The organism is Lactococcus termiticola, from assembly GCF_003116835.1.
Classification (GTDB): Bacteria; Bacillota; Bacilli; order Lactobacillales; family Streptococcaceae; genus Lactococcus; species Lactococcus termiticola.
In genome coordinates this window covers 1-57403 of the sequence record NZ_BFFO01000007.1, presented here as the reverse complement: position 1 = coordinate 57403, position 57403 = coordinate 1, and the positions used below count along the sequence as shown (strand labels likewise).

The 57403-nt window shown below is 47.6% G+C and carries 62 protein-coding genes (1 of these 62 cut by a window edge); 56 read left to right on the top strand and 6 right to left on the bottom strand.

The window, feature by feature from the left end; translation table 11 throughout:
* The 9 genes from NtB2_RS06180 to rnr all read left to right on the top strand — a co-directional run.
* On the top strand, positions 1-315 hold the final stretch of the coding sequence (locus NtB2_RS06180) for an alpha/beta hydrolase (protein ID WP_109246080.1). Its footprint begins 549 nt before the window's first position; 315 of the gene's 864 nt are visible here — the last part of the coding sequence; the start codon falls outside the window, past its left edge; the stop codon is at positions 313-315.
* Positions 316-333: 18 nt separating this feature from the next.
* Positions 334-1251, top strand: a complete 918-nt coding sequence (locus tag NtB2_RS06175; protein ID WP_109246079.1) for an alpha/beta hydrolase — start codon at positions 334-336, stop codon at positions 1249-1251.
* 130 nt (positions 1252-1381) lie between these two features.
* A complete protein-coding gene (locus tag NtB2_RS06170; RefSeq protein WP_109246078.1) occupies positions 1382-1510 on the top strand; it encodes a teichoic acid D-Ala incorporation-associated protein DltX in 129 nt (42 codons plus the stop codon).
* A 20-nt stretch (positions 1511-1530) separates the two neighbouring features.
* Positions 1531-3018, top strand: a complete 1488-nt coding sequence (gene dltA / locus NtB2_RS06165; RefSeq protein ID WP_109246077.1) for a D-alanine--poly(phosphoribitol) ligase subunit DltA — start codon at positions 1531-1533, stop codon at positions 3016-3018.
* Positions 3018-4241 (top strand): D-alanyl-lipoteichoic acid biosynthesis protein DltB, encoded by a 1224-nt coding sequence (dltB, locus tag NtB2_RS06160; protein ID WP_109246076.1) that lies wholly within the window; start codon positions 3018-3020, stop codon positions 4239-4241. Before dltA ends, dltB begins: the two co-directional genes overlap by 1 nt.
* A gap of 115 nt (positions 4242-4356) precedes the next feature.
* Positions 4357-4587, top strand: a complete 231-nt coding sequence (gene dltC, locus NtB2_RS06155) for a D-alanine--poly(phosphoribitol) ligase subunit DltC (protein WP_109246075.1) — start codon at positions 4357-4359, stop codon at positions 4585-4587.
* Positions 4588-4620: 33 nt separating this feature from the next.
* A complete protein-coding gene (gene dltD / locus NtB2_RS06150; RefSeq protein ID WP_109246074.1) occupies positions 4621-5889 on the top strand; it encodes a D-alanyl-lipoteichoic acid biosynthesis protein DltD in 1269 nt (422 codons plus the stop codon).
* A gap of 79 nt (positions 5890-5968) precedes the next feature.
* Positions 5969-7084, top strand: a complete 1116-nt coding sequence (purK, locus tag NtB2_RS06145; protein ID WP_369689562.1) for a 5-(carboxyamino)imidazole ribonucleotide synthase — start codon at positions 5969-5971, stop codon at positions 7082-7084.
* A gap of 60 nt (positions 7085-7144) precedes the next feature.
* Positions 7145-9148 (top strand): ribonuclease R, encoded by a 2004-nt coding sequence (rnr, locus tag NtB2_RS06140; protein WP_109246072.1) that lies wholly within the window; start codon positions 7145-7147, stop codon positions 9146-9148.
* Positions 9149-9235: 87 nt separating this feature from the next.
* Here the strand turns inward: rnr and NtB2_RS06135 are convergent, their stop codons facing one another.
* Together NtB2_RS06135 and NtB2_RS06130 are read right to left on the bottom strand one after the other, a co-directional pair.
* Positions 9236-9997, bottom strand: a complete 762-nt coding sequence (locus tag NtB2_RS06135; protein WP_109246071.1) for a glycoside hydrolase, family 25 — start codon at positions 9995-9997, stop codon at positions 9236-9238.
* 154 nt (positions 9998-10151) lie between these two features.
* A complete protein-coding gene (locus NtB2_RS06130) occupies positions 10152-11765 on the bottom strand; it encodes an Rqc2 family fibronectin-binding protein (RefSeq protein WP_109246128.1) in 1614 nt (537 codons plus the stop codon).
* Between the two features lie 76 nt (positions 11766-11841).
* Here NtB2_RS06130 and NtB2_RS06125 point away from each other — a divergent pair, with 76 nt between their 5' ends.
* The 18 genes from NtB2_RS06125 (at position 11842) to nadE (ending at position 27046) form a co-directional block, all read left to right on the top strand.
* Positions 11842-12300, top strand: coding sequence for a DUF3592 domain-containing protein (locus tag NtB2_RS06125; RefSeq protein ID WP_109246070.1), 459 nt, complete (start codon positions 11842-11844; stop codon positions 12298-12300).
* Between the two features lie 130 nt (positions 12301-12430).
* Positions 12431-14353, top strand: a complete 1923-nt coding sequence (locus NtB2_RS06120) for an SSURE domain-containing protein (protein WP_109246069.1) — start codon at positions 12431-12433, stop codon at positions 14351-14353.
* A 99-nt stretch (positions 14354-14452) separates the two neighbouring features.
* Positions 14453-15190 carry an oxygen-insensitive NADPH nitroreductase gene (nfsA, locus tag NtB2_RS06115; RefSeq protein ID WP_109246068.1) on the top strand — a complete coding sequence of 246 codons (738 nt, stop codon included), beginning with the start codon at positions 14453-14455 and terminating at the stop codon, positions 15188-15190.
* 18 nt (positions 15191-15208) lie between these two features.
* On the top strand, positions 15209-15475 hold the full coding sequence (locus tag NtB2_RS06110) for a hypothetical protein (RefSeq protein ID WP_125194976.1): 267 nt from the start codon (positions 15209-15211) through the stop codon (positions 15473-15475).
* 2 nt (positions 15476-15477) lie between these two features.
* Positions 15478-16164: an NAD-dependent protein deacylase gene (locus tag NtB2_RS06105; RefSeq protein WP_109246066.1), complete on the top strand. Its 687-nt coding sequence runs from the start codon at positions 15478-15480 to the stop codon at positions 16162-16164.
* Between the two features lie 53 nt (positions 16165-16217).
* Positions 16218-17123: a tRNA pseudouridine(55) synthase TruB gene (gene truB / locus NtB2_RS06100; protein ID WP_109246065.1), complete on the top strand. Its 906-nt coding sequence runs from the start codon at positions 16218-16220 to the stop codon at positions 17121-17123.
* Positions 17124-18032: a bifunctional riboflavin kinase/FAD synthetase gene (locus tag NtB2_RS06095; protein WP_109246064.1), complete on the top strand. Its 909-nt coding sequence runs from the start codon at positions 17124-17126 to the stop codon at positions 18030-18032. It begins immediately after the preceding gene.
* Between the two features lie 21 nt (positions 18033-18053).
* On the top strand, positions 18054-18623 hold the full coding sequence (locus tag NtB2_RS06090; protein ID WP_109246063.1) for a hypothetical protein: 570 nt from the start codon (positions 18054-18056) through the stop codon (positions 18621-18623).
* A 363-nt stretch (positions 18624-18986) separates the two neighbouring features.
* Positions 18987-19745 carry a triose-phosphate isomerase gene (tpiA, locus tag NtB2_RS06085; RefSeq protein WP_109246062.1) on the top strand — a complete coding sequence of 253 codons (759 nt, stop codon included), beginning with the start codon at positions 18987-18989 and terminating at the stop codon, positions 19743-19745.
* Positions 19746-19813: 68 nt separating this feature from the next.
* Positions 19814-20395 (top strand): hypothetical protein, encoded by a 582-nt coding sequence (locus NtB2_RS06080; protein WP_109246061.1) that lies wholly within the window; start codon positions 19814-19816, stop codon positions 20393-20395.
* On the top strand, positions 20388-21521 hold the full coding sequence (gene hemW / locus NtB2_RS06075; RefSeq protein ID WP_109246060.1) for a radical SAM family heme chaperone HemW: 1134 nt from the start codon (positions 20388-20390) through the stop codon (positions 21519-21521). The genes NtB2_RS06080 and hemW overlap by 8 nt, the downstream gene beginning before the upstream one ends.
* A gap of 198 nt (positions 21522-21719) precedes the next feature.
* Positions 21720-22535, top strand: coding sequence for a GH25 family lysozyme (locus NtB2_RS06070; protein WP_165814970.1), 816 nt, complete (start codon positions 21720-21722; stop codon positions 22533-22535).
* Between the two features lie 167 nt (positions 22536-22702).
* The gene (locus NtB2_RS06065; RefSeq protein ID WP_165814969.1) at positions 22703-23137 is read left to right on the top strand and encodes a deoxycytidylate deaminase; all 435 of its coding nucleotides are present in this window, start codon (positions 22703-22705) and stop codon (positions 23135-23137) included.
* Positions 23138-23146: 9 nt separating this feature from the next.
* On the top strand, positions 23147-23884 hold the full coding sequence (locus tag NtB2_RS06060; RefSeq protein WP_109246057.1) for an acyl-ACP thioesterase domain-containing protein: 738 nt from the start codon (positions 23147-23149) through the stop codon (positions 23882-23884).
* Complete coding sequence (locus NtB2_RS06055; protein ID WP_109246056.1) at positions 23874-24647, top strand: TIGR01457 family HAD-type hydrolase; 774 nt, start codon at positions 23874-23876, stop codon at positions 24645-24647. Before NtB2_RS06060 ends, NtB2_RS06055 begins: the two co-directional genes overlap by 11 nt.
* Position 24648: 1 nt before the next feature.
* Complete coding sequence (locus NtB2_RS06050) at positions 24649-25260, top strand: TIGR01906 family membrane protein (protein WP_165814968.1); 612 nt, start codon at positions 24649-24651, stop codon at positions 25258-25260.
* Complete coding sequence (locus tag NtB2_RS06045; RefSeq protein WP_109246054.1) at positions 25253-26170, top strand: SprT-like domain-containing protein; 918 nt, start codon at positions 25253-25255, stop codon at positions 26168-26170. Before NtB2_RS06050 ends, NtB2_RS06045 begins: the two co-directional genes overlap by 8 nt.
* 51 nt (positions 26171-26221) lie before the next feature.
* On the top strand, positions 26222-27046 hold the full coding sequence (gene nadE, locus NtB2_RS06040; RefSeq protein ID WP_109246053.1) for an NAD(+) synthase: 825 nt from the start codon (positions 26222-26224) through the stop codon (positions 27044-27046).
* Between the two features lie 438 nt (positions 27047-27484).
* Here the strand turns inward: nadE and gatD are convergent, their stop codons facing one another.
* Both gatD and murT read right to left on the bottom strand, forming a co-directional pair.
* Positions 27485-28276 (bottom strand): lipid II isoglutaminyl synthase subunit GatD, encoded by a 792-nt coding sequence (gene gatD / locus NtB2_RS06035; protein WP_109246052.1) that lies wholly within the window; start codon positions 28274-28276, stop codon positions 27485-27487.
* Between the two features lie 15 nt (positions 28277-28291).
* Positions 28292-29635, bottom strand: a complete 1344-nt coding sequence (gene murT, locus NtB2_RS06030) for a lipid II isoglutaminyl synthase subunit MurT (protein WP_109246051.1) — start codon at positions 29633-29635, stop codon at positions 28292-28294.
* 182 nt (positions 29636-29817) lie between these two features.
* On the opposite strand from murT, the gene NtB2_RS08640 reads away from it, so the two are divergent.
* The 13 genes from NtB2_RS08640 to NtB2_RS05970 all read left to right on the top strand — a co-directional run bounded on the left by NtB2_RS08640 (position 29818) and on the right by NtB2_RS05970 (position 40745).
* Entirely contained in the window at positions 29818-29979 is a 162-nt protein-coding gene (locus NtB2_RS08640) for a hypothetical protein (RefSeq protein ID WP_165814967.1), read from the top strand.
* On the top strand, positions 29906-31207 hold the full coding sequence (locus NtB2_RS08845; RefSeq protein WP_369689561.1) for a histidine phosphatase family protein: 1302 nt from the start codon (positions 29906-29908) through the stop codon (positions 31205-31207). Before NtB2_RS08640 ends, NtB2_RS08845 begins: the two co-directional genes overlap by 74 nt.
* Positions 31208-31281: 74 nt before the next feature.
* A complete protein-coding gene (locus NtB2_RS06015; RefSeq protein ID WP_109246048.1) occupies positions 31282-31938 on the top strand; it encodes an acetolactate decarboxylase in 657 nt (218 codons plus the stop codon).
* A 108-nt stretch (positions 31939-32046) separates the two neighbouring features.
* The gene (guaA, locus tag NtB2_RS06010) at positions 32047-33588 is read left to right on the top strand and encodes a glutamine-hydrolyzing GMP synthase (RefSeq protein ID WP_109246047.1); all 1542 of its coding nucleotides are present in this window, start codon (positions 32047-32049) and stop codon (positions 33586-33588) included.
* 374 nt (positions 33589-33962) lie between these two features.
* Positions 33963-34523: a VOC family protein gene (locus NtB2_RS06005; RefSeq protein ID WP_125194974.1), complete on the top strand. Its 561-nt coding sequence runs from the start codon at positions 33963-33965 to the stop codon at positions 34521-34523.
* Between the two features lie 21 nt (positions 34524-34544).
* Complete coding sequence (locus tag NtB2_RS06000) at positions 34545-34871, top strand: DUF4176 domain-containing protein (protein WP_109246045.1); 327 nt, start codon at positions 34545-34547, stop codon at positions 34869-34871.
* Entirely contained in the window at positions 34871-35674 is an 804-nt protein-coding gene (locus NtB2_RS05995) for a hypothetical protein (RefSeq protein ID WP_109246044.1), read from the top strand. The genes NtB2_RS06000 and NtB2_RS05995 overlap by 1 nt, the downstream gene beginning before the upstream one ends.
* Positions 35667-36596 carry a hypothetical protein gene (locus NtB2_RS08485; protein ID WP_125194972.1) on the top strand — a complete coding sequence of 310 codons (930 nt, stop codon included), beginning with the start codon at positions 35667-35669 and terminating at the stop codon, positions 36594-36596. Before NtB2_RS05995 ends, NtB2_RS08485 begins: the two co-directional genes overlap by 8 nt.
* Positions 36479-37957, top strand: coding sequence for a recombinase family protein (locus NtB2_RS05990; RefSeq protein ID WP_109246043.1), 1479 nt, complete (start codon positions 36479-36481; stop codon positions 37955-37957). Before NtB2_RS08485 ends, NtB2_RS05990 begins: the two co-directional genes overlap by 118 nt.
* A 48-nt stretch (positions 37958-38005) precedes the next feature.
* Positions 38006-38650 (top strand): DnaD domain-containing protein, encoded by a 645-nt coding sequence (locus NtB2_RS05985; protein ID WP_109246042.1) that lies wholly within the window; start codon positions 38006-38008, stop codon positions 38648-38650.
* Between the two features lies 1 nt (position 38651).
* Positions 38652-39299, top strand: a complete 648-nt coding sequence (gene nth / locus NtB2_RS05980) for an endonuclease III (RefSeq protein WP_109246041.1) — start codon at positions 38652-38654, stop codon at positions 39297-39299.
* Positions 39292-39975 carry a tRNA (adenine(22)-N(1))-methyltransferase gene (locus NtB2_RS05975; protein WP_109246040.1) on the top strand — a complete coding sequence of 228 codons (684 nt, stop codon included), beginning with the start codon at positions 39292-39294 and terminating at the stop codon, positions 39973-39975. The genes nth and NtB2_RS05975 overlap by 8 nt, the downstream gene beginning before the upstream one ends.
* Complete coding sequence (locus NtB2_RS05970) at positions 39972-40745, top strand: Nif3-like dinuclear metal center hexameric protein (RefSeq protein ID WP_109246039.1); 774 nt, start codon at positions 39972-39974, stop codon at positions 40743-40745. Before NtB2_RS05975 ends, NtB2_RS05970 begins: the two co-directional genes overlap by 4 nt.
* Before the next feature lie 28 nt (positions 40746-40773).
* Here NtB2_RS05970 and yidA read toward each other — a convergent pair whose 3' ends face one another.
* On the bottom strand, positions 40774-41577 hold the full coding sequence (gene yidA / locus NtB2_RS05965) for a sugar-phosphatase (RefSeq protein ID WP_109246038.1): 804 nt from the start codon (positions 41575-41577) through the stop codon (positions 40774-40776).
* Entirely contained in the window at positions 41574-42854 is a 1281-nt protein-coding gene (locus tag NtB2_RS05960) for an HD domain-containing protein (RefSeq protein WP_109246037.1), read from the bottom strand. The genes yidA and NtB2_RS05960 overlap by 4 nt, the downstream gene beginning before the upstream one ends.
* 115 nt (positions 42855-42969) lie before the next feature.
* On the opposite strand from NtB2_RS05960, the gene NtB2_RS05955 reads away from it, so the two are divergent.
* From NtB2_RS05955 to NtB2_RS05885, 16 genes are all read left to right on the top strand, one after another.
* Positions 42970-43362 (top strand): YwiB family protein, encoded by a 393-nt coding sequence (locus NtB2_RS05955; protein ID WP_109246036.1) that lies wholly within the window; start codon positions 42970-42972, stop codon positions 43360-43362.
* Complete coding sequence (locus tag NtB2_RS05950) at positions 43355-44521, top strand: AbrB/MazE/SpoVT family DNA-binding domain-containing protein (RefSeq protein ID WP_109246035.1); 1167 nt, start codon at positions 43355-43357, stop codon at positions 44519-44521. The genes NtB2_RS05955 and NtB2_RS05950 overlap by 8 nt, the downstream gene beginning before the upstream one ends.
* A gap of 66 nt (positions 44522-44587) precedes the next feature.
* Positions 44588-45091 carry a dihydrofolate reductase gene (locus NtB2_RS05945; protein ID WP_109246034.1) on the top strand — a complete coding sequence of 168 codons (504 nt, stop codon included), beginning with the start codon at positions 44588-44590 and terminating at the stop codon, positions 45089-45091.
* Position 45092: 1 nt separating this feature from the next.
* Positions 45093-45263 carry a hypothetical protein gene (locus NtB2_RS08635; RefSeq protein WP_165814966.1) on the top strand — a complete coding sequence of 57 codons (171 nt, stop codon included), beginning with the start codon at positions 45093-45095 and terminating at the stop codon, positions 45261-45263.
* A gap of 21 nt (positions 45264-45284) precedes the next feature.
* Positions 45285-46532 carry an ATP-dependent Clp protease ATP-binding subunit ClpX gene (clpX, locus tag NtB2_RS05940; RefSeq protein WP_109246033.1) on the top strand — a complete coding sequence of 416 codons (1248 nt, stop codon included), beginning with the start codon at positions 45285-45287 and terminating at the stop codon, positions 46530-46532.
* A 145-nt stretch (positions 46533-46677) separates the two neighbouring features.
* On the top strand, positions 46678-47487 hold the full coding sequence (locus NtB2_RS05935) for a PRD domain-containing protein (protein ID WP_109246032.1): 810 nt from the start codon (positions 46678-46680) through the stop codon (positions 47485-47487).
* 39 nt (positions 47488-47526) lie between these two features.
* Positions 47527-49446, top strand: a complete 1920-nt coding sequence (locus tag NtB2_RS05930; RefSeq protein ID WP_109246031.1) for a beta-glucoside-specific PTS transporter subunit IIABC — start codon at positions 47527-47529, stop codon at positions 49444-49446.
* Positions 49447-49456: 10 nt separating this feature from the next.
* A complete protein-coding gene (locus NtB2_RS05925) occupies positions 49457-50881 on the top strand; it encodes a 6-phospho-beta-glucosidase (protein ID WP_109246030.1) in 1425 nt (474 codons plus the stop codon).
* A 109-nt stretch (positions 50882-50990) separates the two neighbouring features.
* Positions 50991-51584, top strand: a complete 594-nt coding sequence (gene yihA, locus NtB2_RS05920) for a ribosome biogenesis GTP-binding protein YihA/YsxC (RefSeq protein ID WP_109246127.1) — start codon at positions 50991-50993, stop codon at positions 51582-51584.
* Positions 51571-51921, top strand: a complete 351-nt coding sequence (folB, locus tag NtB2_RS05915; RefSeq protein ID WP_109246029.1) for a dihydroneopterin aldolase — start codon at positions 51571-51573, stop codon at positions 51919-51921. The genes yihA and folB overlap by 14 nt, the downstream gene beginning before the upstream one ends.
* A 2-nt stretch (positions 51922-51923) precedes the next feature.
* Positions 51924-52961, top strand: coding sequence for a GTP cyclohydrolase I FolE (gene folE, locus NtB2_RS05910; RefSeq protein ID WP_109246028.1), 1038 nt, complete (start codon positions 51924-51926; stop codon positions 52959-52961).
* Positions 52958-54022, top strand: coding sequence for a dihydropteroate synthase (gene folP / locus NtB2_RS05905; RefSeq protein WP_109246027.1), 1065 nt, complete (start codon positions 52958-52960; stop codon positions 54020-54022). The genes folE and folP overlap by 4 nt, the downstream gene beginning before the upstream one ends.
* The gene (locus NtB2_RS05900; protein ID WP_109246026.1) at positions 54012-54494 is read left to right on the top strand and encodes an NUDIX domain-containing protein; all 483 of its coding nucleotides are present in this window, start codon (positions 54012-54014) and stop codon (positions 54492-54494) included. Before folP ends, NtB2_RS05900 begins: the two co-directional genes overlap by 11 nt.
* Positions 54495-54501: 7 nt before the next feature.
* Positions 54502-55770, top strand: a complete 1269-nt coding sequence (locus tag NtB2_RS05895; RefSeq protein WP_109246025.1) for a bifunctional folylpolyglutamate synthase/dihydrofolate synthase — start codon at positions 54502-54504, stop codon at positions 55768-55770.
* Between the two features lie 180 nt (positions 55771-55950).
* Positions 55951-56592, top strand: coding sequence for a deoxynucleoside kinase (locus NtB2_RS05890; RefSeq protein WP_109246024.1), 642 nt, complete (start codon positions 55951-55953; stop codon positions 56590-56592).
* Between the two features lie 76 nt (positions 56593-56668).
* Complete coding sequence (locus NtB2_RS05885; RefSeq protein WP_109246023.1) at positions 56669-57271, top strand: class I SAM-dependent methyltransferase; 603 nt, start codon at positions 56669-56671, stop codon at positions 57269-57271.
* Positions 57272-57403: the final 132 nt, after the last annotated feature.

The window sequence follows — 57403 nt, the reverse complement described above, 5'->3', positions numbered from 1 at the left end:
CAGCCTGACCAGGACTACAAGGAAGTCTTACAGACCGGGGCGAAAATCCAGTCCAAATACTACAAATTCTGGCTGGACAACTACCAGAAGCTCTCGCCCGACATCCAGGTTTCTTTCCTGGCCGGCAACTACAACACCAAAGAAGAGACAGACGGGGTCGTGCCCTGGGCAGATACTTTTTCTGTCTACTGGCTTCTTCAAAAAAACGGCAATCCAGTGAGCTATCACATCTTTGATGGCCCTTATTCAGACCATGCCCATGTGGCCCAAAATGAAAAGGCTATCAACTACGCCAAGGTATTCTTTTATCAATAATTAGAAAGATTGATTGTATTGAGAAGTAGAAAAAATAAGCGAAGGACCAAGAGGATACTCAACGGCCTCCTGATTTTAGCAGGTCTCGGCCTGGTCTTTTTAGCTGGTGTCCTTTCTTACAAATATTTTATTGAGACCAATCAGCCGCCTGAGAAGCAGGTCTATGCCAAGGTTGACCATAAGCTGGTCGTCATCCCAAGCCTATATATGACGGGCTCTTCAGGTGACACGACGAAAAATATTGACCGGCTGATCAAAGCCATTGACCAGTCTGATAATAATCCAGCCAAACCAGGCCTGAAAATCTTGGTTGACCCGACCGACGGCTACAAGGTCAATGTCACAGGGAAAATTGAAAAAGGCAACCTCTACCCGATGATTGCCCTCGGCATGACCAAGGGGACCAACGACCCCAAGCTCTACGAGTACAGCATAAAGGCAGCCATGGACTACCTGGTCGCCCACTACGATATGCCACATGTCAATATGCTGGGCTACTCGACCGGTGCGGCGGGGGTCCTGCGTTATTTGATGAATTATTCTAATGATAAGGAACTGCCAAAGGTCGGCAAGTTTGTCTCGCTGGACGGCATGTTCAACGACCGCTATGCTGCTGAACCAGGCGAAAGCCTCAAGGACATCTTAAAAAATGGTCCAAAGCAGCGCTCGCCCGAATATAGTTATTGGGCCGAGAATTCAGAGAAGTTTCCTAAAGATACGCAGACCCTCCTACTCTCAGCTAAACACCCGGGCAGTAAGGAGTCGGATAATTTTGTTCCTTGGGCGGATAGCTTTTCGACCTATCATTTCTTCAAGAAAAAAGGGGGTCCGGTCAGCTTTGAGGTCTTTGGGGGAAGCGAGTATAATACCAACCACGGGAAGGTCTGTGAAAACCCGCAGGCTCAGGGGATTATCGAGCGTTTCTTTTATAGCTAGTCTTTTTCAGTTATTTTACACTCCTAACATAAAAGTGTATAATTAAATTAAGGATAAGTGCAATAAAATGAGGGCTTATCTTACAAAATTGTAAGGTTGGGCCCTGATTTTTTTGCTAGAATGGAGGAGTATGAAAAGTAAAGAAATTTGGAAGATTATCGGGAAGACATTGATGTACTTTTTAATCATCATGGCCCTGCTTTATCTCTATTCCTATAGTCATTCTGGCGGTGCCCACTTTATCTACAATGAGTTCTAATCGCTTTTAGGGAGAACAAAATGAAATTATTAGAACAAATTATTGATGTTGCTAAGCAGAAGCCGGACTTTACTGCTCTTGCTGAAAAAGACCGGGCCTTTAGCTATCGGGAGCTGATGGATGCCAGCGTCCAGATCGCCAAGCTCATCGAAGCAGAGGCCGACAGCATGCGTCCTGTCCTGGTTTTTGGTCGCAATGACTTTCTGAGCCTTGCAGCCATGCTGGGGACTAATCTCACGGGGCGTGCCTATATCCCTGTCGATGCCCACACGCCAGCTGAGCGGACAGAGCTGATTTTGAGTGTTTCTCAGCCCTCTGTTGTCATCCTGACAGCAGAAGTTGAAGGCAACTTCAAACAGCTCTTTAGCCAAGCCATCGACTTCACGGCCTACCAGGCCAATCCTGATTTTGATCTTGACAAGCTTGATACGAGTAAGGCCGTCTCAGGTAGTGACATTAACTACATCATCTATACCTCAGGGACGACGGGCGTGCCCAAGGGTGTTGCGGTAACCCATGACAATCTGGTCAGCTTTACCCGCTGGATGAATGAGGATTTTGTCAAGATTTCTGACAATCAAATTCTCGAGCAACCCCCATACAGCTTTGACCTTTCTATCTTCAGCTTGTATCCCAGCCTGACCCAGGGTGGGAGCCTGGTCTCCCTCTCTAAAGACGAGACCAATAACTTCAAGCTCTTGTTTGAACGACTCAACAGCACGACCATCAACACCTGGATTTCAACCCCATCTTTCGTTGACATCTGCCTGCTAGACCCCAGTTTTGTCGAGGCTAATCATCCTAGCCTTCAGCAGTTTATCTTCTGTGGCGAGGAGCTGACTCACAAGACAGGGACCAAGCTCCTCAAGGCCTTTCCTAATGTGGCTATCTACAATACCTACGGGCCGACGGAAGCGACTGGTGCCATCTCTGAAATCCAGGTCACGCCTGAAATTCTCGAGCAATACAAACGGGTCCCTATCGGCCGGGCCAAGCCTGGTGTAGAGCTCCGCATCATTGACAAGGAAATCGTCATCCTCGGCGACTCTGTGGCTAAGGAATACTTTGAAAATCCTGAAAAGACGGCCGAGGCCTTCTTTGAGATCGATGGTCAGCCTGCCTATCATACGGGCGACGCCGGCTTTATCGATGAACGTGGCATCCTGAATTATAACGGTCGGATTGACTTTCAAGTCAAGTTTAACGGCTTTAGAATCGAGCTCCAGGACATCGAGTCCCACCTGCTTGGCTTAGAGCAAGTCGAAAAAGCACTCGTCCTGCCTCAAGAAAATGCCGACCACAAGGTCACAGGCCTCGTCGCCATCCTGGTCGTCAAAGAAGAAAGTCCCGACCGGGCCTATACCAAGGCATTGAAGGCAGAGCTTTCGACCAGCATCATGGACTACATGATGCCGACAAAATTTGTCTATGTCGATGATTTCCCGCTCAATCAAAATGGCAAGGTCGATAGAAAGGCCCTGGAGGCGAGTCTAGGAGGTAAAGCTTAGTGCAACCTTACGGAACACCCGCCTACTTTATCTGGTTGGGCCTGGCCCTTATCCCGCTCGTTATCGCGCATGCCTATGGCAAGAAGTGGATGGGCTATCAGGTCCTCTTTACACTGGCCTTTCTTTGGCTGACTTTTGGCTCGACCATGAGCATCTGGTCGATTCTGGGCTTTGGTGTCTTTGAGACCCTCCTGATCAAGCTCTACGAGCATTACAGGACCCGTGAGGGTTCGGCAAATAAGACCTGGGTCTTTGTAGTCGCCGTCCTCTTGTCGATTGCCCCATTGTTTGTGGTTAAGCTCACGCCGGTCATTGACCCGGCTCATCCCTCGTCAATCATTGGCTTTCTGGGGATATCCTATGTGACCTTTAAGACCGTTTCTACAATTTTAGAAATTCGGGATGGCCTGATTAAGGCTCTGCCAGTAAAGGATTTCCTCTATTTCCTTTACTTTTATCCGACGATTTCGTCAGGTCCGATTGACCGCTTCAGGCGTTTTCAGAAGGATATGCAGACGCCAGTCGATAGGGAAAAGTATGTTGAGAAGCTTGGTAAAGGGATTTTCTTTATCTTCCAAGGTTTTCTATACAACTTTATTATCGGCTACCTGATTCAGACCTATGTCCTGCACGGGGTGGCCATTCAGGCTGTCCAAAATCCTGGCTTTGTCAATATGGCCATCTCAGCCTATGCCTACGGCCTCTATCTCTTCTTTAACTTTGCCGGCTACAGTCTCTTTGCGATTGGGATCAGTTATATCATGGGGATTGACACGCCGATTAACTTTAACAAGCCCTTCTTGGCCAAGTCGATTCATGATTTCTGGCAACGCTGGCACATGAGTCTTAGCTTCTGGTTCCGAGACTTTGTCTTCATGCGATTTGTCAAATTCATGATGGTCAAACGCTGGTTTAAGCAGATGACGACGACTTCGAATGTCGGCTACCTGGTCAATATGACCATCATGGGTTTCTGGCACGGCTTCACGCCTTATTATGTAGCCTACGGGATCTACCACGCCCTGCTCATGATTGGCTATGACTGGTGGACCCGCTTTAAGAAAAAACGGAAAATTAAAATTCCAGATAACCGATGGACCCGGGCGGTCAGCATCTTCATTACCTTTAATGCGGTCATGATTGGCTTCCTGATTTTCTCAGGCCTGCCTTGGACAGCACTGCAACGGGCTTTGGGAATGCATGTTGAAATTCCAAACTTTTAATCTGGCAATGCTTGTAGCTCACTTAAGTAAGCCGAAGGTAGCCATCTTATTAGTAAAATTATGAAAAATTATCGTTTTCATATTTTAGGTCATAAACATTAGAAAGTAGAACAAAATGAAAGAACAAGTATTTGACGTCATCGAACAAGTCTCAGGCACGGATGAATTTCGTGAAGATCTGGACATGGACCTTTTTGAAGAAGGAATTCTCGACTCAATGAAGGCGATTATGCTTATCGTCGAGCTGGAAAGCTCTTTTAGTGTGAGCCTGCCACCTTCAGAAATGGACCGGGAAGAATGGAATACGGCCAACAAGATTGCTGACCGGATTCAAGAGAAACTCTAAGATGTTATAAAAGATTTAACTAAGGAAGAACAAATGAAAAAACACAAGATTTGGAATCATATCCTGCCTGTGATTTTCGCCTTTATCCTGGTGGGGTTGGTCATTTTTGGCCCCTGGTCCATCACACCAAAATATGCCAAGGATACGCTAAAGGAAGTCGCAATCAATCCAAAAATCCGGGAATTTTACATCGGGAGCTCTGTAAAAGACCAGGCCTTGGCGGATAAGACTTTTTTGCCCATCATGGGCTCGTCTGAGCTGGAGCACTTTGATGCCTTCCATCCCAGCAGTTTTTTTGCCAAATATGACCCCAAGGTCACGCCCTATCTGATTGGGGCTCCAGGGACCCAGTCACTGGCGAATTTCTATTATCTGAGCTCGACCGGCAATCGGATGAAAAACCGTAAAATCGTCTTCATCATCAGTCCTCAGTGGTTCTCTAAAAAAGGGACCAGTGAGGCGGAGCTCAGCAATTTTGTCTCCAAAGACGCCCTCTACAGCTGGCTGAAGTCGGCTGACCCTAAGGACAAGGCCACACAGAGTCTGGCCAAGCGGATGCTAGGCTTCAAGTCTCTGGATGACCCGGCCATCGTCAATGCCATGCGACAGTTGGCGGCGGGGCATCCGATTTATCTGGCCGACAAGCTCCAGATTGATGCAGGCTCTCGGCTTCATGACCGGGAGGATGCCCTCTTTTCAGGGCTGAACCTGGGCAAGCTGAAGCTCCACCCTGAAAATCTGACCGCCCTCAATCAAGAGTTGCCAGACAAATTAAATTTTGACGAGCTGGACAAGCTGGCCTATGAGGCTGGTGAAAAGGCTTCAGATAATAACAAATACCAGGTCAAAAACAGTGTCTGGACCAAGAATCTGGCTCCGCAAGAGAAGCAGAGGAAGGACTCAATGAAGAATGTCAGCTACCTCCAAAGCCCGGAGTACTCTGACTTCCAGCAACTCCTCAATCTCTTTGCCAAGAATCATGACGATGTGCAATTTGTCATCCAGCCCGTCAATGGTGCCTGGTATTCTTACACCGGCCTTTCTTACGACAAGCTGGAGGACTTCTCCAACAAGATTACTTATCAGCTCCAGTCGCAAGGCTTTACGAATATTCTCGACCTGACCGACAAGTACAATGAAAAGTATTATGTCGAAGAAACCATCCACTTCGGCAATCGGGGCTGGCTGGCTGTCGATAAGCAGATTCAGAGTTTCTTGAAGGCTCCGAGTCAGACCGACTATACGCTGGATAATGAGGAATTTCTCTCTCCAGAATGGGATAATGATAATTTTGATCAGTAAAAACCGAACGTTAGTTTTGGTTTTTTTCTATATTTTGGGATAAGAGAGGCCTTTTTCCGAACGAAAATCCTATAATAAGATTATGGAAAATAAAAAGAAGACGATAGGTATTATTGGTGGGGGCCAGTTGGGCCAGATGATGGCCATCTCAGCCCAGTACATGGGACACAAGGTCATTAGCCTCGACCCTAATCCTAATTGCTCGGCGGCTAAGACTTCTGATGAGCTGATTCAGGCTGACTATGATGATGTCAACGCCCTCTTGCGGATGGCCTATGCCTCTGATGTCGTGACCTATGAGTTTGAAAACGTCTCAGCAGAGGCCCTGCGTGAGATTGAAGAGGTGGTTGCGATTCCCCAGTCCATCAAGATGTTGGAAATCACGCAGAACCGCAAGGCTGAAAAGACCTTTTTGGCATCTTGTGGTGTGAATTTAGCTGACTGGAGCTGGTTAGATGACCCTAAAGCTCTGCCTGAACAGGTCGTCAAAAAGCAGGTCCTTAAGACCACAACAGGTGGCTATGATGGTCATGGGCAGGTGGTGATCAAGACGGATGAGGACTTGGTGGTGGCCCGTGATCTTTTAACTCAGACCGACTGCGTTCTCGAAGATTTCGTCGCCTTTGAGCAGGAGATTTCAGTCATCATGTCAGGCAATGGTCAAGAGGTCGTCTTCTTTCCCATCGCTGAAAATGATCACCGGGAGAATATCCTGCACAGAACCATTGCACCGGCCAGGATTTCTAAGGCAGTCGAGGAAAAGGCCTATAGCATGGCCCTAATGATTGCTAAGAAGCTGAAGCTAGCCGGTACTCTCTGTGTCGAGATGTTTCTGACGGCTGAGGGCGAACTCTATGTCAATGAACTGGCTCCCCGCCCGCACAATAGTGGTCACTACACGATTGAGGCCTGTGACTTCAGCCAGTTTGACCTGCATATCAAGGGGATTTTGGGCGAGGCACTCCCTGAGCCAGAGCTTCTCAAGCCTGCCCTGATGATGAATGTCTTGGGCCAACATGTCGCAGGGGCTGAAGCACTTAAAGCCAGCCATCCAGCCTGGCATCAGCACGACTATGGCAAGCCAGAAGCCAAGCATAACCGGAAGATGGGCCACATTACCATCTTGACGGATGATATGGAGGCAAGCCTCCAAGAGATTAAGGCTACAGGCTTATGGGAAACAAGGGCTATCTGAGGTCCTTTTTTTGTGTTATAATAAGAAAAGAATTTTAGAATAAGCGAGAAATAAAAAAACATGGCTAAAGCCGAAAAAACTGAAGTAAAAACTGAAACAAAAGAAAAAGATAAAATTAAAGGTGTCTTCCACTCCCATCCCAAGGGCTTTGGCTTTGTGACACCTGAAACTGAAACGACCAAGGAAAACGACATCTTCATCGGCCCTCGTAACACCAAGGATGCCATGCACGGTGATACGGTCGAAGTCAAGGTCCTCCATCCAAAATCAGCCAAACGCGGGGCTGACGGGGTCATCAATAAGGTGGTCGAACGTGCGACGACAGAAGTGGTCGGGAGCTACATTCCTTTTGGCAAGAAGGACCGGGAAAACTTCTCTAAAGATGGTTTTGTCGCCCGGATCATCGTCCGCAATGAGAAATTGCCTGACAATCTTTTTGTCAAAGAAGCCGGCTTCCAGGCAGAAGATCTGGTCCGGGTCAAAATCATCCAGTATCCAGCCTATCGCAAGCATTTTATTGGGAAAGTGACGGATGTCATCGGTCACAAGGGTGACCCAGGCCTTGATGTTCTTGAGATTCTTTCAGGCAACGGCATTCCTGAAGGCTTCCCAGAGCCAGTGCTCAAGATGGCAAACAGCATTCCTGAGACCATTGATGAAGCCGATCTTGAAGGCCGGCGGGACTTCCGTGAGGAGCTGACCTACACCATTGACGGCGACGACTCTAAGGACCTGGATGATGCGATTCATATTAAAAAATTAGACAATGGTAATTTTGAGCTCGGTGTTCATATCGCTGACGTCTCTCACTATGTGACCGAAGGCTCTATCATTGATGAAGAGGCCATCGAGCGGGGGACCTCTGTCTACGTCGTTGACCGGGTGGTGCCAATGCTCCCTGAACGCCTGTCTAACGGGATTTGCTCTCTCAATGAAGCAGAAGAACGCCTGACCCTCTCATGTGTCATGGAAATTGACCATAAGGGCAAGGTCGTCAAGTCTGAAATCATGCCGTCTGTTATCAAGACGACCTACCGGATGACCTACAACAACGTCAATAAAATCCTGACCAAGGGGGCTGAAGGCCACCGGGAGATGCGGGATAAATTTGATAAGATTGTTGATTCGCTCGAAGTCGCAAAAGACCTCCACGAGATTTTAGAAGGCTCTCGTGACGACCGGGGGGCGATTGAATTTCCTGAGTCTGAGGCCAAGATTGTCCTCGATGAAAAAGGCCACCCTATCGACATCATCAAACGCGACCGGGACACGGCGGAGCGGATGATTGAGTCCTTCATGCTGGCGGCCAATGAGACGGTTGCGGCCTACTTTATCAAGAACAAGCTCCCGTCCATCTACCGGATCCACGACTTGCCAAAAGAAAAGGCCTTTGCAAAACTCCAAGACATGGCTGCAGACAAGGGCTTCAATCTGTCGTCCAACAGCAACCAGGCCCTCCAGTACTTCCAAGAAGAAATCAAGGGGACGCCTTATGAGCTGTCGATGAGCTACCAGCTCCGTCATACCATGTCGACTGCGATTTATTCTGAAAAGAATACTGGCCACTACGGGCTGGCCTCAAAGAACTACACCCACTTTACCAGTCCTATCCGACGTTACCCTGACCTGCTCGTGCATCGCTTGATTCATCTCTATATTGACAATCATTCTAATAAAATCAAGGAAGAGCAAAAGGAGAAAATCCCTGCCATTGCCAAGCAGAGCTCTGAGCGGGAACGTCGGGCAGTCGTCGCTGAACGCATGGTTGATGCCATGAAGAAGGCAGAATACATGGCTGACCACCTCGATGAGACCTTTGAAGGCACCATCACCAGCATCCAGAAATTTGGCTGCTTTGTCGAGTTGCCCAATACCATCGAGGGCCTCGTCCGCATCATGAATCTCAAGAGCCCGACCAAGGAAAAGCTCGACTTCGATGAGGAAGAAGAGATTATCAAGGGCAATAAGACCGACTTTGCTTATCGGATTGGCGATAAGATTGTGGTCCATCCTATCTCTGCGGATAAGCGGGCTGGGAAGATTGATTTTGAGCAGATTTTGTAAAAGTAAGACCAGTGTTTGACTGGTTTTTTCTTGGTCTTGAGAGCAGGATAAAGGGTAAAGAAAAGCCACTTCAAAGTGGCTTTTCTTTTATTTCACATTTGTGATGCTCTTATCTACGAGATTGTAAGCACCATTGGCTTGCTTAACAAAGAGGAGGGTGACAGAACGATAGGTTTGATCAATTAAGTCGTCGCTATTGTTATAGCTAACGGCTAAGTAGGTAATATTACCGTATTCTGTTGTTGAAGTTTCCTGAGGATTACCATGTTGTGAGACGATGCTACTATAGCTTGTTCCTCCAGCTCCAGTGTATGAGCCTTCTTTCAGGGCATTATATTGCGCCTTTGTCCAGTTGAAGTTCCCGAGGGCGCGCCAGGCAATGCCTTCATATTTCCAGCCTGATTTGACAAGCTGGTCACGTTCATAGCTACTCAGGGTGACGAAATGGGCACCGATGCCAGCCTTAGCATTGAACAAACGATAGACAGGCTTGCCCCACTTGTCAGCTGAATGGAAGGCCACACCTTCAGATCGCCAACCGTTCTTAGACAAGACATCGACCTCATTGGTTGACTCAGTGTAGATGTGCTCGCCAGATTTTGGATTGTAGACCCGGTAGATGTTAGTACCCTTGCTAGGAGCTACCCAGGCACGGCCTTCATAATTCCAGTTCCAGTCAATCCCAGGTAGAGACTGAGCTTCATTTGTGCTAGAAGTCCAGAGATGGGCCTGATTGTTGGTATTGTAGAGACGATAGATGGTACTGTTTGCACTGGCCTCTTTTGCAAAAGCTACACTCCCTAAGAGAGCAAAAGCGACAAGACCGCTTGCGACAAGCTTTTTGTTCATAGGCTTCCCCTTTTAGTTAAAGTTTCAAACAAATTAAAACGCTTTCACAACTTTATTATATTCTTATCTTTACCATAAGTCAATGATAAACTAGGCTTATTGTTCTTAGTTTTTAGATAAAAAACGCAGAAAGTTATTTCTGCGTCTCTGTATCTTATTTTACTTTTCTTGCTTTTATCGTCGCCTCATCCGCCGTCACTCGAATCGTCTTCTCTCGATTATAGGTCACAAAGCCAGGCGGTGTACCGGTCGGTTTATGCAGTTTCTTAGCATCCAAGACATCGACCTGGACCAGATTTGAGTTTCTGGCCTTGCTAAAGTAGGCGGCCAGCTCGCCCGCAAAGGTGATGGTCTCATCGCTCGGGTCGCTATTGCCGGTAATCAAGACGTGGGACCCTGGAATATCCTTGACGTGGAACCAGAGGTCGCCCTTTTTTGCCAGCTTGAAGCTGACCTGCTCATTTTGCAGGTTGTTTTTGCCGACCAGGATAATGGTCCCGTCCTCAGCCTGATATTTTTCAGGCGGCAGCATTTTCTGCTTTTTATTGCGGTGGCGTTGCTTGATAAAGCCGGTCTGGATGAGTTCTTCACGTATGTCGGAAATTTCAGCGACGTCGGCGTTTTCCAGGTTACTCTCGACCGATTCCAGATAGCTGATGGTCTCCTTTGTATGGTCAATCTGTTCGCCGAGGAACTTGACAGCCTGCTTTAGCTTTTGATAGCGGTGGAAGTAGCGTTGGGCGTTTTGGGCCGGTGTGCGAGAGAGGTCGAGGGCAATCTCGATAGGCTCATTGGTATAGTAGTTATCCAGCGTGACGCTAGGCTTGTCATTAGGGACCTGCGAGATATAGGTGTTGAGCAGTTCGCCTTTCTGGCGGAAAATCTCAGCCTTGTCGGTAGCTGCAAGCTCTTGCTCCTGCTTTTTGAGCTTATCCCGATTTTTCTTGAGCTCATTTTGGACCCGGCGAATGACTTCAGCCGCCACCTGTTTGACCCGGTCCCGCTCAGCCTTGTCAGCATAATAGAAGTCAAGCATGTCAGAGAGGCTGTCAAAGGCCTGATAATCCTCAGCTATCTTGATGGCTGAAAAGCGGTCGTTAGGATAGATAGAGGGGACGACTGTCTCCAAGGCCTCCTGGAAGGCGTCGATAGAGAGGCTAGCGAGCCCCTGTCGAGTGTCTTTAGCGACCCCCATCAGTGGCTGATTGGTCTGGAGGGCCTCAAAGATGGTTTCTCGAGAGGCCGTAAAAGGATTGGGAAATTCAGATTTTGGCGGGGCAATGTAGGTTGAGCCCGGAAGTATCGTCCGGTATTGATTCTGAGAGAAGCCAACGTGCTTGATCGACTCGATAATCTTACCAGAAGTCTTGTCCATCAGGATGATGTTAGAGTGCTTGCCCATGATTTCGATGACCAGGGCAATCTTGAGATTGTCGCCAATTTCATCCTTGGTCGAGATGTGAATCCAGAGCTGGCGGTCATTGTCGACCTGCTCGATTTTTTCGATAAAGGCACCGGCCAGATATTTCCGCAAGACCATGACAAAGGTGTTGGCCTCTTGAGGATTGATATAATCCTTCTTGGTCAGCTGGACACGGCCAAATTGCGGGTGTGAAGATAGCAAGACCTTGTGGGTCACCCGCTCGCTACGGACCGTCAAGAGAAGTTCAGCCTCAAAGGGCTGATTGATTTTTTGAATCCGGCCTGCCGTGAGGACATTGCTCAGTTCAGCCGTCATGTGATGTAAAAAGACACCGTCAAAAGACATTTTCATTTACCTGTTTCTAATTCTAATTACTTTAATTTTAACATAATTTTAGCCTTAAAAATGGTACAATAGTTTTATGAAGAAAACAGTGAAAATCATCCAGGTCATCATCCGCCTGGTCATGCTTATCGTAGGCATTGGTCTCTTGGCCAGCTCGATTTTTTTGACCGGCGTGCACATTGCCAATAAAAATCTTGAAAAGAGTCCGACCCAGGGCCTGATTGTCAGAGGCGATGATATCCGCTCTGTCCACGAGGTCAGATACAGCTTTGAAGGAAAAAACTACGAACGTCGGCCACTGGATGCCTATTTTAGGAGCCTGGGACAAGAGGGAGAGAAGCTGACCGTCTATGTGGCCAACAAGTATCCTGAGCGGGTCTTTTTGAGCCGGACAGCGGACGGCCTCTTATCAACTGCTGGATTTATGGCCGGTTGGGGGATTTTGCTCCTTGTGATTCTTTTGGGCGAGCATCAGCTGATGAGTCGAATTAAACTTTTGGAGGAGAAGACAGGCAAGGAAGAAGAAGGAAGATAAGCCTTCTTAAACTTTCTGTGAATTTCACATAAAAAATACAGAAAATGTCAGTAGTTCAAAACTGGCTTTTTTCTTATACTTAATTTGTAAATGATATTTAACCTTCTCAAAGAAAAAGGAGAACCTAAAAATGAAAAATGAAAACAAAACAAACTTCCGCTCATGGAAATCAGGCAAGACCTGGCTCTACTCAGCCTCAGTCCTCTCACTGCTTATGACAGCTGGAGGAGTCGTTGGCAGTACCGTCACAGCCCTCGCTGAAACAACAAATCAAAGCACACAAGTCCAGCCTCAGGCCCTGTCTACTGAAGACCAGGCCGTTGCGTCTGGTATCGCATCCAACGTCAATGCGACAACAACGGTCGATGCTAAAAAGCTGGCAAATGCTTCAGCACCTGGTCCATTTACTGCCGGCGTCAACTCTGTTATCCCTCTGGAGGCCTTTGGCGGTGACGGCATGCTGACTCGTCTCTTGCTTGCCAAGGGAGCGACATCAGCCTGGTCAGATAACGGCACAGACAAAAACAGCGCTATCTTGCCAGTTGATGGCCTTGCTTCTGGAAAATACTTCTATGAAGTCGATATTGACGGTACAGACGGAGCGACAGGTCAAGCCCTCCTCGACACACTTCGTGAAAACGGCACAAAGGCCTATACAGCCACTGTAAAAGTCTACGCGGCTGATGCATCGACTGGGACAGCGGACACTTCAAAAATCATCACAAGCAAGAGCATCAATATTAACATCCAGGGCCTGACAGATAACATCAATAGCACAACAAACGTCACTGCAGGCCAGCTCGCCAATGCAAAGGCACCTGGCCCATTCACTGCCGGTGTCAATCAGGTCATCCCTTATGAAGCCTTTGGTGGCGACGGTATGTTGACCCGCCTGCTCTTGAACTCAGCCTCAAAAGCGCCTTGGTCTGATAATGGCTCAGCTAAGAACCCTGGCCTTTTACCAGTTGATGGCCTGAGCTCAGGAAAATACTTCTATGAAGTCGACCTTGCAGGCACTAACGGAGCGACCGGCCAGCAACTCCTTGATACACTTCGTGCCAACGGCAAGAAGAGCTATATGGCTACTGTAAAAGTCTACAATGCAGGCACTGACGGCACAGCAGATACCCATAAGGTCATCGCTACTAAGACAATCCAAGTCAATGTCGCAGGTCTTACGGATAACATCAATGCCACAACCAACGTCTCTGCAGACAAGCTTGACAAGGCGAAAGCCCCTGGACCTTTCACTGCGGGCGTGAACCAGACGATTCCATTTGAAGCCTTTGGTGGTGATGGTATGCTGACTCGCCTGCTCTTGAACTCAGCCTCACAAGCAGCTTGGTCAGACAATGGTACAGCTAAAAATCCTGCCCTCCTTCCAGTGGATGGTCTCGCAAAAGGCAATTACTTCTATGAAGTTGACCTGGCAGGGACCAACGGAGCAACCGGCCAGAAGCTTTTGGACACACTGCGGGCCAACGGCACTAAGACCTACACTGCGACCGTGAAAATCTATGCGAGCAATACAGCAGGAACTGCGGCAGACACGAGCAAAGTTATTGCTACAAAGACAGTGAAAGTGACTTTGAATAAAACAGCAAGCAAACCTGCTGAAAAACCGTCTACAACGGTCAAGAGTCAGGCCGTATACCGCCTCTACAATAAGGTCAGTGGCGAGCATCTCTACACCTCATCAAGCTATGAATACAACCAGCTCATCAAGCAAGATAAGAACTGGAAGCAAGAGGGCATCGGCTTTAAGGCTCCAAGCAGCGGAGCTAGTGTCTACCGGGTCTACAATCCAAAATCTGGTGAACACCTCTACACGACCTCAAGCTATGAAGTCAAGGTCCTGACCAGCCAAGCAGGCTGGAAGTCAGAAGGCGTGGCCTTCCATACGGCCGATAAGACAGGAAGCCCTGTCTACCGCCTCTACAATCCAGCAGCCGGCATCGGAGCCCACTTCAATACTTCAAGTAGCTACGAAAAAACTCAACTGGTCAAGGCAGGTTGGAAGTTTGAAGGCATTGCCTGGTATGGCGTGAAATAAATCGCATCCTAAAATAAAAATATGCTTGAAAAAGGCTAGCCAAAGTGCTACAACAGGTACAAGGCAAGCCTTTTTACTTGCAAAAAAAGGAGATAAAATATGAACGATAGTATCCAAAAAATGCTGGCCCACGCCAGTGTCCGTGATTTTTCAGATGAAAAGCTGAGCGAAGAACAGGTCGAAAGCCTCCTCCTTGCCAGTCAATCCGGCTCGACATCCCACCATGTCCAGGCCTTTTCCATTATTGACGTGACAGACCCTGAGCTCAGACAGGCCTTTGGCGAGATTTCTCACTGTGGGCCCTATGTCGAAGGGGCGGCCAAGTTTTACGTCTTTGTCGCTGACCTCTACCGGATGTCGACGGTCCTTAAGGCCAAGGGCAAGGACGACAGCGGTCTGGCCAATAATGAAGCCCTGACCGTCGCCATGGTCGATACAGCGATAGCGGCTCAAAATATGGCGCTGGCTTCAGAGTCGATGGACCTTGGCATCTGCTATATCGGAGGTATCAGAAATGACATTGCCAAGTCTGCAGAACTACTGAAACTACCTAAGTACACAGTGCCCCTTTTTGGTCTCTGCATCGGCATCCCAGCCAGTCGCAATGGCAAGAAACCTCGCCTTCCTTTGACTAATCAGGTCTCAGAAAACAGCTATGATCAGGCAATCTTGACAAATGTGACAGGCTTTGACGAAGAGATGAGGGCCTACTACGCCAGCCGTGGCAGCAATCAAAAGGCCAGCGACTGGTCCCAGCAGATGGCCGACTACATGGACCATGAGCTCCGGCCTGATTTCACGGATTTCCTCAAGGCACAAGGCTTTAAGTTGGCATAAAAAGGACTGAAGCAAAGGATGAATGAGAAAAAACACATGTTCAAGCGGAAAGTCATTGGCTGGGGGCTGACTCCTGTGACACTATCAGGCTGGCTCTTTGTCCTGGCCTGGATTGTGATATTTGTGGGCCCCGCCCTGATCGTCGCTGGCCTCCACGGTCAGCTCCACTATGACTATATTCCCTCCTTTCTCGTCCTGCCCTTCATCTGGATGGCATTGGGCCTGATTGGCCTTATTGTCTTTGTGGTCAAATATCTGAACATGCTCACGAGAGAAGGAGAATAGCAATGCAAGCAAAAGCTATGGCTGAAGCCATCCAGGCGAGTCAGCGTCCTGTCTTTATGACTGGTGCGGGTGTATCGACCCTATCAGGAATCCCCGACTATCGCTCGATGACAGGCATCTATACGACGACTGGCCTCAAAAATCCAGAGTACTTGCTCAGTCGCCGGGCCATGATCCAGGACAGCAAAGACTGGTATAGCTTTGTCAAACAGCTCTACCATCCTGAGGCCAAGCCAAACCTTATCCACGAGGCGATTGCCCGTCTCGGAGCTCCCGTCATCACGCAGAATATTGATGGTCTTCATGCTCAGGCAGGAAGTCAGGAGCTGGTTGAATTTCACGGCTCTATCCGCCAGCACTATTGTGAGCAATGTGGACAGGATGTGAAGACGGAGGACTTTCTCGATGACTATCGGCACAAGGCCTGTGGTGGTCTCGTCCGGCCGGATGTTGTCTTTTATGATGAGGCCATCAAGGCGGAGACTATCGAGAAGGCTGTGGAACTGTTTGAGACAGCCGATAGCATCTTTATTGTCGGGACGACCTTCAAGGTCTATCCCTTTGCCAGCTTGATTGATGTCGCCCCTCCTGAAGCTAAAATTTATGCGATTAATCGGGAGTCGATTGCCTTGGGAAATCTGGAGGGGACCTATCTTGGGGATGCAAAGGATGTTTTTGAGTTGATTTAGCGAGGGAAGCTAAGCCATCCAAATTTTCCTTAAAAATGTTATAATTAACACAAATGAATGGAATTCTAAACGTCTACAAGGAGGCCGGTTGGACCTCTTTTGATGTGGTCGCAAAGTTGCGGGGCATCTTGAAAACAAAGAAAATAGGGCATGGGGGCACGCTTGACCCTGCAGTGACAGGGGTCCTTCCTGTCGCTGTCGGCTCAGCAACCCGCTTGCTCGAGTATATGGAGTCAGCCGGCAAGGTCTACGAAGGCACGGTAACACTGGGCTTTTCGACTGAGACTGAGGATGCTGAAGGGGCGGTCGTTGAGGAGACGGCGCTCAAGGCTCCTATCCCTGTCGACGCCATCGACCAGGCCATGCAGGCCTTTATCGGAGAAATCCAGCAGGTCCCACCCATGTACTCTGCCGTCAAGGTCAAGGGCAAACGCCTTTACGAGTATGCCAGGGCTGGCGAGGCGGTCGAACGGCCGGTCCGGACCATCCGCATCTCAGCTTTTGAGCGGACTTCGAATCCTGTTTTTGACGAAGAAAAGCAGACGCTCAGCTTTGACTTTCGAGTTGCCTGCAGTAAGGGCACCTATGTGAGGACACTGGCGGTTGACCTGGCCAAGAGGCTGGGCTATGCCGGCCACATGTCCCGCCTGGTCAGGACCTCGTCTAATGGCTTGGACATCTCTGAAGCCAAGAGCCTGGATGACATTGCCCAAGCCATGGCAGAAGGCCAGATTGAGCAAATCCTCCAGCCGCTTGAAGTCGCCGTAAGCGACCTACCAGGCTTTGAGGTTGCTCCTGAGCAGGCCATCGCCATCAGGCAGGGCAAAAAGTTTGCAAGCTCTGACTTTCCTGAATTTCAAGACCGTCTGGCCATGTTTTATGAAGGCAAGCTCCTCGCTGTCTACATGCACCATCCAGAGCAGGCCGACACCATCAAACCCCATAAGGTAATCCAATAAATGCAAATTTTTAATTATGACAATATCACGAGCCTACCTGAGAAGACAGTCCTCGTCCTTGGTTATTTTGACGGCCTCCACCGGGGCCACCAGGCCCTTTTTGAGGAGGCAAGAAAGGTCGCAACTGTCCTCAATCTGAAGATTGCTGTCCTGACCTTTCCAGAAAAGCCGACCTTGACCTTCCAGAAGTTTGAGGCCGAGATGCTCCTCAAGCTGACCAGCGACGTCCAGCGGGAGCGCTTGTTTGAAGAAAACGGCGTGGATTATTTGGTCTACAAGGACTTTACCTCTAAGTTTGCCCATCAAAATTCCAGCGAATTTTTGTCTGCTATCCGGCCGAAGTTTAAGCCTGAAGTCATCGTCACTGGCTTTGATTATACGACCGGCTCTGACATGGTCAATCTTCATTCGACGGAAGACCTGAAGGTCATTAATGTCTCTGAGGTCAAGGATAGGGAGGGCAAGATTTCCTCTAGCCGGATCCGTGAGGCCATTCAAGCCGGCAATGTCGCCCTGGCCAATGAGCTCCTAGGCTACAAGTACGAAATCACCGGCCTCGTCGTCCACGGTTTTGCCCGGGGCCGTGAGCTAGGCTATCCGACGGCCAATTTGGTCATCAAAGACTTTATCCATCTGCCTGCAGCGGGTGTCTATACCGTTGATATCAAAGAAGAAGGGACCTGGCGCCGTGGCTTTGCCTCGATTGGCTATAATGAAACCTTTGGGGGTAAAGAAAAGACCATCGAGGTCCATATCTTCGACTTTTCTGAGGAAATTTACGGTGAAAGCCTGACCGTTCGCTGGCTCGACAAGATTCGAGACATGCAGAAGTTTGATGGGATTGATGGTCTTGTGGCTCAGATGAAGCGGGATGAGGAGAAGGCGAGAAATTATCTTGCTGCTGAATAATCTGAAAGGATGGCAAGCTAAATGGAGACACTGAAAAGCTACCAGGTCATGTACACTAATGCACCACTGCTGACAGAATTTAGTCTAAAGGGGATGGCAGATGCTGTGACCCTAGCTTCTTTTCATCGACATGAGGGAAGCTTTCGTGTCAAGGCAGTTGATTTAGCAGCTGCTGAAAAATTTGCCGGTCAAGAATTAGCGAGACGATTTCATTCAGAGCCTTGGGCTTCTGAAGTTCACTTTACAGTGAGAGGAAAGGAACTGAGCCGTTTTGAGAAAAAACCTTGGCTTGATTTATCCCCTTTTCTTGCAGGAAATTTTAAGGATGAGCTTTCTGACCCTGCAATTGCTTCTGCTAAACTTGACAAGATTGTTCTTTCTATCTTGGCAGTGACCTTTTCAGGCCTCTCTCTGCTGTTGAGTTTTCTTCCCTTTGGGGGCCTATTTTTTGCTTTAATAGGGCTCGTTTTTGTCCTCCTAGCCTGGTTGAAAAAGCACAATCGTACCCTACTCCTAATTGCGGTCGTCCCCCTAGTTTTGGGGACTATAATATCGTTCATTTTAACCGGGATTTTTGTTGAAAGTATATGAGGAAATAGCTAATAGCAGAAGCAGGACAATCTTCCTGCTTTTTTAGTGCTGTAATATAGCCAGGAGAATAAATATGTCAGAAAAATTCATCATAAAAAATGACTGGGCTCTGCTCAAGTTCATGGACAAGCTGGAGTGGAAGGAATATCAGGCTTGCCGTGAAATAAGGCAAATTGGGAGACCCTAGGGCTCCTAATTTAGCAATGAGACAGCCAAGCTGTCTGCTTGCGGCCTCACAGCAAGCCTGATATTCCTGCAAGGCAAGCCCAAATGTCCAGAAAGCCCCACATCATTATCAAGTGCAATCCGTCACAAATTATGCTAAAATAAACAAGTAAATAAAAATAAAAAAAGAGGTACAACATGTCACGCAAACCTATCATTGCTGGTAACTGGAAAATGAACAAAACACTCTCAGAAGCTCAAGCTTTTGTAGATGCTGTTAAAAATAACTTGCCATCATCTGAAAAAGTTGATTCAGTTATCGGTGCACCTGCACTTTTCTTGGCACCTATGGCTTACTCACGTCAAGGTTCAGAACTTCAACTTGCTGCAGAAAACAGCTACTTTGAAAATGCTGGTGCATTCACTGGTGAAAACTCTCCAGCAGCAATCGCTGACCTTGGTATCGAATACATCATCATCGGTCACTCAGAACGTCGTGAATATTTCCACGAAACTGATGAAGACATCAACAAAAAAGCGAAAGCAATCTTCGCAAACGGCTTGACGCCAATCCTTTGCTGTGGTGAAACTTTGGAAACTTTCGAAGCTGGAAAAACAGCTGAGTTTGTATCCGCTCAAATCGAAGCTGGTCTTGAAGGCTTGACAGCTGAACAAGTTTCTAAACTCGTTATCGCTTACGAACCAATCTGGGCTATCGGTACAGGTAAAACTGCTACAAATGAAATCGCTGACGAAACTTGTGGTGTTGTTCGTTCAACAGTTGAAAAACTCTACGGTAAAGAAGTTTCAGAAGCTGTACGTATCCAATACGGTGGATCAGTTAAACCTGAAACAATCGAAGGATTGATGGCTAAAGAAAACATCGACGGCGCACTCGTTGGTGGAGCTTCACTTGAAGCTGAAAGCTTCCTTGCTTTGCTTGAAATCTACAAATAAGCAAGAGCATTAAAAAGACTGGAAACCCCAGTCTTTTTTCTTGTCCTGAAACATGCTACAATGAAAGAATGAATTTCCTGCTGATTATCTCGGTCGTCGTGACCTTGTTTGCAAATATCCCCTATGCCATCGCCAGCATTCAGGGCAAGGTCAGGCCAAATAAAATCTCCTGGCTGATTTGGACATTGGCCCCGTCGATTGGCCTTGTTGCCTCACTTTCAAAAGGCTTTGACCTGGGCCAGATGCCGGTGCTGGTATCAGTGGCCTCGACCGCCCTGATTCTCCTCTCCAGCTTTGTCAACCGCAAGGCCTACTGGGAAATCCGGAGCTTTGACTGGACTTGTCTGGTCCTGGCTCTGCTGGCCCTCCTGCTCTGGTATTTCACAAAGAATCCAGATACAGCCCTGATTTTGTCGCTGGTCGCTGATCTGCTCGCTGTCATGCCGACCCTGGTCAAGTCCTGGAGGCATCCGGAGACGGAAGGTATCGGCCCTTATTTGGCGGGGGTAATCAATGCCATCGTAGCCGTCCTCCTTATCCAGCACTGGAATTTCACGACCTCGGCCTTTCCGATTTATCTTTTTCTGGTAAATCTCATTTTATTTGCTGTCATTTTTGGACGCCAAAGAAAGTTGGTGAAACATGGCTAATGCCGCCTATATCCACATTCCCTTTTGCTCACACATCTGTTATTACTGCGATTTTGCTAAGGTCCTGCTCGAGGGCCAGCCGGTGGATGATTATATTGACAGTCTTCTTGAGGAATACCGGAGCTATGGCATCAAGAGTCTGCGGACCCTTTATATTGGAGGTGGGACGCCGACTGTCTTGACCGTTCCACAGATGGAGAAATTGCTAACTGGCTTAACTCAAGAACTTGATTTGAGCTTGCTGGAGGAATTTACTGTCGAGGCCAATCCTTCAGACCTGTCTGACGAGATGATTGCCGTCCTCGCCAAGAGCCCGGTCAACCGGATTTCCCTGGGCGTCCAGTCTTTTGATGACAAGCTCTTACAGAGGATCGGCCGGACGCATAGAGAAGCAGAGGTCTATGACGCTATTGCCCGCCTGCGGACGGCAGGCTTTGAGAACATTACCATAGACCTGATTTACGCCCTGCCCGGCCAAGAGATGGCGACTGTCGTCTCTGATGTTGAGAAGTTTTTGGCTCTGGACCTCCCCCACATTGCCCTCTACAGCCTGATTTTAGAAAATCATACCGTCTTTATGAACCGGGAACGTCGAGGCCTCCTCCATCTGCCTTCTGAAGACAAGAATGCCGACATGTATGAATACATCATCGAGACCCTGGTCAAGCATGGCTATGAGCACTATGAGGTCTCGAATTTTTCAAAGCCAGGCTTTGAGAGCAAGCACAATCTGACCTACTGGGACAATGCTGTGTACTACGGTATCGGGGCTGGGGCCTCTGGCTATCTGGATGGGGTCCGCTATAAGAACTACGGGCCTGTCCACCACTATCTCGAGGCAGAGGCTGGCCAGAAGCGGGTCAATGAAGAAGTCCTGAGCCTCAAGGAAAAAGTAGAAGAAGAGATGTTCCTCGGCCTGCGAAAGAAGTCAGGCGTTACTATTGAGAGCTTTGAAGCTAAATTTCAGCTTGATTTTCATGAGCTCTATGGACAGCAGGTCAAAGAGCTGATAGGACAAGGCCTGCTTGAAGATAAGCCTGGCCTGGTTCAGATGACCGACAAGGGCTTTGAGCTGGGCAACGAGGTCTTTGAGGCCTTCTTGCTGGACGACCTGCCGGAGAAATAAAAAATCTTGGACAGTAAGCCTGTCCTTTTTTTCATCAAATTTTCATGACAGCTCTGACATATATGGGCTCTTTTTTATCATTTTCATGGCTTGATTGAAGCCTAAAAAGCCCGATATAGTCAGCTATAACAAGGACTGAGTGCATAACTAAAGAATTTGCAATTATTTTTTGTTATAATATGTGTAATGAAACCAACCATGAGACGAAAACTAAAACTACCAGTAGCGATCATGTTCTTTGCCTTGATGGTTGTTTTTGCTGTTCTGGTCAAGGCCATGCACTATCAGCCCAAGTCGGGAAATGTTGCTGGTGCCCAACCAAAGAACATTTTCAGTAAGGCCATGAATGAGCCTGAGCAACCCCACTTTGAGGCCAATAAATACATCGTTGACTTCTCAGCCTGGCAACAGCCAAAGGATATTGACTATGACACGGTTTCCCGCAATGTCCTCGGAGCCATCATCCGGGTCCAGGCCGGGGCCCAGTCCAAGGAAAACACGGCGGCGACCAAGGATGGGACAGACAAGGCCTACAAGGAACATATCGAAGCCTTCCAGGCCAGAAAGGTCCCCGTTGCTGTCTACGCTTATGTCAAGGGTAAGGACGACAATGAAATGAAGGAACAGGCCGACCTCTTTTATAAGAATGCCAGTCCTTATCATCCGACCTATTACTGGCTCGATGTCGAAGAGTCTAACATGCCTGACCTCAACAAGGGGATTGAAACCTTCCGTAGCGAGCTGGCCTCAAAGGGTGTCAAGAACATCGGGATTTACGCCCAGGACTGGTTTATCACTCAAAACAAGATTGATGTCAGCAAGTTCACAGCCATCTGGATGGCCGACTACGGCATCGACAATGGCTACTGGAACAGCTCGCCAAACACCGAGCTCCCCTACGACATGCATCAGTTTACCGATAAGGGTACCGTCCCTGGCTATAATGAAAACGTCGACCTGAGCTTGATTCGCTCAGAGGCAGAATATAAGAAGTTGTTTTTGAATGCGGGCTGAGCCCGTTTTTTTGTGGAATTAGGAATGTAAGTCTGAGACTTCGCTTCCGGCCCCAGGGCAAAGGCCAGCTCTTTTCTGAAAGGCAATGACGCATTTATCAGAATCCAGCAAGCCAGCAAATCCCCGCCCATTTTTGCTATAATAAAACTATTGAAAAAGGAGAAATCATGACCTTTCAACGTCCAAGTAAAAATGAATATTTCAAAGAAATCGTAGAAGTGGTAGCGACCCGATCAACCTGTACCCATGCCCAGGTCGGTGCCCTTCTGGTCTCGCCTGAAGGCCAGCTGCTCTCTACCGGCTACAATGGCTCTGTCTCTGGCATGCCCCACTGTACCGATGTCGGCTGTCTGGAAGACAAGGATGGCCACTGCATTGCCACTGTTCATGCTGAGCAAAACGCCATCGCACAGGCTGCCAAGCACGGGGTTTCGCCGAGTGGCTCGACCCTCTATACGACCCTCTTTCCCTGCATCGCCTGCCTCAAGCTTGCTCTGGCGGCCGGTGTCAAGGAAATCAAGTACATCAATGAATACCATGCCAAAGATCCTTATGAAGAGCAGTTAATTAAGACCTTGAGCATCGACGTTGAAAAAATCTAGGAGAAGATTATGGGATTGACCTATCAAAGACCTTTTAGCGTGCCTTTTTATGAAAGTGACCGCTTTAAGAATATGAAAATTTCTAATATATTGGCCTTCGCCCTCCAGGTTTCTGGCGAACAATCTGTCGAGCTCAATCGAAGCGACGTCTGGCTCAATGACCACTACAAGCTCTTTTGGGCAGTGACGGAGTATGAGCTGGAAATCAATCGCTTGCCCCGCTTCATGGAAGACATCACGATTGAGACCGAAGCGACCAGCTACAACAAGTTTTTCTGCTACCGGGATTTCAGATTCATTGCTGAAAATGGCGAACTGCTCTTGACCATCCACGCCAGCTGGGTCCTCATGGGACTTGAGAGTCGCAAGGTTGAGCGGGTCCACGATGACATTGTTGCCCCTTATGCTGCAGATAAATCCAGCAAAATCCAAAGGTCACACAAGTTCAAAAAAGAGCTGCTAAATCCTGAAGTGACCAGCTATCCGGTTCGATTTTCTGACCTGGACATGAACGGCCACGTCAACAATGCCAAGTACTATGACTGGGCGGCCGACATGATTGATTATGACTTTAGGGCCAGCCACCAGCCAAAGAAGGTCTATATCAAGTATAATCACGAGGTCCGCTATGGCGAGACCGTCGAGGCCCTCTTTGAAATGGATATGGATGGCCTGACCAGCCACCACAAGCTGAATGGCAATGCGACTGAAATAGAAATTGAGTGGACAAAAAATAATGACGAATAAAAAATACAAGGGCTACCTGATCGACCTCGATGGAACCATCTACATGGGCAACGACCGGATTCCAGCGGGTGAAGCCTTTATCCATCGCTTGCAGACGGCAGGGATTCCCTACCTCTTTTTGACCAATAACACGACGAAGACGCCTCGAGTCGTCCAAAAACGCCTGGCTGAAAAATTTAACATCGAGACGGGTCTTGAGACCATCTACACGGCCAGCCTTGCCACCGTCGACTACATGAATGAACTCGGCCTTGAAAAGACCGTCTACATCATCGGCGAAGATGGCCTAAAAGAAGCTATCTACGAGGCAGGCTACAAGAAAGAGCGGGAAAATCCGGCCTATGTCGTGGTCGCCCTGGATTCTGACTTGACCTATGAGATGCTAGCCCTGGCAACCCTTGCCATCCATCGGGGGGCCAAGCTTATCGGGACCAATCCCGATCTCAACCTGCCGAGCGAACGAGGCCTCCTGCCTGGTGCAGGCTCACTGGTGACCATGATTGAGGCGGCGACCCGGGTCAAGGCGACCTATATCGGCAAGCCTGAAGCCATCATTGCTGAAAAAGCTGTCGAAAAAATCGGCCTGCCAAAGGAAGAACTTCTCATGGTTGGCGACAACTATCTGACTGACATCCACACCGGTATTGACAACGGCATCGACAGCCTCCTCGTCACGACCGGTTTTACAGCCCCAGAAGAAGTGCCTGGCCTGAATCCAGCACCGACTCATGTCGTGGCAAGCCTTGATGAATGGGAAGTTTAACGTGAGAGACCGACTCTTATTTGCCGGGACTTTTTTGTGGGGGCTTGCCCTGACTGTGATTGGGACGGTCCTGCTCTCGATTCCGCTCTTTCAGCTGGAGATTGGCTGGGGACGGCTTGATGAGCTGGCAGGTCTGTCTAGTCCTGCCCTGAGCCATAATTATCAGCTCCTGATTCATTACCTGCTCAATCCTTTTTCAGGCCGTCTTGTGATGCCTGATTTTCCATCGTCGGCGAGCGGTTTGGAGCATTTCTTTGAGGTCAAGGTCTTCTTTATGGTCGCCCTGGCCTGCCTCATTGTCCTCTTGCCGGCATTTGTGGTTTTTGTAAAGGAATACCTGAACATTTTTTTCAGGAGGGGATTGACGATGATTCTGAGCCTGCCATTTTTGGCGGTCTTGACAGCGGTATTACTCGGCTTTGACCAGTTCTTTGTTCTCTTTCATGAGCTCTTATTTAGAAATGAAGATTGGCTCTTTGACCCGAAGACCGACCCGATTATTACCGTCCTGCCCGAGTCTTTCTTCCTCCACTGCTTTATCCTGGCCGGCCTGATTTATCTGCTCTTCTTTGGCTACCTCTATTTTTATAAAAAGAAAGTAAAAAATGTCTGATTTTGACAATTTAATCAATGACTATGTGCACAAGGTGGCCGAGCGAGATTTCGGCCGGCCTTTTTTACATCGGGCCCAGTTTTTGCCTCTGAACTACCATGGCAATACTGCCGGCCGGATGAATCCCAATAGCAGAATCTTGCATGCTGACCCAGAAGAAAGAAGAAAGTCTGACATTGTCATCGAGCTCAGGGCCAGAGACTTTATGGACCCCAAGTTTGTCAAGACGGTCAGGCATGAGCTGATTCATTACTTTCTCTATATTGACGGCGAGGACTTTGGCCACAATCGGGCCTTTAAGCAGATGTCAAACCAGGTCGATGCCGGCGGGACCTACCATCATAGAGGTCTCGAGTACCTTTATCTTAGACTGGCCTGTCCACACTGTAAGAAGGTCTACCGGCAGAATTATCAGTCTGAGAATGCAGGACAGACCTGTCCAAATTGTCAGTCGGCCAAACTCGAAGTCGAAGACCTCTTTGGCTACAACAAGGCTTGGATGAAGCAGGCTGACCATCGTCGCCAGGAAATCCTGGAGCATCCACGCTATGTCGTCGGCCTGCCAGACGGGAGCTACATCAGAGGCGAGGCTAGCTATCTTCCCCTCGGACCCGTAAAAGGAGGCCGACAGCTGGTCCAGCCAATCAGCATCGCCCAGGACAAGTCGACCATGTCGCTAAGGCAGGCCTTCTGGACCCGTGACCTCGCAGAAGCTAGACGTGAAGCCGACCAGCGAGAGGGCCAGGTCCTCGACCATTACCAGGCCTGGGATGACTTTGTCGAGTCACCCTATCTCTATCGCTGCAAGGACTGCAAGCGTTATGAAAGACGGGAAAGTCCCTTTTGTTTGGACAACATAGGCTGTCAGCGTTGTGATTCTCAGCGCTTTGAATTTAAGGGAATTAGGTAGCCTTTGACAGCAAGCTAAAAGATAAGCTATAATTAGAAAAAAGGAGAAGACATGACCCTACAAGACGATATTATCAAGCAACTTGGCGTGAAGCCAAGCATTGACCCTAAAGAAGAAATCCGCAAGTCGATTGACTTTATGAAGGCTTATCTTAAAAAGTATCCCTTTATTAAGACTTTTGTTCTAGGCATTTCAGGAGGCCAGGATTCATCTTTGGCTGGACGACTGGCCCAGATGACGATGGAGGAAATGCGGGCAGAGACCGGAGATGACAGCTACCAGTTTATCGCTGTCCGCCTGCCTTACGGTGTCCAGGCTGACGAAGAAGATGCCCAGCGGTCCTTGAAATTCATCCAGCCTGATGTCAATATGGCAGTCAATATCAAGCCTGGTGTAGACGGCCAAGTTGATGCCCTCGAAGCGACAGGCCTTAAAATTTCTGACTTTAATAAAGGCAATATCAAGGCCCGTCAACGCATGATTACTCAATATGCCATCGCCGGAGAACGCTCTGGGGCGGTCCTGGGGACTGACCATGCGGCAGAGAACATCACTGGCTTCTTTACCAAGTTTGGCGACGGCGGGGCTGACCTCCTGCCTCTTTTCCGACTGAATAAACGCCAGGGGAAGGCCTTGCTTGCTGAGCTGGGGGCTGATCCAGCCATCTATGAAAAGGTGCCGACTGCAGACCTTGAAGATGGCAAGCCTGGCCTTGCTGATGAAGTGGCTCTTGGTGTGACTTATGCCGACATTGACGACTATACTGAGGGTCGTGCAGTTTCAGACGATGCTAAGGCCAAGATTGAGAACTGGTGGCTGAAGACAGAGCATAAACGTCATTTGCCAATCAGCATTTTTGATGATTTTTGGAAATGAACGATTCTTGAAAAAAGCCCGGTCTTATGCTAGAATAGAATACAGAAAAACCTTGAAAGGAGCAGGTCATGGCTTACAGATCTCGTAAATTTGGTAAACGTAACGGCAAGAAGCACTTTGAAAAAGTGGGACTCCGTCCAAAACCAAAAGCAGAAGAAGTTAAAAAAGATGAAAAATAAGCTGTTGCTGATGCAATGGTTTTTTTCTTGTCTTTCCGTTCCGCTCCAGAAAAGCCCGGGTTTGCTGGTGAGGCCGACAGCGAAGCCGTAGGCTTCCATGTCTAAAACTTGAGCCCTAACGGTCTCAAGTTTTGCCTTTTTTCACCAGCAAACCCGGGCTTTTCGGAAGGTCCACTGTATAGGTAGGTCTGCTTTTGGTTTGGGAGGAGTTTGAGGGAGAGGAAGAGGAGAAGGAATTACGCACAAAAAAGAGCTGTCATCAGCTCTTTTCTTCTACCTTCCGCTTGAAATCCTTCATGACTTCCTTGTCATCCAGATTGCTGAAGAGGTCTTCGTAGCTTGCTAGCTCGAGCTCTTCACCGTATTTTTGCTTGAGGGCTGTCGTGACTAAGCGATAAGCAATCCGGGCATTCCTGGATAGGAGGGGGCCGTGGAAGTAGCTTCCGAAGGTGTTCTTATAGTGGAGGCCTTCTTCACCGGAGCTGCCGTTATTGCCACCACCGTAGACGACCTTGCCGAGGGGCTTTTCATTGTCAGCGAGATAGGTTCGTCCACCGTGATTTTCAAAGCCGTAGTAGCTCTCGTTAAATTCTTCATTGTGAATCTCGACATCACCGATAATCCGGTCTTCGCCACCACTCACGGTGTAGTGACCAAGGATACCGGTTGTAGGAATTTTCTTTCCAGAGGCGAGAATATAATATTGGCCAAGAAACTGGTAGCCCCCACAGATGGCGAGCATAGGCTTGCCATCCTCGATAAAGCGACTGAGAGGTGGTGTGATGGCTTCGAGCTGGTCAGAGATGATTTCCTGCTCATAGTCCTGGCCACCACCCCAGAAGGTCAAGTCAAAGTACTGATCGTCAAAGCTGTCGCCAAGACTTACAATCTCGATGGTCATGGCAGCATTCAGCTTCTCAGCGATGTATTTGAGCATGAGAATATTGCCATTGTCACCATAGGTGTTCATCAGGTCGCCAAAGAGATGGGCGACCTTGAGCTGGTAACGATATTGCTCAGGATGTTCTGTTTGTAGAGAAATATAGGTCATCGTTGTCCTCCTCCTTTAGCGCATTTCCTTGTTGACCAGGCCAGCATTTGCGAGCAATTCCCGCATCTCAAGCATGGCCGTATAGGTCGCCAAAATATAGATATGCTCAGACGGAGCTTTTTGAATGGCCTCAAAGACAGCAGTCAGGCTTTCCTCGTCTGTAATCTCAGGGAAGCCCGCCACACGCAGGCGACGGGTCATCTCACTGTGGCGGACACCACCAGTGATGACGCTATCCACATCCATCTCCTTGAGCTTTTCAAAATCAGCATCCCAAATCCAGCTGGTGTCAATCCCATCAGCATAGTTGGCGTTGAGCAGGGCCACTACAGTAAAATTATGCGGGGCCAGTTTCATCATTTCCAGGGCTTGGTTGGCACCGACAGGATTCTTGATGAGGACAATGGTGGCTTGCTTGTCGCCGATGTTAAAGGTCTCTTGACGGCCAAAGACCGCTTTAGATTCGTCAAAGCCAGCCTTGATGGTCTCAGCAGGGACATCGTAGAACTCAGCCACAGCCACAGCAGCCAAGGCATTGTAGATGTTGTAGAGGCCACCAACATTGATTTTATAGCCCTTACCATCAATCACAAAGCTTGAAGAATGCTCAGTGATCTCAGTCAAGTCCGTCAGGCGGTAATCCAGCTCAGGACGCGTGAAACCACAGTGCTGGCAGACATAGTCGCCGAGATTGGCGTAGCTATTCATCTTATAGTCGAGAATGTAGTGGCAGTCCGGACAGAGGATGCCTTCAGTATTATAGTGGGCCCGCTCTGGCTGGCCTGAGATGTGGTCAAAGCCGTAGTACTTCACAGGATTGACCAGTTTTTTCGAGTTGAAAATCGGACTGTCGCCATTGAGGAGAACCGTTGCCTCAGGTGCGTTTTCTGCCCCCTTCATGATGAAGTTATAGGTGGTATAGATTTCCCCGTAGCGGTCCATCTGGTCACGGAAGATGTTGGTAAAGACAAAAAGGCTCGGCTTAATAATCTCTGTGATTTTAGGCAGACTGGCCTCGTCGATTTCTAAGACTGCAAAGCCTTTTTTACCATCCTTAATTTTTGGAGCTTTTAAGAAAGTAGAGACAATCCCAGTGTTCATATTGGCACCAGAAGGGTTGGTCACGACAGCCCCAAAGGCCTTCTCAAGAATGCCGACAGTCAGTGCTGTGGTCAGTGTCTTGCCGTTGGTCCCAGTAATGACGATGATTTCATAATTTTTGGTCAACTGAGCCAGGATATTGGCATCAAGAGTGAGGGCAATTTTACCCGGCATGGTAGAGCCACGGTGGAATATTTTTTCAAGCACCAGCTGGCTGGACTTGCCAGCAAGCCTTGCTAAACTTGTTTTAATAGTCATGTTCTTATTATACTATAAAATTGAATGATTTTTACTCTGGCTTTCTTAATTAATTTGTTGAGTCGACTTAATAAAACGCCCTGATTTATTTACAAAATGTTTACTTTAAGTAGGCCACAAGGCCTTGACTAAAAGCTATAATAGAGCTGTCGCCCCTTCAAAAAATAAGATAAGGAGTACTGATGAAATCAAATTTTAGGAAAATTCTCGCCTTTTCAATGCTGGCAGGAGCCGGCCTGACCCTAGGCATCGCCACACAAAGAGCCCAGGCTGATAGCAGTCAGCCCGTCTACCGCCTACAATCAAGCCAGCAAGGCCCATCTTTATACGGCTTCAGCCAATGAAAATAAGCAGTTACCCGCCCAGGATAAAAACTGGCAACAGGAGGGTATCGCCTGGCAGGGAGCAAGCTCAGGAGACAAGGTCTACCGGATTTATAATCCCAAGAGCGGTGAGCATCTTTACAGCTCGTCCAGCATTGAGATCAAAAGCCTGACAGACAAGGGCTGGACCTCTGAGGGTGTTGCCTTCTATTCTGTCCCCTCGGGTGGCCAGCCTGTCTATCGGCTCTACAATGCCCAGGCAGGTGTCGGTGCCCATTTCAACACGCTGAGTAGCTATGAGCGGGACGTCCTGGTCAGCAAGCATGGCTGGCGTTATGAAGGAATTGCCTGGTACGCTCAGGGCTCAGCTCCAGAGACACCTAGTCAGCCGGATGACCAGCCGATTAACATCTATTTTGCCCGCCATGGCAAGACCATGTTCAATGTCCTAGACCGCCTTCAAGGCTGGTCCGATTCGCCCTTGACAGCAGATGGCATCCGGGTTGCCAAAGAGACAGCAGAAGGTATCAAGCATGGGATTCCAGGAGATAAGGTCCATCCTGACTTAAAATTCGACCTGGTCTACTCAGGAGATGCTGGCCGTCACCAGTCTACAGCCAAGCTCTTCTTAGACCAACTCGGCCAGAGCAATCTGCCCATCAAGGCGACCAGTGACTTTCGTGAAAGTGGCGACGGCGACTTTGAAGGCCTGACCTTTGAAGAAGGCAATAAGGGCATCTATGAGCTGGCCGGCTATAACTATGATAAGGAGGGCAAGCCCTTAGTCGCTGGCGGCTACAATGATAAAGGGGTTAACTATCAGGCCCAGCTCTTTGCTAATGGCGGTCGAAACCTCAAAGCCCACCTCAACTGGCTCCGTGAGTCTGATGTCAAGGTCTATGGGCAAAATCCTAACAATCCCGACCAAAACCTCAAGGGAATTCCCCTTGCAGAAGACTATGACCGGGTCATCAAACGGATGAAACAGGGGACGGAAGAGGTCATTAACGATGCCCAAAAAGGGAACCGCCACAATGTCCTCGTCGTCAGCTCAGGCCTTAGCCTCGAAGTCCTCTTGACCTCACTTGACCCGACCGCCGGTGACAAGTACTTTGGCGACAAGAGCCTGGCTAATGCCAGCATCTCGAAGGTTACCTACAATCCTAAAGACAAGACTTATAAGGTTGACTATGCCAGTGACACGGCCTATTCTAAAGAAGGACAAAAATTACTGGCAGGGAAAAATTAAATTTTCAAAAGACCTAAGACAGGTCTTTTTTTCTTCTGTGCTATAATTTAATTTATAGTAATAGGAGGATAAAAATGTCTAAAATTTTCCAAGAAGGCTCATACAGAACGCTCAACGGTGGTTTTTACGAGGGAACAATCAGCCTAGAAGAAGCTCTGACACATGGGACTGTCGGCATCGGAACACTTGACGGAGCCAATGGGGAAGTCATCATTCTTGATGGCATCGCCTATCATGGCGATGCTCAGAATCAGGTTCGGTTTGTGGATGGCAAAGAAAAACTCCCTTATGTCGCTGTCCTAGAGCATCAGGCCGACAAGAGCTTTGAGCTAAAAGACTTGGCCAACGACCAGGCCCTGGCAGAAATCCTGGGCCAGCTCCCTTCACAGAGCACAGCTTTTTCCATTGCCCTGACTGGGAATTTTGAAAAAATTGAAATCAGCTCCAAACCAGCCAACAATACAGAAGCTTATCCAGAAATCATGGCCAAACAACCCCATTTCACAAGGGAAAACATTAAGGGAAGCATCGTCGGCATCTGGTCGCCCAATCATCTCTCTGGCCTTTATGGCGACGGTTTCCATCTCCATTTTATCAGTGAAGACAAGGACTTTGGGGCCCATCTTGTCGCCTTTGATGTGGTGGAAGCACAAGCAGAAGTCGGTCAAATCACAGACATGACCCAGCATTTTCCGACAGATAATGAAAACTTTCAAAAATTTAATTTCTAAAAATCGAGCGACCGCCCTGGTCGCTATTTAGATAAGTAAAATGACGGAAAATTGCCGTTTTCGCCATTTTACGTTATAATATGACTAATAAAATTTAAGGAGACTAACGTGCCAGAACATACACTTGAAAAAATCATCGTCCTTGACTACGGAAGCCAGTACAATCAGCTGATTGCCCGTCGCATTCGTGAAATCGGGGTCTTCTCAGAGCTCAAGAGCCACAAAATCACAGCGGCGGAAATCCGTGAGCTGGCTCCCAAGGGGATTATCCTCTCTGGTGGCCCTAACTCGGTTTATGCAGAAGACGCTTTTAGCATTGACCCTGAGATTTTTGAGCTGGGACTGCCGATTTTGGGCATCTGTTATGGCATGCAACTGATGAGTCAAAAACTTGGTGGCAATGTCGAAGCCGCTTCAGAGGCTGAATACGGCCAGGCCGAGCTCAAGCTCCAGGCCGACTCTAAGCTCTTTGCCGGCACGCCTGAAAGCCAGCAGGTCCTCATGAGTCACGGAGATAAGGTCACAGCCATTCCAGAAGGCTTCCATATCACAGCCGTTTCTCCAAACAGCCCCTACGCTGCTGTTGAAAATTCTGACAAGGACTTTTACGGCATCCAGTTCCACCCAGAAGTTCGCCACTCTGAGTATGGGACAGACATCTTGAAGAACTTTGCCCTCAATATCTGTGGGGCCAAGGGGAGCTGGTCAATGGCCAATTTCATTGACATGCAAATCGAAGACATCCGTGCCAAGGTCGGCGACAAGAAGGTCCTGCTTGGTCTCTCTGGTGGGGTTGACTCATCCGTCGTTGGTGTCCTCCTGCAAAAGGCTATCGGCGACCAGTTGACTTCTATCTTCGTTGACCACGGTTTCCTCCGCAAGGGCGAAGCAGACCAGGTCATGGCCATGCTCGGCGGAAAATTTGGCCTCAATATCATCAAGGTGGATGCTCAAAAACGCTTTATGGATAAGCTCGAAGGTCTCTCTGACCCAGAGCAGAAGCGGAAGATCATCGGAAATGAGTTTGTCTATGTCTTTGATGATGAAGCCAGCAAGCTGAAGGATGTGGACTTCCTCGCCCAAGGGACCCTCTATACCGATGTCATCGAGTCAGGAACTGATACGGCTCAGACCATCAAGAGCCACCACAATGTCGGCGGTCTGCCTGAAGATATGCAGTTCCAGCTGATTGAACCGCTTAACACCCTCTTCAAAGACGAAGTTCGTGCCCTGGGGACCCAACTTGGCATGCCTGACGAAATCGTCTGGCGTCAGCCCTTCCCAGGTCCAGGCCTTGCCATCCGTGTCCTCGGCGATCTGACCGAAGAAAAACTGAAAACCGTGCGTGAATCAGACGCTATTCTTCGGGAAGAAATCGCTCTGGCTGGCCTAGAACGTGATGTTTGGCAGTACTTCACGGTCAATACAGATGTCCGCTCAGTTGGTGTCATGGGTGATATCCGGACCTACGACTATACCATTGCCATCCGCGCGATTACTTCAATCGACGGCATGACCGCAGACTTCGCTAAGCTCCCTTGGGAGGTCCTTCAGAAAATTTCAAACCGGATTGTTAATGAGGTCGACCACGTCAACCGGATTGTCTATGATGTGACGCCGAAGCCACCTGCTACGGTGGAATGGCAGTAAGGAGCAGCCTTGCGATAAGGGCAAAAACCTTGATTTAACAGCATTCTTGGTTTTGGATATTATGTAAATTACATAAATATCCTGCCAAACGCCTGCCAAACGCCTGCCAAAACCACTGCCAGAAATTTGTTAAAAAATGGATGTAAAGGAATCAGACTTTTGGGTTTGGTTCTTTTTATTTTGTTTCCATGAACTCAAAGCGTTTTAGGTTGATTTTTGCTATAATAAACTATATATACAAATTAAAGAGGCTTCATGGAAATCTGTGGGTGACCAATAGACACCCTTACTAGCGTGCAGGATAACCGTTGGACAAACGCCTTTTTTGTTCAATGGTCATCCTGTGCAACCCAAACGGTAGTGCGGGAGAGCAAATGGAAGTAGAAAATATTGAGGCTACTTTAGAGCAAGCAATTTCGCTGGGAGCCCAAAAATCACGTGATGTTTCAGAGTTTTTTGGTTCTAAAAATGCGGAATTTATTGACCCCTATCATTACAGCTGGTCTTTAAATCAAACCATCACTGAAATCCCCTTTGAAAAACGCTACCAGACCTTCCTTGCCTTTATAGCTAAAACTCCTAGGAAAGAAATGATAAATATGAAATATGCGGTCTTTTTACGTGGAATAAATCTTGAGCTCTATCTTGAATACAATGAGGTCTATAATTGGCTGAATAATCAAAATGAACAAATCCAGTTTATTTTCCTAGATAGCGTACAAAAGGTTGGTACAAGTTTTGAGGATATGACGACACTTCTACGTGAAAATGTGAGTCTCGCCCTATTTGGTGGTGGGCTTGATGGGCAACAAATCATCTCAGATTTGCCTTATGAAGATCGGAAAAAGAAATTTGCTTATAACGTGATTCATGCCATTAATGAAGATGAATATTATAATATCGTCCTGCCAGAAGATGGCTTTGGGACAGAATAATAAATGAAAGAGGAAATCAGAATGACAGAAAACAACTTAGAACAATTATTATCCGTAGGGAGCGTAGTGTACTTAAAAGAGGGAACACTGAAAGTTGTGGTTATTGCACGCGGGCAGCTTGTAAAATTGAAAGAAAATGAAAATAAACCTACATACTTTGATTATCTTGGTTCTCTATATCCACAAGGTTATGACGTAGACAACCGATATTATTTCAATCAAGAACAAATTGAAAAAGTAGTGTTTCCAGGATATAGTGATGACGAAGAACAAAGATATCAGGTAGTTTTGGAAGAATGGAAAAAAGCAAATCAGGATAAATATATACTCATGGATGAGGAAAGTTAATGGATTTGAAAAGCATATCAGATTTTCTGAAAATAAAGGAAGACAACTTAGTCATTTCCGATATACCTGCAGATAAAACGCAGCTTGGTATTCTTCATACCTCTGGCTTTGATTTTATTACCTATAGTGAGGATCCCTACAATAAAGATTTTGACCTTTCTCCAAGTGAACGTAGGGAATGGGAAAAAACACATCCTCTAAAAGAAGGATGGATCGTTGTTAAACAAAGCAATCTTCTTGCTGCTCTTTTCCCCTTTTTATCTAGTAAAATTTGGCGCACGGCTTACGTGCTCCCGCACGACTTTTTAGAGGAATCTGTGACAAAATCTGGTGGGCTTCCTATAGGAACGGGTTTTGGGATTGCTGTTGCACTCATCATTTTGAGCCAAGTTCAGCGTTTTGCAGATTTTACTTTTAACTTTTCAAAATCTGATTTATCGTCATGGAGTAAATTTATTTTTACTTTTGGTTTACTTTTGATGGGTTTTCTCATTTGGTTTTTATTAATGTATGGTTTCTGGCGAGTAGGGAGCAGATTTACCTATAAGGAGATTCAAAATAAGATAAAAACAGGAAAAAAGATTAAAATTAGAGGCGGTGGTAGAACTAAGAATAGAACAGCCTTGATTGCATGGTTAATCGCTATCATTGGTTTAATGATTCAAGCATCAATTGAAAAAAATTCATTGATTATGCCCATATCAGATTCAATGTTTGTTTTTGGTATAGCGATAATTGTTGGTTGCCTTATGGAAATGATGCCTTTAGAAAATTTTGATGAAATGGAGATTAAAGATGAGTGAAACAGATTTTTGGAATGCGCGTGGCATAGATGCAGGAGTGAATGGTACTGGTGCAATTTCTAACGGAATCATGGAAGGAAGTATAAAAAGCATCGGCGGGCAGGGAAAAACAGTGATTGCAAATCTCAAAAATACTTCTGCACCCATGCAGGCAATAAGAGATGCGACTGGTACGGAAGCATGGAAAACTTCTGCTTTAGCACCGCATAGTAGCTTAACCGCTCAAGAAAACTCCACATGGTGGAATACCTTTGCAGAAAAAGGAGGTGTCGAAGGAGCAAGTGATGCTGAAAGTCTTGCTAATAAAGCCGCCAGTAAAGTTTATAGTCGTTCAGTAGATGGAGTGCTCGGTAATACATTAGGTGAGGGCGCAACGGATTACGGCGGTATTGCTGGAATCGCTGTAGGAGGTGTTATTGCTTATGCAACGGCAGATTCTAAAAGTGATAAAGAAGCAGGTGTTGGTAAAGCTGTTGTGAGCGGAGCGGTAACATGGGGAACGACTGCATTAGTATCAGCTGGCATGGCTGTTGTAGTTGGTTCTGGTCCTGTCGGTTGGCTCGCCGTGGGTGTTGCAGTCGGTGTTGGTTTTGTTGTGGGAGCTGCAAACGACTATTTGTATGAACACGTTGCGGCCGTTAAAGATTTTGAAAACGGAGTCGGTTCATTGTTCACGGGAAATTGGAGTGATGCGGGAAAAGATATAGCAAAAACAGGAAAAGATCTCGAAAAATCGGCAGGACAGGCCACAAAATGGGTTGGTCAAGAAGCTACTGGGTTTATGAACTGGATTACAGGTAAAAAATGGCACCCTGCGTCTTTCTCGCCGATGACGGGATCTCTGGAACGACTTTTAATCGTCCTGCCTTTCAACAGGCGATCGACCTTGTGGATCGCGGACTGGTCAAAAACTTTATTGTGAAGGACTTGTCTCGCTTTGGACGAGATTATCTGAAAGTGGGGGCGTTTACCGAAGTGGCTTTTCCTGAAAAGAATGTCCGCTTTATTGCAATTAATGATAACGTGGACAGTGAGCGGGAGGATGACAATTCACTCGCTCCTTTTCGGAATTTGTTTAACGAATGGTATGCCAGAGACTGTAGCAAGAAAATCAAAGCGGTGAAGCATGCGAAAGGCAATGCAGGACTTCCAATGACAGCCAATGTCCCTTATGGGTATTTGAAAGGGGAAAATTATCCCCAAACGCATGAGTGGATAGTTGATGAGGAAGCCGCAGTGGTCATTCGGCGGGTATTTCATGACTATGCTTCTGGTAAGAGCATGACTGAGATTGCTCGTGAGTTAAAAAATGAGAAAATTCGGACCCCTGCAGCCCACAAGCTCAGTCTTGGTGTGAAACCTAATAAGATGACCACTGTCCCTCACGGTTGGAATTCTCAAATTGTGCGGCAAGTTTTGGGCTATCGGGAATATTGTGGGCATACGGTGAATTTTAAGACCTATAAAAAGTCCTACAAGACAAAAAAATGTTTACCTCATTCCTTGTCCGAGCAGAAAATCTTCAAAAATACGCATGAGGCAATCATTGATGAAGAGCTGTTTGAGTTGGTACAGGAAAAACGAGGGACTTATCGCCCGAGAGTCACCAAGACTAAAAGTGTGGGACTGTTCTCTGGCGTTGTGTGTTGTGCAGATTGTGGCACGATACACCGCTACAATGCCCAAAGAGAGACCCGCTCTCCATTTTATTTTTGTGCGGCGAACAAGAGACGAATAAAAGCTTGTGCGAGTCCACATAATATTCAAGAGAAAGTGCTCATGGAAAAAGTGCTTCAGAATATTCAGGGAGTGATGTCAAAACTTAAGGCGAATGAAAGCGAATTGGTTGCTTTTCTTGAAAAGAGGGCTCAACAAACAACGACTCGTACATTGGAAAACGAGCGGTTGCTCCTCCAAAAAGCTGAGCGTCGGGATCAAGAGCTGGATGTGATTCTCCAGCGGCTTTATGAGGACAATCTCTCAGGGAAAGTGAACGACGCGAGGTACGCGAAAATGAGTGCGCAGTACGAGCTAGAACAGGCGACGCTTGTGCAAACTCTGAGCTCTCTACGTGAAGCACAGGAAAAAGCTGAGGAAGCAAGTGCCGGGATTGTTTCATTTATTCAAGTGGCCAAAAAGTATCTTAACCCCACAACGCTTGAACCCGATATGGTTCGGGCGTTGATTGAAAAAATAGAAATTGGAGAAAAAACTAAAGTGGACGACAAAATAAAACAAAAAATCAATATTATTTATCGCTTTGTTGGGAATCTGGCAGAGTGAAACAACTGAAATTTTGTGTCGTCTTATGGGGTATGATATAATATTACTATGACATATTACCAGGCCTATCAAGAAGGGGCAATCCATCTGCCCAAAGCTTTTCTGGATCATTTCGCAGGGCTTTTTAAGAATGCGGATGATTTTTTAGTATGGCTTTATTTCCTTGACAACAAGGACATTGCTCCTAGTGAAATTGCTCAAAAAATTAATAAACCCCTGGCTGAGGTCAATCAAAGCATCAGCCAGCTCCAGGAAATCGGGGCTCTCAAGCTGACCTTTCATAGCAACGGCCAGGACATGAACTTTGATGTCTCTGAGGCCTTCCGCCACCTCGATCAGCTTTCTGGTCAGTTGGAAGGACATCAGCAGGCTGAAGAAGGAGACAATCCTCTGTCAGAGCTCATCCAGGCCTTTGAAGCTGAGATGGGTATGATTACGCCCATGCAGCAGGAGGAAATCCAGGCCCTGCTTTATGAAGACCAGTATGAGCCAGAGACCATTCGTCTGGCCCTAAAAGAAGCGACCTTAAATCGTAAGACCAATTTTAACTATATCAAGGCCATCCTCAAGAATTGGCGGAATGACGGGGTTTCTGCCAGTCGTCAAGAGCTTAAGCAAGAGAAGAATGCTGGCCCTGAGCCAGAATCAGCAGATAACTTCTTTATTCCCCTAGACGGCCCATGGAGTCACTGATATGATTACAAAAAAGAATTTTTTAGCAGCCCTAAAAATCATCGATGAGATGTTCCCTGATGCCAAGGGGGAGCTGGACTGGGAGACCCCCTTTCAGCTCTTGATCGCCGTGATACTTTCAGCCCAGACAACAGACAAGGGCGTGAATAAGGCAACGCCAGCCCTCTTTGCCAAATTTCCAGATGCGGAAAAACTGGCCCAGGCTGAGCTTTCAGAAGTGGAAGCCTGCATCAAGACGATTGGCCTTTATAGGACCAAAGCTAAAAATATCATTCGGACAGCTCAAATGCTGGTCTCAGACTTTAACTCAGAGCTTCCGCGAGATAAGAAAACCCTCCAGCTCCTGCCTGGCGTAGGCAGAAAAACGGCCAATGTGGTGCTTGGCGAAGCCTACGGTGTCCCTGGTATCGCGGTCGACACCCATGTCGAGCGGATTTCAAAGCGACTCGATCTGGTCCCACAAAAGGCGACAGTCCTCGAGGTAGAAGAAAAGCTGATGAAGTGGATTCCAGAAGAAGACTGGACCCAGTCACACCACCAGCTCATCTTCTTTGGTCGCTATCACTGCACGGCCAAGAAGCCCCAGTGCGAGGTCTGTCCGGTCATTGAATATTGCAAATATGGAAAGCAACACTATAAAAATGTCTAAAGATACGATTTTATCCAAACGGCTTAAAGCCGTTGCCAGCTATGTCCCAAAAGGGGCGAGGTTGGCTGATATTGGCTCAGACCATGCCTACCTTCCGGTTCAGCTGGTCAAGGATGGTCTGATTGACTTTGCTATTGCTGGCGAAGTGGTCAAAGGGCCTTTTGAGAATGCTCAAAAAGAGGTGGATTCAGAGAGTTTACATAATAACATTTATGTTAGATTAGCTAATGGCCTTAAAGCTGTTGAGATTGAAGACCAAGTCGACTGCGTTGTTGTTGCTGGGATGGGAGGGATTCTTATCTCAGACATCCTTGATGATGGGCTTGAGAAGCTTGATGATGTAAAGACTCTGGTCTTGCAACCTAATAATCATGAAGAAGTTTTACGCTCCTGGTTAGAATTACATAATTTTATTATTGTAAAGGAAGAAATTCTGCTGGAAGCGGGCAAATTTTATGAGATTATTGTCGCTCAACCGGGTCAAGTTAATCTGACGGAGCTTGATAAGAACTATGGACCTCACCTAAGAAAAGAAAAGTCTTCTGTCTTCAAGCAAAAGTGGGAGAAAGAGCTGAGGACCTTAGACAAAATCCTCGCCCGATTGCCTGAAGAACGCCAGGAAAAGCGGGCCGAGGTCATGGCAAAACAAAAAGAGATTCAGGAGCTATTGAAATGAAATTAAAGGATTTTGTAGCAGAATATGAGGCCTTTTGTCCTAAGGAACTCGCCCTGGAAGGTGACCCAGTCGGCCTCCAGGTTGGTTCTCCAGAAATGGAAATTAAGAAGGTCCTCGTGACACTGGATATTCGTGAACAGGTCGTTGAAGAGGCGATTCGCCTGGGAGTCGATCTGATTTTAGCTAAGCACCCCTTGATTTTCAGCCCGCTGAAGAATCTGACTAGTCTGGAACCCCAGGAAAAGTTGGTCCTTGACCTGGCCAGCCATCACATCGCAGTCTATACCAGTCACAGCAATATTGATGTGGTCAAGGGCGGTCTGAATGATTACTTTGCAGAGATGCTGGGGATGACCGACCTAGAAGTCCTAGATGACGCAGAGAGTCTAGGACGAGTCGGTAATATCGAGCCGACCAGTCTCGCTGACTTTAGCGAGAAGGTCAAGAAGGCCCTTGGTCAAGAGCGTTTAAGATTGATCAGTTATGACCAGGAGCTCAAGCAGGAAATCCGCCGTATTGCTGTCTGCGGTGGCTCTGGAGCGAAGCTCTGGCCTATTGCAAAGGCCAAAGGTGCAGACCTCTATATCACGGCAGATGTCTATTATCATGTTGGACATGACATGCTGAGTGGCGGGCTTTTAGGGATTGACCCTGGCCATTATATGGAGCAATACTTTATCCCTCTGGTAGCTAGGAAGCTGGAAAGCTTTGATAGCGATGTAGAGGTCATTCAGAGTCAGGCGAATACGAATCCATTTTATGATATTTAAAAAAGTCTTTCCAAATCCGGAAAGACTTTTACAATACCCAAGTATTAATCGCATGGGCGACACCGGCCTCAGCATTTGACTTGGTGATGTATTTGGCGATTTTTTTGAGGGCTTCTTTGCCGTTTTCCATGACGACGGGGTTGCCGACGGCTTCAAGCATGGAGCGGTCGTTTTCTTCGTCTCCGATGGCCATGAGTTCGTCCTTGTCCAAGAAGAGCTTCTCAGCAAGCTCAAGGACGGCATTTCCCTTGCTGGCCTTTTTATTCATGAATTCCAGGTAGTAAGGGGTTGATTTGACCATGGTGTAGCGTTCAAAGAACTCAAAGGGCAGGTAGGCGATGGCGTTGTCGAGGCTTTCTGCCTCATCGACGATCATAACCTTGGCGATTTCCAGGCCTGCGATTTCTTCAGGCTGGCGAAAATGGAGGGGCATCTTGACCATCTCGGCCTCGTGGACCGTGTATTTGCCGATGTCTCTGTTGCTGGTGTAGATGCCGTCGATAGTGATGGCGTGTAAGGGTGAGCCAATCTTACGGGCAGCGGCCTCAATGTTTAAATAATCTTCAGCGGTCAAGCTTTCTCTGATGAATTCTTCGCCTGTGTCTGCCCGCTGAACCAGGGCACCATTGTAGGTGATGACGTAGTCGCCAGGCTCATTGAGATTGAGCTCGTCGAGGATGTCTTTGACGCCCATCAGGGGACGGCCGGTCGTGATGACGATTTTCACGCCCGCCTTCTTGGCCTTAGCGACAGCTTCTTTGACTTCGGCGACAATCTTGCGGTCTGGGTCGAGTAGGGTTCCATCGAGGTCGATGGCAACAAGTTTAATCATAGTTCCTCCTTTGGAAAAAAGCTTTCATTCTTGATATATTGGGTAAATTCAGGCTTGTCCAGCATGATTTTTGGGAAGTAGAAGCGGGCATTACCGTGACTGGTTCCAGTAATGGAAGCAACGACGGGCGACAGCTCTGAGAGCTCAGTCAGCGTACCATCCTTGGCCAGAATTTCAATCTGAGTTCTAGGCTTTTCTGAATTTGGTCGATAGAAATCATAAGGCAGGTCAAAGTTAGAATGGAGACCGGTATAGTAGTCAGGGTCAAAGCCGCCCTCAGCGACCTGGTCGATCAGGACCTTGAGCTGTTCTTCGTCATTCTTATGATAGATGACAGATTTGAGCAGATGGCGGTTGATGTAACTAGCAGCCAAGTCTGAAAGAATCGGGTCAGGATGCTGAATCCAGGCCTGGAAATAGGTATTCATGACCCCATCATCAAGGGCCAGATAATCCTTGAGTTGGTTTTTTTGCTCGAAGAAGGGGACCAGATTGGGGCTGGTCATCTTAAAGAAACTGTCTTCTTTTAGATAGAGGTCTTTGGCCCGGGCGAGAAGCTTAGCCAGCTGGACCTCCATGGCCCGACTGGCCGGATGGAAGTAGACCTGCATATACATCTGATAACGGCTGATCAGATAGTCCTCGACAGCGTGCATGCCGTTGGCCTTAAAGGCAATCCCATTTTCCATCGGAATAATGACACGAAGAATCCGGGTCAGGTCAAATTCGCCATAAACTGCCCCAGAATAATAAGCATCCCGGAGGAGATAGTCCATCCGGTCCGCATCAATCTGAGAAGAAATCAGCTGGACGACCTGGCGGTTGGGATATTTGTGGGAGATGACACTGGCCACTTTTTCTGGAAAATCAGGAGAGACCTGACGTAAGACAGCGTTAATTTCTGTCTCAGGGCTGGTAATGATTTCCTGGGTCACCGCCTCGTGGTCGGTCCCAAAGAGGCCCTCAAAGGTGTGGGAATAGGCCCCGTGGCCGACATCATGGAGGAGGGCGGCAGTCTGGGTCACCAGGTTTTCTTCAGGATTCCAGCGATCGGGATAGGTCGCTGTGAAATAATCTGTGATTTTCTTTGCGATATGGTAGACGCCCATGCAGTGGCTAAAACGGCTGTGCTCAGCCCCGTGAAAGGTAAAGCTTGAGGTGCCGAGTTGTTTGATTCTGCGGAGACGTTGAAATTCCGCGGTGTTGATCAGGTCGTAGATGGTCTGATTTTGCACCGTAATATAGTTGTGAACAGGGTCACGGAAGACTTTTTCCATAAGTATCCTTTCTTGGGCTTAACTCCTTTTATTATAACCTAATTAAAAAAAGATGAAAAGGCTTAACGCTCTTAAAGGGCTCGCAAAAAGCGGGAAAATAAGATAAAATAAAGGAATGAAAATTATCATCCAAAATAGGATTAAAATGTTGGACAGCAAAGAAGAAGAGCTGATTCACAATGAGTTTGACGGAACATTTAAGAAACTCAGTCAAGGCTCAGCCCTGAATTATGTCAATGAAGAAGGGGAAAAGGTCCTCTTGAAATTTGACGAAAGCGGCCTTTCAATGAGTCGTTATACAGCTGAAGGAGCTCTGGTCATGCGATTTAACAGGGATTTGGAGACTCAGATGAAGTTTCCAGGCTTGGGGCCTCTCGAGCTCCTGACCGACCAGTATCATCTGGATGAGGCCCGAGGCCTGCTCAGTGTCCATTACCGCTTAGCTCAAAAGGGACAGGCCTTTTCAAGCTATCAACTCAACATTCACTGGGGTGAACAGAATGTCTAAGATTATTCTTCCAAAGGAGCTTTATGAAAAGCTAGAGCTGGAGCAGGGTCAGGAGATTGAAGTGATCGACATCGCCAGAGATAGCTTTACGGTCAAGGCGGTCGATGCCAACCATCATAGCGACTATGCCCCTCGCTGGTTTATCCTGCCGACGGTCATTGCGACGCTGATTTTCTCGCTCCTTCTTTATTTCATTCATCAGGGCCATGTGCTGGCTCTGACGGGGAATCTGTCGCTGTCGACGGCTGTGTCTGTCGGGGCCAATGCTGTAGCGATTATTACTTTTACGATTGCTTATTTCCATAAGCGGAAGACCTTTTACCGTAACATGTCGCCACGTTCTTATTGGCGGACCTTCTTGACGGTGGTGGTCTCGGTCTTGATCATCATGTCGCTGATTTTGTTGGGCCTTTTCTGGTTTTTGGGTCAGATTTTTCACGGTGTAAAATTTGATCTGGTCACATCGACCATCATCTTTGCCGTCTTTTCTGCGATTCTAAATTATTTTATGATTTTCATCGTGGACAGTTTTTCAGTCAATATGATGGTGACCATGCTGATTGGGGTCTCGATTGGTGGGCTATTGTCGAGCATGGCGACCTCAGGAAATCCTTATTGGTGGCAGAGGAATTTCTCAGAGCTGGGGACGAGGGCCTCTGATTCTAATTTACAGTTCAATCTTACTTTGATTGTCTCAGCCGCCCTGATGATTGCCCTCTTTGATTATATCTTTGTGAGCCTGCGTGAAAAAGTCGGGGTCAAGGTCCGGCATATCATCTTGCAGTCTACGCTAACGCTTTGTGCGGCTTCCATCGCCCTGGTCGGCATGATTCCAAATAACGGCGAAGGGCTGGCCCATGTGGCCCATGACCTGGCGGCCCAGGCCATCGTCCTCTTTATGAGTCTTTCTATCCTGGGAATTCGCTGGTTTCTGCCGACCATGTCTGAAAACATCTACTGGATTTCCTACGGGATTGTGGCATTGATTATTCTTTCTTATCTGCTCTGGCATCCCTTTCATTATTTCAGTCTGACGGCCTTTGAGATGCTGTCTTTTAGTCTGAGTTTTGCCTGGATCATGCTTTTGATTAACAATTTGCTGGGCATGCTCTGGAATACGAAGCAGACCTACCAGGTCGAAATCCAGTCTGAAGACTAAAATTCAATAAAGCATATCCGCTCTTAATTTGCTATAATAAATCATAAAAAGAAAGGGGAGCTGAGCATGACGATTGCTGCAATTTGGGCAGAAGATGAAAAGAGACTGATTGGTGTCGATGGCCATCTGCCCTGGCGACTGCCGGCTGAACTGGCCCATTTTAAGGCGACGACCATGGGGCAAAGCATCCTGATGGGTCGCAAGACCTATGAAGGTATGAATAAGCGTGTCCTGCCTGGCCGGACCAGTATTGTCTTGACCAAGCAGGCAGACTATGATGCTGAAAATGAGGCCGTTCTGGTCATGCACAGCGTAGACGAGGTCCTGGCCTGGTATCAAAAGCAGGCCGACGACCTCTACATCATCGGTGGGGCTGAGATTCTAAAAGCTTTTGACGGCCACTATGAAAAGCTCTATCAGACTCTAGTCCATGGCGAATTTGAGGGGGATGCTTATTTTCCTGAAAATTTAAGCTTTGCTGACTTTGAACTATTACGTCAAAAACGGCACGAGCAGGATGAGAAGAACCCCTATGCCTTTACTGTAAAAGAATTTGGAAGACTAAAATAATATGACAAAAAATCTTTTTGGGCTCTTTACAGCCCTCTTGTGCGTGGCCTGTGTCATCATTGCAGGACAGGCCTTTAGAAGAAAGCGTTGGGGCCTGGGCCTAATTTTCTTGCTCAATGCCTTTACCAATATCGTCAACTCCATCCATGCCTTTTTTGGCACCCTTTTCTAAGATTGAGAAAGAAGTTTAATCATGTCAGATAAAGACAAAGAAATGAATATGAACCCAGAACTCCGTTGTTCTTTTTGCGGTAAGCCTCAAGAAGAGGTCCAACGCCTAATCCTTGGCAATGGCGTCGCTATTTGTAATGAATGTATCGCCCTCTCAGAGAGCATCCTCCAGGAAGAGTCTAAAAAAGAGCTCTCTGAGGACGTCCTCTCTGTCAAGACTCCCAAGGAGATGTTTGAAGAACTCAGCCAGTATGTGATTGGGCAAGAACGTGCCAAACGTGCCCTGGCTGTCGCTGTCTACAACCACTATAAGCGGATTGCCTTTCAAGACGAGGACCAGCATGGCGATGACGGGGCCGTCGAGCTTCAAAAGTCAAATATCATGCTGATTGGGCCGACTGGCTCAGGGAAGACCTTCCTGGCTCAGACCCTGGCGAAATCACTGAATGTACCTCTGGCGATTGCTGATGCGACCAGCCTGACTGAGGCCGGCTATGTCGGAGAAGACGTAGAGAATATCCTGCTGAAGCTTTTGCAGGCCAGTGATTTCAATATCGAGCGGGCTGAGCGTGGAATTATCTATATTGACGAGATTGATAAGATTGCTAAAAAGTCTGAAAATGTTTCTATTACCCGAGATGTTTCAGGTGAAGGGGTTCAACAGGCCCTCCTGAAGATTATCGAGGGGACTGTTGCCAGCGTGCCACCACAGGGCGGTCGTAAGCACCCGAACCAGGAGATGATTCAGGTCGATACAAAGAATATTCTCTTTATCGTCGGCGGTGCCTTTGATGGCATCGAAGAAATCGTCAAGCAACGGCTGGGAGAGAAGATTATCGGCTTCGGATCAAATAATCAAGCCTTGGCTGACGACGAGTCCTATATGCAGGCCATCATCGCTGATGATATTCAAAAATTTGGTCTGATTCCTGAGTTTATCGGCCGTTTGCCTGTTGTCGCTGCCCTTGAACCGTTGACTGAAGAGGACCTGGTCCGGATTTTGACAGAGCCAAAGAATGCCCTCATTAAGCAGTACAAGCAGTTGATGGCCTATGATGAGGTCGAGCTGGAGTTTGAAGATGAGGCCTTGCAGGCGATTGCCGAGAAGGCTTTGGAACGCAAGACCGGTGCCCGTGGTCTCCGCTCGATTATCGAAGAAATCATGATGGATGTCATGTTTGAGGTGCCGAGTGAAGAGGAAGTGGCGAAAATTGTGATTACAGCAGGGGCTGTGCGGGGCGAAGCTAAGCCTGAAAAAATTTATAAATAAAAAAGCTTGACAAGGCTTACATTTCTTGTTATCATTAGATTAAAATTAAAAAGCGAAATGAGTCGTGACTATTAAATTAGGCGAAATCAGGTAAGAGGAAAGAATATCTTCTACATGGTTTCGTCTTTTTTGCTAAGGAGAAAATGTGAGAATAATTAAGATTCTAAATCATAATACGGCCTTGGTGGTGGATGGCGAAGAAGAAAAGGTGGCGATGGGCCGGGGGATTGCCTTTGGAAAGAAGCAGGGCGAGCGCCTAGATATTGAGCTGGCCGAGAAGGTTTATAGTCTGACAGGAAAGGGCTCAGACAGCCTCCTTGCCTCTCTGGATCCCAGGCTTCTCGACATTTCACACAAGACACTGGCCTACGCAGAAGAGCAACTGGAGGCCAAGCTCTCTGACCTGAGCTTTGTAGCCATTGCTGACCACCTGTCAGCCGCCCTCAGCCGGGACCAGGCTGAGCTGGAGGTGAAGAACTTCCTGCTCTGGGACATCAAGCGACTCTTTTCTAGGCAGTTTGAGGTCGGCCGTTTTGCACTTGACCTGGTTGAAGAGACCTTTGGCGTTAGGCTAGCAGAAGATGAGGCGGGCTTTGTTGCCTTGCATGTCATCAATTCTAGTCAGACGGCTGATGCCAGCAAGCTGACCAAGCTGATGGAGGAGATTCTCACGCTGATTCGATTTAGTCTGAATCAGACCTTTGATGAAGAAGACATATATTTCCAGCGTTTCATGACCCATTTGAGCTTCTTTGCTGAGCGGATTTTGAGCCAGTCAGGAAGCAGGAGTGATAGGGCCGATGACGACATGTTGGAGATGATTCGGGCCAAGTATCCTGAGGCCTATGCGGTCAGCGAACGCTTAGCTGACTATATCGAAAGTCAGTATGACTACAGGCCAGCCAGAGATGAGTTGCTCTATCTCTCGATTCATCTGACCCGCTTGATTAATTAATGTGTACTAATTTATAAATTATATAAAAAGGAGATTCCTATGGGAAATTACCAAGCACTCGCCGAAGACATTATCGAAAATGTCGGTGGCAAAGACAACGTAAACTCGGTGGTTCACTGTATCACACGGCTTCGCTTTAAGCTAAAAGATGAGAGTAAGGCCAACACAGAAGTCCTCGAAAACATGGAGGGCGTGGTCACAGTCATGAAAGCTGGGGGTCAATATCAGGTCGTTATCGGCAATCACGTGCCGGCTGTCTTTGAGGATGTGACCCAGTTGCTTGGCTTTGAACAGGCGACTGATGCTGATGATGGCAATGAAGAAAAAGGCTCGATTTTCAACCGCCTCATCGACGTTCTATCCGGTGTCTTCCAGCCCTTCCTTGGCGTCCTAGCGGCATCTGGGATGATTAAGGGGCTGAATGCCATGTTTCTGGCCTTTGGCTGGATCACAGCAAGCAGCGGGACCTACCTGATGCTGAATGCCATCGGCGACGCTATCTTCACCTTTATTCCGATCGTTGTTGGGATGGCGGCGGCTCGTAAATTCAAGATTGATGCCTTTCTTGGCCTTGTTCTCGGTGCTGCCCTGGTCTATCCGGCTATTCAAACGCAGACATTGCAGGCAGCCGGTGACCCTATTGGCGTCTTGTTTAAGGGGACATTTCTGGAGAGTCCTTATTACACGACCTTCTTAAATATTCCCTTTATCACGCAAAATTATAGCGGGACGGTGGTGCCCGTGCTGGTTACAGTCTGGCTGGCCAGCGTCTTGCACAAACGATTGAAGCGGGTCATTCCTGAGATGTTACAGTCCTTCTTTGTGCCCTTCTTTACGCTTTTGATTACGATGCCGATTGCCCTGATGGTCATTGGTCCCATCTTGAACATTGCGACTAACTTGCTTTCTAGCGGTTTCCAGGCTCTGCTCGGCTTTAATCCGATTATCTTCATGGCACTGGCCGCCTTTGTCTGGCAGGTCATGGTTATCTTTGGACTCCACTGGGCTCTTGTTTCGATTGCTATCGTACAGACAGCCCAGCTGGGTTATAACCAGATTCTTTCTTCTATCTTTGCGGTCTGCTTTGCCCAGGTTGCCGTGGTCTTTGCCCTCTGGTTAAAATTCAAAAAAGAAGACAAGACCCTCCATACACTGGGTATTCCAGCTATGATTTCTGGTCTGGCTGGTGTGACAGAACCTGCGATTTATGGGATTACGCTAAAACGTAAAAAGGCTTTTCTCTTCTCTATGATTGGTGGCGGGGCTTCAGGTGCTGTCCTTGGCCTGATCAATGCCCGCAACTATACACTGGGTGGCCTTGGTGTCTTCGGCCTTCCGAGCTTTGTAGGCCCTGATGGTAATCTGAACGAGATGTATATGGCCTTGGTATCCATTGTTGTAGCTGTCCTTGTGGCCTTTCTCTTGACCTGGTTCTTTTATGGAGCCAAAGACGAAGTCAAGCTTCATGCAGGAGAGCCGGAAAAGCCTGAGCAGGAGGCTAAGGCCTTGCCAAGCCTCAAGAGTGAAGCGATTGAACTCCCTCTGATGGGACAGGTCAAATCACTTGAGACAGCTTCAGACCAGGTCTTTGCCAGTGGTGCCATGGGCAAGGGCATTCTGGTTGAGCCGACAGATGGCGAGATTATCGCCCCGTTTGACGGCGAAGTCGTCACGGTCTTCCCGACCGGCCACGCCATCGGCCTTCGCTCTGATAGCGGTGTTGAGCTCTTGATTCATATCGGCATGGATACAGTCCAACTTGAAGGTAAGCACTTTGAGAAGCTGGTCAATGACGGGGACCGGGTGACGAAGGGGCAGGTCCTGATTCGCTTTGACAAGGAGGCGATTAAGGCCGACGGCTATCTGGTTGAGACGCCGGTCCTCGTGACCAACACCGACAGCTACAATGACGTTTTAACACACACAGATGGCAAATTTGTCATCGAGACGATTGCATAAGGGAGGGATTATGACATTTCCAAAAGATTTTCTATGGGGCGGAGCAACGGCCGCCAATCAACTTGAAGGCGGCTACAATGAAGGCGGACGAGGCCTCGGCAATGTTGATGTCCTGCCAGCCGGTCCTGATCGGATGAGCGTGGTCCTGGGTGAACGGGAGATGCTGGACTTTGAGGAGGGCTATTATTACCCGGCCCAGAAGGCGATTGACTTTTATCATCACTGGAAGGAGGACATTGCCCTCTTTGCTGAGATGGGTTTCAAGACCTTCCGGATGAGCATTGCCTGGACTAGAATTTTTCCAAAGGGTGATGAACTTGAACCAAATGAAGAAGGCTTGAAATTTTATGAAGACATCTTTATAGAGCTCAAGAAACATGGTATTGAGCCCCTGGTCACGATTACCCATTTTGACTGTCCGATTCATTTGATTAAGAAATACGGTGGCTGGCGAAACCGCATCATGCTTGATTTTTATGAGCGATTGGCCCGGACATTATTTACACGCTACAAGGGTTTGGTTAAATATTGGCTTACTTTTAATGAAATCAACATGCTTCTTCACGCCCCATTTATCGGGGCTGGAATCGTGCTCAAGCCTGGCGAAGACCGGAAGAAGACATTATATCAGGCGGCCCACCATGAGCTGATGGCCAGCGCCATTGCCACAAAAATAGGACACGAGATTGACCCGGAAAATCAGATAGGCTGTATGGTGGCGGCTGGCGACTACTATCCCAATACGCCCAAACCAGAGGATGTCTTTGAGGCGATGCAGGAGCAACATCACAATCTTTGGCTAATCGATGTCCAGGCGCGGGGCTCCTATCCCCACTATATCCTGAAGCAGATGGAACGGGAGGATGCCAAGCCTGAGATTTCTGATGCGGATGCGAAAATCCTTGCGGAAAATACGGTTGACTTTATCTCCTTTAGCTACTATTCATCGAGGGTGGCTAGCAGCTCGCCCGAGGATAAGGAGAAGACAGCTGGGAACATCTTTGCCAGCATTGAAAATCCCTATTTGAAGGCTTCAGAATGGGGCTGGCAGATTGACCCGCTGGGCTTTAGGATTACCATGAATAGCCTCTATGACCGCTATCAAAAGCCTCTCTTTGTTGTGGAAAACGGCCTGGGGGCTGTGGATACACCAGATGAGGCTGGTCATGTCCAGGACGACTACCGGATTGACTACCACCGTGAGCATATCAAAGCCATGCGAGATGCAATTGATATTGATGGTGTGCCGGTCATGGGTTACACCAGCTGGGGCTGTATTGACCTGATTTCAGCCGGGACTGGCGAGATGAAGAAACGCTACGGCTTTATCTATGTTGACCGGGACAATGAAGGCAACGGTAGTCTCAAGCGGACGAAGAAGGCCAGCTTTGATTGGTACAAGCGGATGATTGCCTCTAATGGCGAGGATTTGTGAGCATAGAAAGTGATGGCAGATGCTGTCGCTTTTTTAGATGCTTTTTTCTCCATCATTTCCTAAAAAAGAAGCCCTTCATTCTCCCTCAATTTATGATAAAATAGAAGGCATGAATATCAACAATCTATCCCTGACCATTTCAGCGGCTTCAAGCAAGCAATATCCTGAGACCAACATACCTGAAATCGCTCTGGCTGGCCGCTCTAATGTCGGAAAGTCAAGCTTTATCAATACGATTCTCAATCGTAAAAACTTTGCCAGGACATCTGGTCAGCCGGGGAAGACCCAGTTGCTGAACTTTTATAATATTGACGATACAGTTCACTTTGTTGATGTGCCAGGCTACGGCTATGCCCGGGTTTCTAAAAAAGAGCGGGAAAAATGGGGGAAGATGATTGAAGACTATCTGACCCAGCGTGAAAACCTTCGTGCGGTCGTCTCGCTCGTCGACATCCGCCATGAGCCTTCAGAAGACGACATTCTCATGTATGAATTTCTCAAATTTTATGAGATTCCTGTGATTGTCGTGGCGACAAAAGCCGACAAGATTGCCAGAGGAAAATGGAACAAGCACGAGGCCATGATTAAAAAGGCCCTGCAATTTGATTCGACCGATGACTTTGTCATCTTTTCGTCCTTTGACAAGACCGGGATTTCAGAGGCCTGGAAGGCCTTGGAACAATATATTTATGTACAAGATTAAAATCAATAAGATGCAGTTTTTCGGGCACATCGGTGTCCTGCCAGAAGAGAAGGTCCTCGGCCAGAAGCTGGAGGTTGACCTAATCGTTGAGACTAACTTTAATTTTTCTGGCAAAGACCAGTTGGATGAGACTTTGTCCTATGTGGCTTTTTATGAGGAGTTGGAGAAGCTTGTGGCACAGAGCAGGGTTGACCTGATTGAGACACTGGCCTACCAGATGATTGATCGGATTAAGGCTTTGGATAATCGGATAGGTGCAGTAGAAGTCCACCTGAGAAAGCTGGCAGTACCGATTGACGGCATTTTTGACCATGTAGAAATTGAGATGAGAGGATAGGCATGCATAGCGTTTATTTAAGCCTGGGTTCAAATATGGGAGACCGGCAGGATTACCTCCGCCGGGCGATTGCTTCGCTGGGAGAAAACCCAGGTATTTTGATGGAGCAAGTCTCTCGCTTTTATGAGACCAGCCCAGTGGGGGGTGTAGTCCAAGATGACTTTATCAATGTAGCCCTCAAACTGTCGACGACGCTTGGGCCTGACGAGCTCCTCGCCTTTATCCATGAGGTTGAGGCGAAGCTTGGCCGTGAACGACTGATCCACTGGGGTCCACGGACGATTGACATCGACATCCTGCTTTATGATGAGCTGGAAATGAATTCTGACGATTTAACCCTGCCACATCCAGAGCTCTTTAAGCGCCTCTTTGTTCTTGAGCCCTTGGCAGAGCTCTTGCCAGATGACGGACGGATTAAGACAGCGATTGAGCAATTATCAAAAACTGACCAGGCTGTCCAGGTGGTTGAAGCAGAAGCTCCGGCCGAAGAACGCCTGGAAGATGCTGTCGGAGAGATTCTCAAGGCTGTCGGCGAAGACCCGAGTCGTGAAGGCCTCCTTGAGACACCTAGCCGGGTGGCCAAGATGTATGCTGAGATTTTATCCAGCCAAAAGAAGGCCAAGTTTGATGAGTACAAACTCTTCAAGATCGATGTGGCCGAGCAGGACCAGGAGATTCTGGTCAAGGACATTCCCTTTTATTCGATGTGCGAGCACCACATGCTCCCATTTTTTGGTGTGGCTCATGTGGCCTATCTTCCGACCGATGGGAATATCATTGGTCTGAGCAAGATTCCTCGTCTGGTAGACTATGTCTCACGCCGGCTTTCCGTCCAAGAAAACATCACTCGTGAGATTGCTGAGACCATGAATGAGATCCTGAAGCCAAAGGGCGTAGCTGTCCTTGTTGAGGCCCGGCACATGTGCATTGAGATGCGGGGCGTGAAAAAGCTTAATTCAAAGACCAAGACGACCTTTTTCCTCGGTGAATATGACAGCAATCTTAATCAACGCCAGGAATTTTTGGAGGCGATCAAGTGAAGATTTCAGCCGTCTCAGAAGGAAAATCCCTCTCAGCCATCCCCATCCGCTTTGAGGGAATAGCTAAAGAAGAGCTAGCTTTGAAGGCTCTCGAAAGGCATGATAAAAAGGCAATGTTGACAACTGAAGATTGTCTAGCCTTTTTTACTGTTTTTGAGCTGGAGCAACTGCTCAAGAGCTGGTCTCTTGAGGCCGGCAAGGCAGAGCTAGAAAAGATCCTTAAAGCCCAGACCGTCCAATGGTCAGGTCAAAACTTCAGCTTTGACCTAACGCTAGATCCTATCGTCTACGCCATTCTCAATGTTACTCCAGATTCCTTTTTTGATGGGGCTGAAGCCAATCTCTCGGTCGACAATGTCTTGAAAAAAGCCAGCTATGACCTAGAAAAGGGGGCTTCTGTCCTCGAACTCGGCGGCAAGTCCTCAAGACCGGGCTATGAAGACATCAGTCCAGAAGAAGAATGGAGCCGGCTGAAGGCTGTGATACCAGCCATCAAGCAGGAATTTCCTCAAAGCATCCTGGCCGTCGACACCGACGAGGCCTATGTCATGGAGCGGGTCCTGGATGCCGGTGTTGACATTATCAACGACATTGACGGCTTTGACACTGAGGAAAAACTCAAGATTATCGAAAGCTACAAGCCAGCCGTCGTCGTGATGAATAACGGCCGGGCGGGCTTCAGCTACGCTGATAATGTCTTTGACGAGCTAGCGCTTTTCTTTGAAAATAAGGAAAAAGAGCTCCTTGCTAGAGGACTCAAGCCTGAAAACATTGTCTTAGATGCCGGAGTTGGCTTCTGGACTGGCGATTCGGGTTCAGACTCTGTCTACCGGATTAAGGCGACGGAGCTCCTCAGCCGTCAAGGTCTGCCCGTCATGGTAGCCATCTCAAGAAAGTCTTATATGACCAATATCTTTGAGATGAGCCCAGGCGAGCGTCTCTTTGGCTCGCTGATTTTTGCCAGAGAGATGATTGAGCAAGGAGGGAGGGTCTTGCGGGTCCATGATGTGGCCGAGACCCAGCGTCTGATTAAGGGAAATCGACTTTATCATGAATTTTGATTTATTAGAAGAAATCCAGGATTTTAGAGGCTCAAAGTTCGATGAGATCAGGGAGCTTATGGCAAGTGAGACAGACCTTAGAGGCAAGCAAAATCCTCGAGTACAGCTCTCGGCCAGTGCCCTGGTCTTCTCTGGGGAGCGACTCTATTTTATCGAGCACCCCTATCAAAAAGACTGGTTGCTACCGGCTGGCCACGTCGAGTTGGACGAGCAACCGCTTGAGACAGCCATCAGAGAATTTCATGAAGAAACAGGCCTGTTTGCAAAAGCCGGCCTCTTAGTTGACCTGAATATCATTAAAATTCCAGAGAATGTCATAAAGCACGAGCCAGCTCACAGGCATATTGACTTTCGTTATTTATTGGAGCTGGTGGAGGATAAGCCAGCTGAAGAAGCAGAACTCAAGGTCAAACTGATGACAAGGGCAGAAGCCCCAGAAGAATTTAAGCCATATTTTGATTTAGAAAGATGAAGATGAGATGACAAGGATTGATGAAGCCCTAGACTGGATTCACTCCCGGCTAAAATTTAATATTCGACCTGGTTTATCGAGAGTCGAGGCCCTTCTAGACCGGCTTGAGCATCCCGATCGGTCCCTGTCTATGATTCATGTGGCTGGGACCAATGGCAAAGGCTCTACCGTAGCTTTTACGGCTTCGATTTTTAGAGAGGCTGGTCTCAGAGTGGCGACCTTTACAAGCCCCTTCATTGTCAGCTTTGGCGAGCGGATGTCTATTAATAGCGAGCCTATCCCTGATGAGCGACTGATTACCTATGTCGACCTGATGAAGCCAATGGTTGAGGAGATGGACAGCATTGATGAGCTGGCTGGTGTGACCGAGTTTGAAATCATCACAGCCATGGCCTTCAAGTACTTTGCGGATGAGACTGTCGACCTGGCCATTATCGAGGTCGGGCTTGGTGGTCTTCTTGACAGCACCAATGTCATTTTACCTGAGCTGACGGCCATAACGACCATTGGACTGGACCATGTTGACATCTTGGGTGACAGCTATGAGGCGATTGCTAGTCAAAAGGCCGGTATTATCAAGGATAAGGTGCCTCTCGTGACGGGAAATATTATTCCTGAGGCGATGGCTGTGATTGATGAGACAGCGAAACAGCATGCTAGTCGGCATTATCGCTACGGCCAGGACTATAAGCTTAACTATGACGGCAATCCTGAAGAGCGCTTTGATTTTGAAGGCCAAGGCATGAGGCTTTCTGGCCTTGTGAAAGGCCTCCAAGGCAAGCATCAGATTGAAAATGCAGGCATGGCGATTGAGATGTCGCTGATTTATGCAAGGCAAAAGGGGATTGAACTTTCAGAAGACCTTATTTCTAAAGCTGTTGCCAAAGCCTTTTGGCCAGGACGCATGGAAGAGATTGCCCCTTCTGTCTTTATCGACGGGGCCCACAACGTCCATGCCATCAGACGTTTGATTGATAATCTTGAGACGGAATTTGCTGGCAAGAAGCTCAGGCTTCTCTTTTCAGCTATCACGACCAAGGACATCGGACAGATGCTGGACTTACTGAAGGCTGTGCCTGGGGCTAGTCTTAGCCTGACGACTTTTGATTATCCTAAGGCCCTGGCTTTGGAGGACTTCAAGGGGTCAGGCCTGACACTTGTCGAAGACTGGTATGAGGAAGTAGATAAAGAAATTCAGAAAGATGAGATTTTAATTGTGACAGGTTCGCTCTATTTCATTTCACAAGTTAGGGCTTATCTTTTAAGTAAAGACTAGAATATAAAAAGAAACGAAAGAGGAAAGAAAAATTTTGATCGTTTTTTGCGATTGAAGTGAGCAAAAAATCGATGGATAAAAATTTCAAGCTTGCCTTGAAATTCACATCTACGATGAGCTTAAAATAAGAGCGGAGGGCAAATTTTGCTTCTCCGCAAGACCTAGAAAGAGGAAAGAAAAATTTTGATCGTATTAGCAGGAACCATCGGGGCTGGGAAGTCTAGTCTGGCCAAGGCACTCGGAGAGCACCTTCATACAGAAGTTTTTTATGAAAGTGTAGACAATAACCCCGTCCTTGACCTTTATTATCAGGACCCACAGAAGTATGCTTTTTTGTTGCAAATTTATTTTTTGAACAAGCGTTTTGAGTCCATCAAGCAGGCCTACCGTGAGGATAACAATGTCCTTGACCGGTCGATTTTTGAAGACGAGCTTTTCTTAACACTTAATTATAAAAACGGCAATGTGACAGAGACTGAGCTCAATATCTATAAAGAACTCCTCAACAACATGCTCGAAGAGCTCGAAGGCATGCCGAAAAAGCGACCTGACCTCCTCGTCTATATCGATGTTTCCTTTGATACCATGCTCTCACGCATCAGCAATCGGGGTCGGAGCTTTGAGCTTTTTGATGACCAACCTGAGCTCAAAGCTTACTACAAGCAGGTTCACGGCGAGTACCCATCTTGGTATGAAGACTATGATGTCTCGCCAAAACTCCGGATTGACGGCGACAAAATTGACTTCGTCAATAACCAACAGGACCTGGCCTATGTTTTGAATCAGATTGATGAAAAATTAAAAAAGCTTGATTTGTTATAATTCTCTTTAATTTTTGTTATGAAATTGTGATAAAGTCTGCTATAATAGTCTTAAAAGATGATGAGAAGGAGACCCTATGGCAAAAGAAAAAAACTCCCAAAAACTCTCCAAGCAGTTGAAAAAGCAATGGCAGGGACAGTTTCCTAAGAAAATTAAAGATTATGTTGTTAAAAATCTTGAGATTGAAGGACAGCCTGCCCTGCTCGATGTCGGCTGTGCCAATGGTGACCTTCTGGCCATGCTCTATGACCAGTATGACTTCTACGGCACGGGTCTGGATGTCTCTGAGGAGATGATCCAGCTGGCCAAGGAAAAGCATCCGGCCTTCAACTTTTTTGTCGGTGCTGCGGAGCAACTGCCTTTCCCTGACGATGCCTATGACATCATCGTTTGTTCGGCTTCCTTCCATCATTTCACGGATCCGCTTCGCTTTTTGAGAGAAGCTGAACGTGTCTTGAGGCCTGATGGAAGGCTCGTCATTGCTGAGATTCGGATTCCACTTTATGACCTTCGAAAACTCTACAACAAACGTCTGGAGAAGCAGACGGCTGATGTTGAAGAAGAAGTCAAGGTCTATAGCCAAAGGGAATTGGAAGAGCTCTTTGAAGAGGCCGAATTTTATATGGAAGACCAGAAGAATACATTGCAGATTCAGTATTATGAGTTGAAGAAGCAGTAATAAACGGCTCTTTGTCAAATCGTGTGGGATTTAAAATCTCAAAGATAATAGGTAACCTCGGTTGCCTATTTTTTTATATGTTCATAAGGAATACCCGTTTCCTAAAGTTTCTAAAAGTCCTGAAACCAAACG

Coding starts and splice junctions, on each gene's coding strand:
- NtB2_RS06170 (WP_109246078.1), top strand. CDS start 1,382: ATGAAAAGTAAAGAAATTTGGAAGATTATCGGGAAGACATTGATGTAC.
- dltA (WP_109246077.1), top strand. CDS start 1,531: ATGAAATTATTAGAACAAATTATTGATGTTGCTAAGCAGAAGCCGGAC.
- dltC (WP_109246075.1), top strand. CDS start 4,357: ATGAAAGAACAAGTATTTGACGTCATCGAACAAGTCTCAGGCACGGAT.
- dltD (WP_109246074.1), top strand. CDS start 4,621: ATGAAAAAACACAAGATTTGGAATCATATCCTGCCTGTGATTTTCGCC.
- rnr (WP_109246072.1), top strand. CDS start 7,145: ATGGCTAAAGCCGAAAAAACTGAAGTAAAAACTGAAACAAAAGAAAAA.
- NtB2_RS06135 (WP_109246071.1), bottom strand. CDS start 9,997: ATGAACAAAAAGCTTGTCGCAAGCGGTCTTGTCGCTTTTGCTCTCTTA.
- NtB2_RS06130 (WP_109246128.1), bottom strand. CDS start 11,765: ATGTCTTTTGACGGTGTCTTTTTACATCACATGACGGCTGAACTGAGC.
- NtB2_RS06125 (WP_109246070.1), top strand. CDS start 11,842: ATGAAGAAAACAGTGAAAATCATCCAGGTCATCATCCGCCTGGTCATG.
- NtB2_RS06120 (WP_109246069.1), top strand. CDS start 12,431: ATGAAAAATGAAAACAAAACAAACTTCCGCTCATGGAAATCAGGCAAG.
- nfsA (WP_109246068.1), top strand. CDS start 14,453: ATGAACGATAGTATCCAAAAAATGCTGGCCCACGCCAGTGTCCGTGAT.
- NtB2_RS06110 (WP_125194976.1), top strand. CDS start 15,209: ATGAATGAGAAAAAACACATGTTCAAGCGGAAAGTCATTGGCTGGGGG.
- NtB2_RS06105 (WP_109246066.1), top strand. CDS start 15,478: ATGCAAGCAAAAGCTATGGCTGAAGCCATCCAGGCGAGTCAGCGTCCT.
- truB (WP_109246065.1), top strand. CDS start 16,218: ATGAATGGAATTCTAAACGTCTACAAGGAGGCCGGTTGGACCTCTTTT.
- NtB2_RS06095 (WP_109246064.1), top strand. CDS start 17,124: ATGCAAATTTTTAATTATGACAATATCACGAGCCTACCTGAGAAGACA.
- NtB2_RS06090 (WP_109246063.1), top strand. CDS start 18,054: ATGGAGACACTGAAAAGCTACCAGGTCATGTACACTAATGCACCACTG.
- tpiA (WP_109246062.1), top strand. CDS start 18,987: ATGTCACGCAAACCTATCATTGCTGGTAACTGGAAAATGAACAAAACA.
- NtB2_RS06080 (WP_109246061.1), top strand. CDS start 19,814: ATGAATTTCCTGCTGATTATCTCGGTCGTCGTGACCTTGTTTGCAAAT.
- hemW (WP_109246060.1), top strand. CDS start 20,388: ATGGCTAATGCCGCCTATATCCACATTCCCTTTTGCTCACACATCTGT.
- NtB2_RS06070 (WP_165814970.1), top strand. CDS start 21,720: ATGAGACGAAAACTAAAACTACCAGTAGCGATCATGTTCTTTGCCTTG.
- NtB2_RS06065 (WP_165814969.1), top strand. CDS start 22,703: ATGACCTTTCAACGTCCAAGTAAAAATGAATATTTCAAAGAAATCGTA.
- NtB2_RS06060 (WP_109246057.1), top strand. CDS start 23,147: ATGGGATTGACCTATCAAAGACCTTTTAGCGTGCCTTTTTATGAAAGT.
- NtB2_RS06055 (WP_109246056.1), top strand. CDS start 23,874: ATGACGAATAAAAAATACAAGGGCTACCTGATCGACCTCGATGGAACC.
- NtB2_RS06045 (WP_109246054.1), top strand. CDS start 25,253: ATGTCTGATTTTGACAATTTAATCAATGACTATGTGCACAAGGTGGCC.
- nadE (WP_109246053.1), top strand. CDS start 26,222: ATGACCCTACAAGACGATATTATCAAGCAACTTGGCGTGAAGCCAAGC.
- gatD (WP_109246052.1), bottom strand. CDS start 28,276: ATGACCTATATTTCTCTACAAACAGAACATCCTGAGCAATATCGTTAC.
- murT (WP_109246051.1), bottom strand. CDS start 29,635: ATGACTATTAAAACAAGTTTAGCAAGGCTTGCTGGCAAGTCCAGCCAG.
- NtB2_RS08640 (WP_165814967.1), top strand. CDS start 29,818: ATGAAATCAAATTTTAGGAAAATTCTCGCCTTTTCAATGCTGGCAGGA.
- NtB2_RS06015 (WP_109246048.1), top strand. CDS start 31,282: ATGTCTAAAATTTTCCAAGAAGGCTCATACAGAACGCTCAACGGTGGT.
- NtB2_RS06005 (WP_125194974.1), top strand. CDS start 33,963: ATGGAAGTAGAAAATATTGAGGCTACTTTAGAGCAAGCAATTTCGCTG.
- NtB2_RS06000 (WP_109246045.1), top strand. CDS start 34,545: ATGACAGAAAACAACTTAGAACAATTATTATCCGTAGGGAGCGTAGTG.
- NtB2_RS05995 (WP_109246044.1), top strand. CDS start 34,871: ATGGATTTGAAAAGCATATCAGATTTTCTGAAAATAAAGGAAGACAAC.
- NtB2_RS08485 (WP_125194972.1), top strand. CDS start 35,667: ATGAGTGAAACAGATTTTTGGAATGCGCGTGGCATAGATGCAGGAGTG.
- NtB2_RS05990 (WP_109246043.1), top strand. CDS start 36,479: ATGGCACCCTGCGTCTTTCTCGCCGATGACGGGATCTCTGGAACGACT.
- NtB2_RS05985 (WP_109246042.1), top strand. CDS start 38,006: ATGACATATTACCAGGCCTATCAAGAAGGGGCAATCCATCTGCCCAAA.
- nth (WP_109246041.1), top strand. CDS start 38,652: ATGATTACAAAAAAGAATTTTTTAGCAGCCCTAAAAATCATCGATGAG.
- NtB2_RS05975 (WP_109246040.1), top strand. CDS start 39,292: ATGTCTAAAGATACGATTTTATCCAAACGGCTTAAAGCCGTTGCCAGC.
- NtB2_RS05970 (WP_109246039.1), top strand. CDS start 39,972: ATGAAATTAAAGGATTTTGTAGCAGAATATGAGGCCTTTTGTCCTAAG.
- yidA (WP_109246038.1), bottom strand. CDS start 41,577: ATGATTAAACTTGTTGCCATCGACCTCGATGGAACCCTACTCGACCCA.
- NtB2_RS05960 (WP_109246037.1), bottom strand. CDS start 42,854: ATGGAAAAAGTCTTCCGTGACCCTGTTCACAACTATATTACGGTGCAA.
- NtB2_RS05955 (WP_109246036.1), top strand. CDS start 42,970: ATGAAAATTATCATCCAAAATAGGATTAAAATGTTGGACAGCAAAGAA.
- NtB2_RS05950 (WP_109246035.1), top strand. CDS start 43,355: ATGTCTAAGATTATTCTTCCAAAGGAGCTTTATGAAAAGCTAGAGCTG.
- NtB2_RS05945 (WP_109246034.1), top strand. CDS start 44,588: ATGACGATTGCTGCAATTTGGGCAGAAGATGAAAAGAGACTGATTGGT.
- NtB2_RS08635 (WP_165814966.1), top strand. CDS start 45,093: ATGACAAAAAATCTTTTTGGGCTCTTTACAGCCCTCTTGTGCGTGGCC.
- clpX (WP_109246033.1), top strand. CDS start 45,285: ATGTCAGATAAAGACAAAGAAATGAATATGAACCCAGAACTCCGTTGT.
- NtB2_RS05930 (WP_109246031.1), top strand. CDS start 47,527: ATGGGAAATTACCAAGCACTCGCCGAAGACATTATCGAAAATGTCGGT.
- NtB2_RS05925 (WP_109246030.1), top strand. CDS start 49,457: ATGACATTTCCAAAAGATTTTCTATGGGGCGGAGCAACGGCCGCCAAT.
- yihA (WP_109246127.1), top strand. CDS start 50,991: ATGAATATCAACAATCTATCCCTGACCATTTCAGCGGCTTCAAGCAAG.
- folB (WP_109246029.1), top strand. CDS start 51,571: ATGTACAAGATTAAAATCAATAAGATGCAGTTTTTCGGGCACATCGGT.
- folE (WP_109246028.1), top strand. CDS start 51,924: ATGCATAGCGTTTATTTAAGCCTGGGTTCAAATATGGGAGACCGGCAG.
- NtB2_RS05900 (WP_109246026.1), top strand. CDS start 54,012: ATGAATTTTGATTTATTAGAAGAAATCCAGGATTTTAGAGGCTCAAAG.
- NtB2_RS05895 (WP_109246025.1), top strand. CDS start 54,502: ATGACAAGGATTGATGAAGCCCTAGACTGGATTCACTCCCGGCTAAAA.
- NtB2_RS05885 (WP_109246023.1), top strand. CDS start 56,669: ATGGCAAAAGAAAAAAACTCCCAAAAACTCTCCAAGCAGTTGAAAAAG.